Annotated in this window: 53 protein-coding genes and 2 riboswitches (1 of these 55 running past the window's edge); of the genes, 33 read left to right on the forward strand and 20 right to left on the reverse strand. The window is 71.4% G+C overall.

Annotated elements, in window-relative coordinates; genetic code table 11:
* Nucleotides 1-618: outer membrane protein (locus BM228_RS25290; protein ID WP_092044920.1), on the forward strand; the 618-nt coding region annotated here is incomplete at its 5' end.
* Between the two features lie 265 nt (nt 619-883).
* Here BM228_RS25290 and BM228_RS25295 read toward each other — a convergent pair.
* The gene (locus tag BM228_RS25295) at nt 884-1,405 is read right to left on the reverse strand and encodes a hypothetical protein (protein ID WP_092044922.1); all 522 of its coding nucleotides are present in this window, start codon (nt 1,403-1,405) and stop codon (nt 884-886) included.
* 160 nt (nt 1,406-1,565) lie between these two features.
* Between BM228_RS25295 and BM228_RS34835 the strand changes: the two genes are divergently transcribed.
* From BM228_RS34835 to BM228_RS25315, 5 genes are all read left to right on the forward strand, one after another.
* Complete coding sequence (locus tag BM228_RS34835) at nt 1,566-1,742, forward strand: hypothetical protein (protein ID WP_167367821.1); 177 nt, start codon at nt 1,566-1,568, stop codon at nt 1,740-1,742.
* Nucleotides 1,735-1,944 carry a hypothetical protein gene (locus BM228_RS25300; protein WP_092044923.1) on the forward strand — a complete coding sequence of 70 codons (210 nt, stop codon included), beginning with the start codon at nt 1,735-1,737 and terminating at the stop codon, nt 1,942-1,944. Before BM228_RS34835 ends, BM228_RS25300 begins: the two co-directional genes overlap by 8 nt.
* 137 nt (nt 1,945-2,081) lie before the next feature.
* The gene (locus BM228_RS25305) at nt 2,082-2,351 is read left to right on the forward strand and encodes a GCG_CRPN prefix-to-repeats domain-containing protein (RefSeq protein WP_092044924.1); all 270 of its coding nucleotides are present in this window, start codon (nt 2,082-2,084) and stop codon (nt 2,349-2,351) included.
* A gap of 85 nt (nt 2,352-2,436) precedes the next feature.
* A complete protein-coding gene (locus BM228_RS25310) occupies nt 2,437-2,637 on the forward strand; it encodes a hypothetical protein (RefSeq protein WP_092044926.1) in 201 nt (66 codons plus the stop codon).
* 264 nt (nt 2,638-2,901) lie between these two features.
* The gene (locus BM228_RS25315; RefSeq protein ID WP_092044927.1) at nt 2,902-4,293 is read left to right on the forward strand and encodes an L-serine ammonia-lyase; all 1,392 of its coding nucleotides are present in this window, start codon (nt 2,902-2,904) and stop codon (nt 4,291-4,293) included.
* A 29-nt stretch (nt 4,294-4,322) separates the two neighbouring features.
* On the opposite strand, the gene BM228_RS25320 is transcribed toward BM228_RS25315, so the two are convergent.
* Genes BM228_RS25320 through BM228_RS25330 form a run of 3 tightly spaced genes read right to left on the reverse strand, consistent with a single transcriptional unit; the run spans nt 4,323 to nt 5,137 of the window.
* A complete protein-coding gene (locus BM228_RS25320; RefSeq protein ID WP_092044929.1) occupies nt 4,323-4,580 on the reverse strand; it encodes a hypothetical protein in 258 nt (85 codons plus the stop codon).
* Nucleotides 4,577-4,879: a hypothetical protein gene (locus tag BM228_RS25325; RefSeq protein WP_092044930.1), complete on the reverse strand. Its 303-nt coding sequence runs from the start codon at nt 4,877-4,879 to the stop codon at nt 4,577-4,579. Before BM228_RS25325 ends, BM228_RS25320 begins: the two co-directional genes overlap by 4 nt.
* A gap of 54 nt (nt 4,880-4,933) precedes the next feature.
* Nucleotides 4,934-5,137 (reverse strand): hypothetical protein, encoded by a 204-nt coding sequence (locus tag BM228_RS25330; RefSeq protein ID WP_058192874.1) that lies wholly within the window; start codon nt 5,135-5,137, stop codon nt 4,934-4,936.
* A gap of 227 nt (nt 5,138-5,364) precedes the next feature.
* On the opposite strand from BM228_RS25330, the gene BM228_RS25335 reads away from it, so the two are divergent.
* Nucleotides 5,365-5,751, forward strand: a complete 387-nt coding sequence (locus BM228_RS25335; RefSeq protein WP_092044932.1) for a TIGR02300 family protein — start codon at nt 5,365-5,367, stop codon at nt 5,749-5,751.
* A gap of 33 nt (nt 5,752-5,784) precedes the next feature.
* Here the strand turns inward: BM228_RS25335 and BM228_RS25340 are convergent, their stop codons facing one another.
* Entirely contained in the window at nt 5,785-6,048 is a 264-nt protein-coding gene (locus BM228_RS25340) for a hypothetical protein (protein ID WP_092044933.1), read from the reverse strand.
* A 130-nt stretch (nt 6,049-6,178) separates the two neighbouring features.
* Here BM228_RS25340 and BM228_RS25345 point away from each other — a divergent pair, with 130 nt between their 5' ends.
* Nucleotides 6,179-6,619 carry a hypothetical protein gene (locus BM228_RS25345; RefSeq protein ID WP_244537307.1) on the forward strand — a complete coding sequence of 147 codons (441 nt, stop codon included), beginning with the start codon at nt 6,179-6,181 and terminating at the stop codon, nt 6,617-6,619.
* A gap of 186 nt (nt 6,620-6,805) precedes the next feature.
* On the opposite strand, the gene BM228_RS25350 is transcribed toward BM228_RS25345, so the two are convergent.
* Nucleotides 6,806-7,015, reverse strand: coding sequence for a cold-shock protein (locus tag BM228_RS25350; RefSeq protein ID WP_007563113.1), 210 nt, complete (start codon nt 7,013-7,015; stop codon nt 6,806-6,808).
* Between the two features lie 122 nt (nt 7,016-7,137).
* Nucleotides 7,138-8,997, reverse strand: coding sequence for a glycosyltransferase (locus BM228_RS25355; protein WP_092044935.1), 1,860 nt, complete (start codon nt 8,995-8,997; stop codon nt 7,138-7,140).
* A gap of 137 nt (nt 8,998-9,134) precedes the next feature.
* On the opposite strand from BM228_RS25355, the gene BM228_RS25360 reads away from it, so the two are divergent.
* From BM228_RS25360 to BM228_RS25390, 7 genes are all read left to right on the forward strand, one after another.
* Nucleotides 9,135-9,986 carry a transporter substrate-binding domain-containing protein gene (locus BM228_RS25360; RefSeq protein WP_092044936.1) on the forward strand — a complete coding sequence of 284 codons (852 nt, stop codon included), beginning with the start codon at nt 9,135-9,137 and terminating at the stop codon, nt 9,984-9,986.
* A 68-nt stretch (nt 9,987-10,054) separates the two neighbouring features.
* Nucleotides 10,055-10,282 carry a hypothetical protein gene (locus BM228_RS25365; RefSeq protein WP_092044938.1) on the forward strand — a complete coding sequence of 76 codons (228 nt, stop codon included), beginning with the start codon at nt 10,055-10,057 and terminating at the stop codon, nt 10,280-10,282.
* Nucleotides 10,279-10,557 carry a type II toxin-antitoxin system RelE/ParE family toxin gene (locus BM228_RS25370; RefSeq protein ID WP_092044939.1) on the forward strand — a complete coding sequence of 93 codons (279 nt, stop codon included), beginning with the start codon at nt 10,279-10,281 and terminating at the stop codon, nt 10,555-10,557. The genes BM228_RS25365 and BM228_RS25370 overlap by 4 nt, the downstream gene beginning before the upstream one ends.
* Before the next feature lie 158 nt (nt 10,558-10,715).
* A complete protein-coding gene (locus tag BM228_RS25375) occupies nt 10,716-10,943 on the forward strand; it encodes a hypothetical protein (RefSeq protein ID WP_092044940.1) in 228 nt (75 codons plus the stop codon).
* Nucleotides 10,940-11,218, forward strand: coding sequence for a type II toxin-antitoxin system RelE/ParE family toxin (locus BM228_RS25380; RefSeq protein ID WP_092044942.1), 279 nt, complete (start codon nt 10,940-10,942; stop codon nt 11,216-11,218). Before BM228_RS25375 ends, BM228_RS25380 begins: the two co-directional genes overlap by 4 nt.
* 115 nt (nt 11,219-11,333) lie before the next feature.
* A complete protein-coding gene (locus tag BM228_RS25385) occupies nt 11,334-13,037 on the forward strand; it encodes a lysine--tRNA ligase (RefSeq protein ID WP_092044943.1) in 1,704 nt (567 codons plus the stop codon).
* Between the two features lie 7 nt (nt 13,038-13,044).
* Nucleotides 13,045-13,656, forward strand: coding sequence for a pyridoxamine 5'-phosphate oxidase family protein (locus tag BM228_RS25390; RefSeq protein WP_092044945.1), 612 nt, complete (start codon nt 13,045-13,047; stop codon nt 13,654-13,656).
* A gap of 7 nt (nt 13,657-13,663) precedes the next feature.
* On the opposite strand, the gene BM228_RS25395 is transcribed toward BM228_RS25390, so the two are convergent.
* The 3 genes from BM228_RS25395 to BM228_RS25405 all read right to left on the reverse strand — a co-directional run bounded on the left by BM228_RS25395 (nt 13,664) and on the right by BM228_RS25405 (nt 20,526).
* The gene (locus BM228_RS25395; RefSeq protein WP_092044946.1) at nt 13,664-14,578 is read right to left on the reverse strand and encodes a transglutaminase family protein; all 915 of its coding nucleotides are present in this window, start codon (nt 14,576-14,578) and stop codon (nt 13,664-13,666) included.
* 118 nt (nt 14,579-14,696) lie between these two features.
* The gene (locus BM228_RS25400; protein WP_092044948.1) at nt 14,697-17,234 is read right to left on the reverse strand and encodes a circularly permuted type 2 ATP-grasp protein; all 2,538 of its coding nucleotides are present in this window, start codon (nt 17,232-17,234) and stop codon (nt 14,697-14,699) included.
* Nucleotides 17,235-17,247: 13 nt separating this feature from the next.
* Nucleotides 17,248-20,526 (reverse strand): transglutaminase family protein, encoded by a 3,279-nt coding sequence (locus tag BM228_RS25405; protein ID WP_092044949.1) that lies wholly within the window; start codon nt 20,524-20,526, stop codon nt 17,248-17,250.
* A 225-nt stretch (nt 20,527-20,751) separates the two neighbouring features.
* Here BM228_RS25405 and BM228_RS25410 point away from each other — a divergent pair, with 225 nt between their 5' ends.
* Nucleotides 20,752-21,936, forward strand: coding sequence for a zinc-binding metallopeptidase family protein (locus BM228_RS25410; protein WP_092044951.1), 1,185 nt, complete (start codon nt 20,752-20,754; stop codon nt 21,934-21,936).
* Nucleotides 21,937-21,952: 16 nt separating this feature from the next.
* Here the strand turns inward: BM228_RS25410 and BM228_RS25415 are convergent, their stop codons facing one another.
* Genes BM228_RS25415 through mntR form a run of 3 tightly spaced genes read right to left on the reverse strand, consistent with a single transcriptional unit; the run spans nt 21,953 to nt 23,100 of the window.
* Nucleotides 21,953-22,312: a DUF6883 domain-containing protein gene (locus tag BM228_RS25415; protein ID WP_092044953.1), complete on the reverse strand. Its 360-nt coding sequence runs from the start codon at nt 22,310-22,312 to the stop codon at nt 21,953-21,955.
* The gene (locus tag BM228_RS25420) at nt 22,309-22,569 is read right to left on the reverse strand and encodes a DUF4926 domain-containing protein (protein ID WP_092044954.1); all 261 of its coding nucleotides are present in this window, start codon (nt 22,567-22,569) and stop codon (nt 22,309-22,311) included. The genes BM228_RS25415 and BM228_RS25420 overlap by 4 nt, the downstream gene beginning before the upstream one ends.
* Nucleotides 22,570-22,620: 51 nt before the next feature.
* The gene (gene mntR / locus BM228_RS25425) at nt 22,621-23,100 is read right to left on the reverse strand and encodes a manganese-binding transcriptional regulator MntR (RefSeq protein ID WP_092044956.1); all 480 of its coding nucleotides are present in this window, start codon (nt 23,098-23,100) and stop codon (nt 22,621-22,623) included.
* A 169-nt stretch (nt 23,101-23,269) separates the two neighbouring features.
* Between mntR and BM228_RS25430 the strand changes: the two genes are divergently transcribed.
* The gene (locus BM228_RS25430) at nt 23,270-24,628 is read left to right on the forward strand and encodes an Nramp family divalent metal transporter (RefSeq protein WP_092044957.1); all 1,359 of its coding nucleotides are present in this window, start codon (nt 23,270-23,272) and stop codon (nt 24,626-24,628) included.
* A gap of 70 nt (nt 24,629-24,698) precedes the next feature.
* On the opposite strand, the gene BM228_RS25435 is transcribed toward BM228_RS25430, so the two are convergent.
* Nucleotides 24,699-25,034, reverse strand: a complete 336-nt coding sequence (locus BM228_RS25435; protein ID WP_092044959.1) for a hypothetical protein — start codon at nt 25,032-25,034, stop codon at nt 24,699-24,701.
* 146 nt (nt 25,035-25,180) lie between these two features.
* Nucleotides 25,181-25,284: riboswitch (glycine riboswitch) on the forward strand.
* Between the two features lie 3 nt (nt 25,285-25,287).
* Nucleotides 25,288-25,401, forward strand: a riboswitch (glycine riboswitch).
* A gap of 68 nt (nt 25,402-25,469) precedes the next feature.
* Between BM228_RS25435 and BM228_RS25440 the strand changes: the two genes are divergently transcribed.
* The 6 genes from BM228_RS25440 (at nt 25,470) to BM228_RS25465 (ending at nt 32,979) form a co-directional block, all read left to right on the forward strand.
* Complete coding sequence (locus BM228_RS25440; RefSeq protein WP_092044960.1) at nt 25,470-26,732, forward strand: D-amino acid dehydrogenase; 1,263 nt, start codon at nt 25,470-25,472, stop codon at nt 26,730-26,732.
* A gap of 289 nt (nt 26,733-27,021) precedes the next feature.
* Nucleotides 27,022-28,155 carry a threonine synthase gene (locus tag BM228_RS25445; RefSeq protein WP_092045002.1) on the forward strand — a complete coding sequence of 378 codons (1,134 nt, stop codon included), beginning with the start codon at nt 27,022-27,024 and terminating at the stop codon, nt 28,153-28,155.
* A gap of 53 nt (nt 28,156-28,208) precedes the next feature.
* Entirely contained in the window at nt 28,209-29,330 is a 1,122-nt protein-coding gene (locus tag BM228_RS25450) for a DSD1 family PLP-dependent enzyme (protein ID WP_092044962.1), read from the forward strand.
* Between the two features lie 146 nt (nt 29,331-29,476).
* On the forward strand, nt 29,477-30,406 hold the full coding sequence (locus tag BM228_RS25455; protein ID WP_092044963.1) for an ornithine cyclodeaminase family protein: 930 nt from the start codon (nt 29,477-29,479) through the stop codon (nt 30,404-30,406).
* Nucleotides 30,407-30,454: 48 nt separating this feature from the next.
* Nucleotides 30,455-31,216, forward strand: a complete 762-nt coding sequence (gene cobF / locus BM228_RS25460; RefSeq protein ID WP_092044965.1) for a precorrin-6A synthase (deacetylating) — start codon at nt 30,455-30,457, stop codon at nt 31,214-31,216.
* A gap of 71 nt (nt 31,217-31,287) precedes the next feature.
* Nucleotides 31,288-32,979 (forward strand): DEAD/DEAH box helicase, encoded by a 1,692-nt coding sequence (locus BM228_RS25465; RefSeq protein ID WP_092044966.1) that lies wholly within the window; start codon nt 31,288-31,290, stop codon nt 32,977-32,979.
* A 508-nt stretch (nt 32,980-33,487) separates the two neighbouring features.
* On the opposite strand, the gene BM228_RS25470 is transcribed toward BM228_RS25465, so the two are convergent.
* The 5 genes from BM228_RS25470 to BM228_RS25490 form a co-directional block, all read right to left on the reverse strand.
* Nucleotides 33,488-34,615, reverse strand: coding sequence for a hypothetical protein (locus BM228_RS25470; RefSeq protein ID WP_244537308.1), 1,128 nt, complete (start codon nt 34,613-34,615; stop codon nt 33,488-33,490).
* A 161-nt stretch (nt 34,616-34,776) separates the two neighbouring features.
* Nucleotides 34,777-35,805 (reverse strand): patatin-like phospholipase family protein, encoded by a 1,029-nt coding sequence (locus tag BM228_RS25475; protein ID WP_092044969.1) that lies wholly within the window; start codon nt 35,803-35,805, stop codon nt 34,777-34,779.
* Between the two features lie 111 nt (nt 35,806-35,916).
* Entirely contained in the window at nt 35,917-39,123 is a 3,207-nt protein-coding gene (locus tag BM228_RS25480; RefSeq protein ID WP_244537309.1) for an efflux RND transporter permease subunit, read from the reverse strand.
* Entirely contained in the window at nt 39,116-40,213 is a 1,098-nt protein-coding gene (locus BM228_RS25485; protein WP_092044971.1) for an efflux RND transporter periplasmic adaptor subunit, read from the reverse strand. Before BM228_RS25485 ends, BM228_RS25480 begins: the two co-directional genes overlap by 8 nt.
* Nucleotides 40,214-40,326: 113 nt before the next feature.
* Entirely contained in the window at nt 40,327-41,580 is a 1,254-nt protein-coding gene (locus BM228_RS25490) for a sensor histidine kinase (protein WP_208612098.1), read from the reverse strand.
* Nucleotides 41,581-41,742: 162 nt separating this feature from the next.
* Between BM228_RS25490 and BM228_RS25495 the strand changes: the two genes are divergently transcribed.
* From BM228_RS25495 to BM228_RS25540, 10 genes are all read left to right on the forward strand, one after another.
* The gene (locus tag BM228_RS25495; RefSeq protein WP_092045007.1) at nt 41,743-42,006 is read left to right on the forward strand and encodes a hypothetical protein; all 264 of its coding nucleotides are present in this window, start codon (nt 41,743-41,745) and stop codon (nt 42,004-42,006) included.
* Between the two features lie 101 nt (nt 42,007-42,107).
* Nucleotides 42,108-42,329, forward strand: coding sequence for a hypervirulence associated TUDOR domain-containing protein (locus BM228_RS25500; protein WP_092044973.1), 222 nt, complete (start codon nt 42,108-42,110; stop codon nt 42,327-42,329).
* Nucleotides 42,330-42,451: 122 nt separating this feature from the next.
* Nucleotides 42,452-42,955: a (2Fe-2S)-binding protein gene (locus BM228_RS25505; RefSeq protein ID WP_092044974.1), complete on the forward strand. Its 504-nt coding sequence runs from the start codon at nt 42,452-42,454 to the stop codon at nt 42,953-42,955.
* A complete protein-coding gene (locus BM228_RS25510) occupies nt 42,952-43,992 on the forward strand; it encodes an FAD binding domain-containing protein (protein ID WP_092044976.1) in 1,041 nt (346 codons plus the stop codon). Before BM228_RS25505 ends, BM228_RS25510 begins: the two co-directional genes overlap by 4 nt.
* Nucleotides 43,993-44,003: 11 nt before the next feature.
* Nucleotides 44,004-46,262, forward strand: a complete 2,259-nt coding sequence (locus BM228_RS25515) for a xanthine dehydrogenase family protein molybdopterin-binding subunit (RefSeq protein ID WP_092044977.1) — start codon at nt 44,004-44,006, stop codon at nt 46,260-46,262.
* An 810-nt stretch (nt 46,263-47,072) separates the two neighbouring features.
* On the forward strand, nt 47,073-48,038 hold the full coding sequence (gene ytfQ / locus BM228_RS25520) for a galactofuranose ABC transporter, galactofuranose-binding protein YtfQ (RefSeq protein WP_425284994.1): 966 nt from the start codon (nt 47,073-47,075) through the stop codon (nt 48,036-48,038).
* A gap of 28 nt (nt 48,039-48,066) precedes the next feature.
* On the forward strand, nt 48,067-49,605 hold the full coding sequence (locus tag BM228_RS25525; RefSeq protein WP_092044979.1) for a sugar ABC transporter ATP-binding protein: 1,539 nt from the start codon (nt 48,067-48,069) through the stop codon (nt 49,603-49,605).
* Nucleotides 49,605-50,576, forward strand: a complete 972-nt coding sequence (locus tag BM228_RS25530) for an ABC transporter permease (protein WP_092044981.1) — start codon at nt 49,605-49,607, stop codon at nt 50,574-50,576. The genes BM228_RS25525 and BM228_RS25530 overlap by 1 nt, the downstream gene beginning before the upstream one ends.
* Complete coding sequence (yjfF, locus tag BM228_RS25535) at nt 50,576-51,589, forward strand: galactofuranose ABC transporter, permease protein YjfF (RefSeq protein WP_092044983.1); 1,014 nt, start codon at nt 50,576-50,578, stop codon at nt 51,587-51,589. The genes BM228_RS25530 and yjfF overlap by 1 nt, the downstream gene beginning before the upstream one ends.
* A gap of 109 nt (nt 51,590-51,698) precedes the next feature.
* A complete protein-coding gene (locus BM228_RS25540) occupies nt 51,699-52,646 on the forward strand; it encodes a dihydrodipicolinate synthase family protein (protein ID WP_092044985.1) in 948 nt (315 codons plus the stop codon).
* A gap of 87 nt (nt 52,647-52,733) precedes the next feature.
* Here BM228_RS25540 and BM228_RS25545 read toward each other — a convergent pair whose 3' ends face one another.
* Nucleotides 52,734-55,103, reverse strand: the 3' portion of a protein-coding gene (locus tag BM228_RS25545) for a membrane-bound PQQ-dependent dehydrogenase, glucose/quinate/shikimate family (protein WP_092044987.1). 60 nt of this gene lie beyond the right edge of the window; 2,370 of the gene's 2,430 nt are visible here — the last part of the coding sequence; its start codon lies off the right edge, out of view; the stop codon is at nt 52,734-52,736.

The following is a 55,103-nucleotide window of genomic DNA, read 5'->3' on the forward strand; positions in this document are numbered from 1 at the left end:
GCCCCCGGCACCACCGCCACCTTCGGCAACCGCAGCCAGGACGGCTTCTCCGGCGGCGCCCAGGTCGGCTACAACGTCCAGTTCACCCCGGGCTCGGGCGTGGTCGTCGGCATCGAGGCCGACGCCCAGTACCTCGACTTCGGCCGCGGCCGGAACAACGCCTTCGTCAGCGGCGCGCTCGCTCCCGGCTACTACGTCACCGATCCGCGCGGCCTGTCGAGCCTGGACTACTTCGGCACCGTGCGCGGCCGCCTCGGCTACGCCTTCGACCGCACCCTCGTGTACGGCACCGGCGGCTTCGCCTACGGCTCGGGCAGCGCCGACCGCTCGTTCGGCGGCTATGCCGGTAACGACAGCTTCCGCACCGGCTACGCGGTCGGCGGCGGCATCGAGTACGCCCTGCCCACCGACTCGTTCCTGAACTTCTTCCGCTCCTCGGCGGTGACGCTCAAGGTCGAAGGCCTGTACGTCAACCTCGACCGCAACACCCGCAACCAGGGTGCCCTGGTCATCAACGCAGCCAACAACTTCCCCGTCGCCTACAGCAACGTCGGCCGCCGCAGCGACGAGTTCGCCGTGGTCCGCGCCGGCCTGAACTACAAGTTCGGCTCGTACTAAGAGCCTCTCGCACAACGCCCTCTGCGCCGTTGCGTGCAGAGGGCGGCTCTCGGTGACCGGGCGTTTTGCGAGGTGCTCGAAGACCCAGCCGACACCGCTTGACCTAAGCATCCCCAGCCCGATCAGACTGGCCGCTTAGGCGAGGAGCGTCCCGGGATCACATCCCGGGACGTTTTTTCGTCTGGGCCGGCCCAGAGCCGTTGCCGATCGCGTCGCAATCGCGCGCGCTGACGCCGAACCGGTCTCCACGTCGGCGGCGCGCGCTCTAGGCGTGAACCGCGTCCGCCAGCTCGGCCTTCGACATCCGCGAGCGGCCGGACACGTTCTGCGCCTTGGCCTTGCGCATCAGCTCGGCCTTCGTCGGACCGGACTTTGTCGGACCGGACTTGTTGTCCTCGCGCGCCGCCGCGGCCTTCTCGGCGGCGGCCTTGGGCTGCTTCGAGAACTGCTTGCCCTGGCGCGTATCGGCCCGCTTCTTGGCGGTGCTCGCGGCGTATTCCGCGTCGGTCAGGCTCTCGCGGGCCTTCTTGGGCAGGTAGCGCTCGCCGGTCTTGCCGCTCTCCTGGCCCGATTTCGTGCCCCACTCCTCCTCGGTCCATTGCTGGAGGTGGTTGTCGGAGTCCTTCTTGCCGGCGTAGCCGCCGCCGGCCTTCTTGTATTCGGCGGTCGCCATCTGCGCCTTGCGGGCCGACCATTGGCCGGGCTTGCCGCCCTTGTCGGATTCCGTGACCTCCTGCTTGACCGTGTCCCAGAGCTTCGGATCGGTCTTCTTGGCGGTTCCCGACATCGCTGCGCCTCACGCATAGAGATTCGGCGATCAACACCACGCCTGCCGCAGCGTTCCTGTGAGACCCGTTCGTGCGGTGCGACGGAATGTCGGACGCCCCATCGTCCCGGCCGGATACCGCGGGCCTCTCGCGCATTTGTCTCCGAAAGGGAGCCTCCGCATGCCCGACGCGCCGACGTCCAACACGCAAGACCTCGCCAACACCGAATACGACGCCCAGCGCCGGGCCCGCGCGGCGGCCGCGCACCAGCCTGCCCCTCCCGACGCGCCGCCACCATCGGCGGACGCGAGCGCGGAGGCCGACCAGCTTGAGGGGAAGGAAGGACAGAATGGCTGACGTGCCGACCGACACGCAGGCGCAGCGGATGCCCCAGGGCAAGCCGAAGAGCGAGGGGCTGGCCAACGCCCCGCTGGACACCGCCACCGGCACGGTCAAGGCCCAGGACGGCCCGATGGACCGGGCCGGCACCGAGGCGGAGGAGGCGGCCCGGGGCGGCGCGAGCCTCGGAGCGGAGCGCGACAGGCCCGGTAAACCGTGAGCGGGCTCACGGGCGCGACGGCAACTTTGTTTCTCGGCGATTAAAGCCAAGGTCAGGCGCTATTCAGGCCCCAGGACCAATCTCCCCGGACCTTGCGCCGGGCGGATCCGGTGCAAGCCTGCAGAGAGGATCTGACCATGACGTCCATGAAGATGCTCGCGGCGGCCGCAGCCGTCGCCGGGGGTCTCGGCTTGGCCTCGGCCGGCGCCGCGCCCCTGGCTCCGCCGGCCGTCGACACGATCACCGGCGCCGCACCGATCACCGACGTCGCCTTCGGATGCGGCCCCGGCTTCGCACCCGGGCCCTATGGCCGCTGCCGTCCGATCTACCGCCGGCCGCGCTTCTACGGCCCCCGCTGCTTCTTCCGCCCGACGCCCTTCGGTCCGCGGCGGGTCTGTCGCTACTGAGCCATCCGCGCGCCGGGGCTTCCCGCCCCGGCCGCACCGAACCCGGGACCGCCTCACCGGTTGGATGTGAGGTCAGGAGATCGTCATGGCCCGGGATCAGAGCGGCAGCGCGCACCTCTCGCCGGAGGACCGGAAGGCGAGCGCGCGCGCCGGCCGCAAGCGCCTCGGCGCGGACGGTTACCCGCAATCGGCGCACAGCCCGGAGGCGCGGGACACGGCCGAGCACACGACGACCGCGGCGCGCAGACCGGCCGCCGCGGACAAGGGCTCCGCCGATAGGACATAGGACGCCGCCGCGGCCCGCGTTGCCCACCGGCCGAATTCCGCTTCCGATCCCCGACCATCCGCGGCCCGCCCTTGCCCACGCCCGGCCGGCAGCGACGCCAGTCCGGCACAAGGAAGCGCACCGAGCATACGGAGCTGCGGGCGATCTCCGGTCCAGACCGGCCCCTCGTCGAGGCTTGGCGCGTTTCTTCCATTGAGCGCCCGCCGGCCTCGAGACATGGACCGTGGCCCATGACGGGGTCCGACGGCTGGAACAGGCGGACAAATGTTTCTGAGCGTGTTCGACGTGTTCAAGCCGGGGATCGGGCCTTCCTCGTCCCATACGATGGGCCCGATGACGGCGGCTGCCGAGTTCCTGGATCTCCTGCGCCGGCACGAGGCGCGCTCTGCCGCGGCGGCCCTCCGGGTTACGCTGCACGGCTCGCTGGCCTTCACCGGTCGGGGGCACGCCACCGACCGCGCCGTGGCCCTCGGCCTCCTGGGCTTCCGCCCGGCCGACATCGCCATGGACGAGGCCGAGCGGAAGCTCGAAGCCCTGCAGGCCGAGAAGCGGCTCATCCTGGCGGACCTGCCGGTGCTGGCCTTCGACCCCGCCACCGCGATCGTGTTCGATTACGGGCCGCCGCTGCCCGGGCACGCGAACGGCCTGGTGATCACCGCCCTCGATGCGGCGGGCGCGCCGATCCTGTCCGAGACCTACTACTCGATCGGCGGCGGCTTCGTGGTGACGGCGGCCCAGCGGGAGGCCGACGTGCCGCCGCCTAGTGCGGCCGCGGACCTGAGGCTGTGGCCCTATCCGTTCGAGACTTCGGCCGCGATGCTGCGCATGGCGCGCGACAGCGGCCTGTCGGTGGCCGCGATGAAGCGCGCCAACGAGGTCGTCGGCCGGGCCGAGGCGGAAGTCGATGCGGGCCTCGGCCGGATCTGGCAGGCGATGAACGCCTGCGTCGAGCGCGGCCTGTCCCGGGAGGGCGAATTGCCGGGCGGCCTGCGGGTCAAGCGCCGAGCCAAGCGCATTCGCGACCAGCTCGACCGCGAGCAGGGCTCGAACATCGCCCAGCCGCACGTCATGGCCGACTGGCTGAGCGTCTACGCCATGGCGGTCAACGAGGAGAACGCCGCCGGCGGCCAGGTCGTGACCGCCCCGACCAACGGCGCCGCCGGGGTCGTCCCCGCGGTGATCCGCTACTACATCGACCGTTGCATCGGGGCCGATCCGGCGCGGATCCCGGAATTCTTGCTGACGGCCGCGGCGATCGGCGGGCTGATCAAGCACAACGCCTCGATCTCCGGGGCGGAGGCCGGCTGCCAGGGAGAGGTCGGCTCGGCCAGCGCCATGGCGGCGGCCGGCCTCTGCGCCGTGCTCGGCGGGACACCCGCCCAGGTCGAGAACGCCGCCGAGATCGCCCTGGAGCATCACCTCGGCATGACCTGCGATCCGGTGGCCGGCCTGGTGCAGGTGCCCTGCATCGAGCGCAACGGGATCGGTGCCACCAAGGCGGTGGCGGCGGCCTCCCTGGCCCTGCGCGGCGACGGCTCGCATTTCATGCCGCTGGACAATTGCATCGCGGCGATGCGGCAGACCGGCGAGGAGATGAGCGCCAAGTACAAGGAGACGAGCCTGGCCGGGCTCGCGGTCAACCTGCCGGAGTGCTGATTCGGGATCCCGTTAAGCGAAGCCGGTCGTCACCGCCCGCTCAGGATTTCAGATCGGCCGTGATGCGGGGGGGCCGCGCGGCCCGTGCCGTCCGGCCCCTCGACCAGGGCGCGGAGGTCGGCCTCGGTCAGGGGCTGCCCGTCTGGCCCGGTGATGGTGATGTGGTCATGGCCCGCGGCCTGGAAATCGGCGAGCTTCTTGAGCGCCCATTCCGGGGTCGGACAATGATACGTGGCGGTGCCGTGCGGTTTCTGCGCCCGCACGACGAAGAGCGTCGCGGCACTCATTCGAGGTCGATGCCCGCGGCGCCGAGGATCACGCGCTGCTTCAGGATGGCGATGCGGTGGGTGCGGATCGTGTGCTCGATCTGCGTGACGCCCGGATCGCCGGTGGCGTGCAGGATGGCCAGCGCGTCGGACAGGGCCGCGATGGCGAACTCGTCCAACAGGATGTTGAACGCGAGCCGCTCACGCAGGGTCGCGCAGGAGCAGTCAGGCTGGTCTTTCCGCTGCGGCATGTTCGACAACGAGCGGAGCCGCAGTTGGTTCTGGCCGCGGCCACCAATCCGGGTCCGTGTGCCGCGCATGCCAAGCGGCGCGCCTCCCGACACGAGTCGGGAGGCGCGCCGGCTCCGGTCGGTTCAGCGACGGCCGCCGTCGGCGCCCGGCTTCATCGCCCGCTCGATCGCCTCCATGGCGCTCTCGAACGCCTTCGCCTCGCTGCGATGCGGACGATCGGATCGCTCGATCAGCTTGCCGCTCCGGCGGATGGCCCATTGGAAATGGCCCTCCGGCTTGGCGATGGGGGAGACCTCGATGGAGTAGGGGTGTGGTACGTCTGACATAAAAGCCCTATGCCAGCCTTGCCGCGCGGATGCCAGTCACCTGCGGACATTCCGCGGCGCAATCTGTCATGGGCTGGGGGCGAAGGCCCCGATGCCGGGCATCCCGGCGGTTCGTGACGCTCCCCGCGCGCGGCACCGGTCGGAGGGATCGCCGGGCGCCGTCCTGTGCTACACGCGCGAAACCACGCCGGCGAGCCGGCCTCGAACACGTTCTTAGGAGAGTTGCAGTGGCGCGTCCGGATCTCGGTACGAAGCGGATCTGCCCCACGACGGGGAAGAAGTTCTACGACCTCAACAAGGATCCCGTCGTCTCCCCCTACTCGGGCGAAGTCGTCCCCACCGCCGTCGCGACGTCGTTCGGCCGGACGGCCGCGCCCGTCGTCGCCCGCAAGGAGGCGCCGGTCGAAGAGGAGGACGAGGCCGAGGGCCCCGAGCTGGTGTCCCTCGACGAGGTCGAGGCCGAGGAGGCCGACAAGGATACCGATACCGAGGGCGACGACGCCCTCGACATCGAGGATGACGGCGAGACGGTCGAGGACGACACGCTCGTGGTCGACGAGGACGACGAGAACACCGCCGATCTCGTGGAAGTCAACGACGACGACGACGAGTGAGGATGCCGGCCCGCGATGGCGCCGGCAGCGGCGTCATCGCATCGTAGGGCGGGCCATGAGCAGGGCCGATCGCACCGCCATCCGGCGCGACGGCTCGTCGGCCTCGGCATCGACCAGCGTGGCGGGGGCGAAGGCATGCGCCGCCACCGCCGCGGCCAGGTCGAGGATGTGGTCCGGCCCGAGCGCGTGGTTCTGCGTGGTGGGTTCGGCGAGGTAGACGTCGACCGCGCAGCCGACCTCCTCGATCGCGATGCGTTCGTCGGACACGAGGTCCCAGAGCGTGGCGTTCTCGGGCATCGATCAGGTTCTACACCGCGGGCGACGCGCGGCAACACTGTAACATCCTGGGCCGGCATCCCGCCGAGGCCCGTGCCGGTCGGCCCCTCACAGGATCATCGATGACATCCGCGGTTGCGGCTTCCCGCGCGTGACGGCTCCGCACGCCGCAGGCGGTCTCGTGCCCGGCCGATCCTGCGGATCGTGCACGGCCTGTTGCCGGGTCCTGGAGATCAGGGCGCTCGACAAGCCGGCGGGCATCCTGTGCCGGCACAACACCGGCCGGGCCTGCGGGATCTACGCGGAGCGTCCCGAGGCCTGCGTTCAGTGGCATTGCCTATGGCGGAGGATCGCGGCCCTGCCGGACGCGCTGAGGCCCGATCGATCGGGCGTGGTTTTCGGGCTGGAACGTCGCCACCCCGGCGAAGGTGCCCCCGAGGGCGCCTGTATCGTCGGTCGCGCCCCGGACGGCGAGGAGGCTTTTGCGCGCTGGGAGGCGGTCGAGGCTTTCGCCATGTTCGTCCGGGAGGGCTCCCTGCCGGTCTGGAAGGCGTATGCGCGACACGCGATCCTGATGAATCCGAGCCGGTAAGCCCCACTCACCAATTGGGGACGCCACGTGACACGCCCCCCGCCGCCCGATCACGGGTCGGCGGGGAGATCGTCGAGGTCACCGGCGCGAGCCGATACGCAACCTGGCTCGCGGGACCGATGTAGCCGGCTCCGGTTAGCCGAAGCGCAAGCCAGCGCCCACGCCCCGGTCCCGGATCGGGAAAGCTCAGTCGGCCTTCAGATTGGCCGCGCTCTCCTTGCCGCTGCGCCGATCAGCCTCGACGTCGTAGGAGATCTTCTGCCCCTCGATCAGGTTGCGCATCCCTGCGCGCTCGACCGCCGAGATGTGGACGAACACGTCCTTGCCGCCATCATCGGGCTGGATGAAGCCGTAGCCCTTGGTCTCGTTGAACCACTTCACGGTACCGGTAGCCATAGAGTTGTCCTAGTCGTCTTCGGCTCGCCAAAGCGACGTGCCGCATGGGCCGAACGAGCCGCCTTGGCCGACTGTTCCCAAAGTTCCGCACGCACACCGGCCAGGCCTCCAGAATCTGTGTCTTACGACACCACCCGGCGCAGCCGGCCGCTGCGCGAGGTGCGCGACAGGCCGTGCGGGGTCTTGTTCCAGCGCACCGGATCGCGGACCAGCTCGATCAGGGCCATCCAGGCGGCCAAGCTGACGAGCAGGAAGTAGACCGGCATGCAGGGCGCGACCTGGGCGAGGTCGCCCCAGCCGCGCCGGGCGCAGCCGACCAGGGCCGGCAGAGCCATGGCGGCGAGCCCGACGCCGAACAGGGTGATGGCGAGACCGGCGGCGAGATTGTCCAGGAAGGACGGGGCGGCCTGGATCTCCAGGATCAGGAAATTCCAGACGGCGCCAGCCAGGCAGACAGGGTAGGCCAGCGCCGAGGCCACCGTCCCGGGCACCAGCGCCACGGCGCCCAGTGTCTCCAGGCCGCCGAGGCGACAGGCATTGACCAGCGGGTGACGCCCATGGGCGAGGCTGGTCTGCATCAGGCCCTTCAGCCAGCGGGTGCGCTGGGCGAGCCAGGGGCCGAGCCGGGCCGGGGCCTCCTCGATCGTGGCGCTCGGCAGGTCGCCCACCGCGTAGCCCGCGAGCGCCAGCCGGATCCCGAGATCGGCATCCTCGGTGACGTTCCAGGGGTCCCAGCCGCGCAGATCCCGCAGCACCCGGGTGCGCAGATGCATGGAGGTGCCGCCCAGCGGGATCGGCAGCGCGAGGCGCGCGAGCGCCGGGTTCAGCACGTCGAACAGGCCCGCATATTCGAGCGCGAAGGCGCGGGCCAACAGGGAATCGCCGGCATTGTCGATCACGAGGCGCCCTTGCAGGCAGGCGGTGCTCTCCGGCAGGCGCGCGAACAGCGATGCGGAGAGCCGCAATTGCCCGGGATCGGGCCAATCCTCCGCGTCGTAGACCGTCAGCAGGGCGCCGCGGGCCAGCGGCAGGGCGGCGTTGAGCGCACGCGGCTTGGTGCGGGGCATCCCCGGCGGCACCGTGATCACCTCGAACCGGGCGGGCAGGGCGCTCCGCGCCACGGCCGCCGCGGTCTCCGGATCGTCCGCCTCGAGCAGGAGCTTGATGTCGAGCTTGGCCGCCGGATAATCGAGGGCCATGAGCCCCTGGATCAGGCGGGGCACCACCGCCGCCTCGCGGTGCAGCGCGACCAGAACCGTGTAGACCGGCAGCTCGCTATCGCCGAGCAGATCCACCGGGTCGGCCGCCACCGGCGCCGGGATGACCAGGGCAGTCAGCCGGAACGTCGTCATCGCCAGGAACAGGCCCTGACCCGCCAGGGTCACCGCCCGGGCGAGGGCTGGCGGCAGCATCGCGAACAGGCACAGCGCCGCGATCGACGCGAGGACGAGGAGCAGCAGCCACCGGCTCGCGGGCTCGCGCGGCACGGCCCGCTCGGGCGCGTGGCGCCGCAGATCCTGCGCGGCGTGATCCGCCACCGCCCCGGGGATCGCGGCGAACACCGCCTCGCGCAGATGCGTCGGGCTGGTGATCGCCGGCATCGCGGCGCGGTGGGGGGCGTCGAGGAGTTCCGCGATCAGCCGGCCGCGGGGCGCCAGCACGCAGGGGGCGACCGACCCGGGCGCCAGGGGCGCGAGGCCGGCGATCAGGCTGTCGGGGAAGCGCAGGCCGAGGCCGAACGCGATCGGACCGTCGAGATAGGGGGCGCCGAGTTTTCGGGCGAGGGCGCGGTAATACGCCGTCTCGTCCATCAGCCCCGCACTCAGCAGCGCAGTCGCCGCATCGGTCCCGACAGCGGCAGCCTCCCGGGCCGCCCGGATCAGCAGGCGAGCCTCGACTCCCTCGGCGAGCAGGAAGGCGATCTCCGGCGGCAGGGAGATCCTGTGGGCGAATGCGGCCGTGGGCAGGCGCTGGACCGACACGCCGGCGCTCCCCCGGTGGCTCCAGGACGTGCTAGGGGAGGGGCGTGAGCCAGACCCGATTCCCGTCCTCCGAGAGGAGCATCGCCGTCTTCCCGTCGTCAAGATCGGGCGGACGACGCGCGCGATCGTCCCTCGGGATGGTCGTGCTCACGGCGCTCCTATGGGCTGGATCCGGCCCCGCTAGCGCCGCGCCGCCAGCCGCGACACAGGCCCCGACGCCCGCCGTGACGGTCCCGAATTTCTGGAACCCGCGCAGCCGCGGCGAGCGGGTCGAGGCGCCCCAGACCGGCCGGGCGATCCGGTTCCTGACCGACGACGAGTTCCCGCCGCTGCACTTCGCCGGCCCCGACGGCAACCCGACCGGCTTCGCGGTCGAGTTGGCCCGCGCCGTCTGCGAGAAGCTGACGATCACCTGCACGGTGCAGGCGCGCCGGTTCGATACGCTGCTGGACGCCCTGGACGGTCGGCAGGGTGACGTGATCGCGGCCGCGATCCCGCTTACCGCGCATGTGCGCGAGAAGTTCCTGGCGACGCGGCCGTATTTCCGCTGGCCGGCGCGCTTCGCCGCCCGCACCGACAAGGGCCTGCCGGTCCCCTCGGCCGCGACGCTCGCCGGCCGTAGCGTCGGGGTGATGGGCGGCAGCGCGCACGCCGCCTACCTCAAGGTCTTCTTCCCCAAGGCCGTCCCGAAGGAATTCCTCGACCTCGCGGCGGCCGAGGGGGCGCTCAAGCGCGGCGAGGTCGACTACCTCTTTGCCGACGGCCTCAACCTCGCCCTCTATGTCGGCGGACAGGAGGCGGAGACTTGCTGCGCCCTGATCGGCGGCGACTACTTGGAGAACCGCTATTTCGGCGAGGGCATCGGGCTGATCACCCGCCAGGAGGATGCGGCGCTCTCCCGGGCGCTGGACGACGCGCTCCAGCGGGTCTGGGACGACGGGAAATACACCGAGCTGTACCTGCGGTTCTTCCCGGTGAGCCCATTCTGAGGGGCTTTCTTCCCAGCAGGGAATCGGGGATCCTGCGCCGCGCTGGGTCTCCCCGACAGGATCAAGGCATGACGGATCTTCTCGACAAGGCGGTGGCCAAGGCGCGGGACCTCGCCCCGGAGATGCAGGACGAGATCGCCCGTGTGATGCTTGCTATCCTGGGCGAGGAGACGCCTGTCTACCACTTCACCCCAGAGGAGGAGGCGGAGCAGGACGCAGCCGATGCCGAGGAAGCACGCGGCGAATACGCCACGGACGCGGAAGTGCGCGCCATCTGGGCCAAGCATGGCCTGTGAAGCTCCGCCTGACCCGTACCGCCACGCGCCAGCTGGATCAGGTTCTGAGCGACATCGGGCAGCAGCATCCGCAGGGCGCGCAAGCCGTTAAAACGCGCATCCGGGCTGCAATGCATCTGCTCCGGCAATTCCCTTATGCCGGCCAGGCCACGACACGACGCGGCATCCGACGCGTGGTCGTGTCGGGCTATCCCTACATCCTGACCTACCGCATCGGCGACAACGAGATCGTCATCCGCGGCATACGGCATGCAGCACGGCGGCCGGAGATCTGAAAGGGATCCACCGAGTTCGGGCCTTAGGTGCGCGCAGCGCGGTCGACGACCGGCCTGTATCTACGGTTCCTCTCCTTGAGCCCGTTCTGAGGGGCTTTTCTCCCAGCCGGGAATCGGGGATCCTGCGCCACGCAGGGTCTCCCCGACAGGATCGAGACATGACGGATCTTCTCGACAAGGCCGTGGCGAAGGCACGGGGCCTCGCTCCCGACCTTCAGGATGAGATCGCCCGCCTGATGCTGGCCTTCGTCAATGAGGACGCGCCCCTCTACCAGTTCACCCCGGAAGAGGCGGCAGAGCTCGACGAATCCGTGGCCGCGGCCGCGCGGGGTGATTTCGCGACCGATGCCGAGGTGCGCGCCATCTGGGCCAAATATGGCCTGTGAGGCTGCGCCTGACCCGACCCGCGGCATCCCAGCTCGACAAGGTGCTCGCCTATCTTGACCGCCGGAACCCGCAGGGTGCGCGCAAGGTGCAACAGCGCCTCGGGGCGGCCATGGACCTTCTGCTGCACCACCCCTTTGCGGGCTCCAGGACGGCCCGGCCCGGCATCCGGCGCCTCATGGCACGCCCCTACCCCTACGCGATCACGTATCAGGTCGCGGCGAACGAGATCGTCATTCTCGGTATCCGGCACACCGCGCGGCGACCGCAGCCCTGAAAGCTCCGAGCCGCCCCGAACGCCCCCGGGACACCGGATTGCGCCCACGGGCGTTCCGCTGGGGCTCGAACCGCTCTAGGGTGCGCGATCCCAGCATTCCGTCACCCACGAAATCATGCCCACCGCACCTGCCCTGATGCTTGACCCCGACCTGATCGAGGCCGCCGCCACCGCCGCCGCCTGGCCGTTCGAGGAGGCGCGCAAGCTCGTCGCGCGGCTGGAGAAATCCGGCAAGACCGAGGTGCTGTTCGAGACCGGCTACGGGCCGTCGGGGCTGCCGCATATCGGCACCTTCGGGGAGGTCGCCCGCACCTCCATGGTCCGCCACGCCTTCCGGGTGCTGACTAGGGACGCGGTGCCGACCCGGCTGCTCGCCTTCTCGGACGACATGGACGGGCTGCGCAAGGTCCCGGACAACGTGCCGAACCGCGAGATGCTGGCCGCCCATCTCGGCAAGCCGCTCTCGCGCATCCCGGACCCGTTCTCGAACGAATACCCGTCCTTCGGGGCGGCGAACAACGCCCGGCTGCGCGCCTTCCTGGACAGCTTCGGCTTCGACTACGAGTTCGCCTCCGCCACCGACTACTACACGTCGGGCCGGTTCGACGCGGCGCTGCTGCGCGTGCTGGAGCGCTACGACGCCGTGATGGAGATCATGCTGCCGTCGCTGCGCGCCGAGCGCTCGGCCTCCTACTCGCCGTTCCTGCCGCTCCACCCGGTCACCGGCCACGTGATGCAGGTGCCGATCGACGAGGTGCGGGTCGAGACCGGCACGCTGGTCTGGCGCGACCCCGCCACGGGTGAGCGCTACGAGACCCCGGTGACCGGCGGCCACGCCAAGCTGCAATGGAAGCCCGACTGGGCCATGCGCTGGGTGGCGCTGGGCGTCGATTACGAGATGGCCGGCAAGGACCTGATCGATTCGGTCAAGCTATCGGGCAAGATCGCCCGGGCGCTCGGCGGCGAGCCGCCGGAGGGCTTCAATTACGAGCTGTTCCTCGACGAGAAGGGCCAAAAGATCTCGAAGTCGAAGGGCAACGGCCTGACCATCGACGACTGGCTGAAATACGGCACGCCGGAATCGCTCGCCTTGTTCATGTACAACAAGCCGCGGGAGGCCAAGCGTCTGTTCTTCGACGTGATTCCCCGGCACGTGGACGAGTATATCGGCTTCCTTGACCGCTATGCCGGCCAGGACGCGAAGCTGCGGCTGGGCAACCCGGTCTGGCACCTGCATGCCGGCAACCCGCCGGAGCCCGAGCGGGTCGAGGGCGCGAGCCTGACCTTCGCGATGCTGCTCAACCTCGCCGCAGTGGCCAACACCGAGGATCCGGCGGTGCTGTGGGGCTTCATCCGCCGCTACACGCCGCAGACCGGGCCGGAGACCCATCCGGGTCTCGACCGGCTGGTGGTCCACGCCCTGAAATATTTTTCGGATTTCGTGCGCCCAGCCAAGACCTACCGGGAGCCCACCCCAGAGGAGCGAGCGGCTTTGGAGGATCTCTCGGAGACGCTGGCGGCGCATGCCGGCTCCACCGACCCGGAGGCCCTGCAGGCGGCGGTCTACGAGGTCGGGCGGCGGCACTTCCCGGACCTGTCCGGCAAGGCCAAGAGCCCGGACGGGCGCCCCGGTGTGTCGCAGGCCTGGTTCACGAGCCTGTACAACGTGCTGTTCGGCGAGGCGCGGGGCCCGCGCTTCGGCTCCTTCGTGGCCCTGTACGGGGTGGCGGAGACCCGGGCGCTGATCGCGGCGGCCCTGTCGGGCGCCCTGGTGGCCGAGCATGCCGCCTTCACGGCTGGCGCGGCCAAGGTCGCGTGAGGCTGCGATGATCGTCGAGACCGTCGCGCAGCTGGAGGCGATCTACGCCACGTCCCTGGCTCCGGCCTCCGTGGTCAAGGTCACGGCGGCGATCACGCCGGATTACGCGGCGCTGATCGCCGCCTCCCCCTTCGCGGTGCTGGCCACATCCGGCCCCGAGGGGCTCGATTGTAGCCCCCGGGGCGACCGGCCGGGCTTCGTTCGAGTCGCCGATCCGCGCACGCTGATCCTGCCGGATCGGCGCGGCAACAACCGGATCGATTCCTTACGCAACGTCGTGCGCGATCCGCGGGTGGCGCTGCTGTTCCTGATCCCGGGTTCGGGCACGACCTTCCGGGTGAACGGCAAGGCGGTGATCTCGGCCGATCCGGACCTCCTGGACTCGTTCCGGGTAGACGGCCACGCGCCGCGCACGGCCCTCGTGATCACCGTCGAGGCCGCGTATTTCCAATGCGCCCGGGCGATCATCCGGTCTCGGCTGTGGGAGCCCGAGGCCCGGGTCGATCCGGCGGACCTGCCGAGCCCCGGGGCGATCCTCGCTGCGCTCACCGCGGGCGATGTCGGCGGCCAGGCCTACGACGCGGAATGGCCGGCCCGGGCCGCCAAGACGATGTGGTGAGGGAGGGTCAGCTCACCAGGGCGAGGCCGGGTTGGGACACGTCCTGCGTCTCGGTCTCGGGGATCACGTCGACCTCGACCTTGAGGCGCTGCTTGCCCGAGCCGCTGACGATGCCGTCCACCGGCGCCACGTCGCCGTAATCGCGGCCGCGGGCCACCACGATGTGGTCGTCCCGCACCGGCACGCCGTTGGTCGGGTCGAGGCCGAGCCAGCCCTCGCCGCACCAGACCGCCACCCAGGCGTGGCTCGCATCCGCCCCGCGCAGGCGCGGCCGTCCCGGCGGCGGCACGGTGCGCAGGTAGCCGCTGACATAGGCCGCCGGCAGGCCCATGCCGCGCAGGCCCGCGATCATCACGTGGGCGAAGTCCTGGCAGACCCCGGCCCGGAGCGCGAAGGATTCGGCGAGCGGCGTGCGCACGTTCGTGGCCTTGGAATCGAACCGGAAATCAGCGCCGATGCGCAGCATCAGGTCGTGGGCCGCCCCGTAGGCGCTGCGGCCGGGCGAAAAGCTCGCCCGGGCATACTCGGTCACCTCGGGGACGAGGGGCACCCGGCCGCTCGGGAACAGAAAATGGACCGGCGCCCGGCCGCAGAGATCGCGCGAGGCCACCACGGCGTCGCGGACCTGTTCCCAGGGCAGGCCGGCTTCCGGCTCCGGCGGGGTGCGGCGCTCGACCCGCACGGTGGAGAGCGCCTCGACACTGAAGGTGGTGTGGGGTGTATCCAGGGTGATCGCCACCGCCTCGATCCCGAAATAGTCCCGCCGCATCAGCGCCGTGGTCGGGCTCGGGTCGATGGTCACGGCGCTGGCCAGCACGCTCTGGCCCTCGCCGTCCTGGGGTTTCAGCCGCAGGGAGCAGCGGGCGAAGCGCACCGGCTTGCCGTAGCGGTAGGTGGTGCGGTGGCGCAGCGTGTAGATCATCCCGGCGGCCGCGCGATTCGATGTCTGTCGCGCGCATCATAGGCCGAAAGGGTGACCAGTCTTGCGGCGATCCTGACGCAGAGCGCCGAATCCAGGCCGGATTGCGCGGCGCCCCTCATCACGCCAGGCCCGTCAGCTTTTCCGGGCGCAGCGCGTTCGGCCCGGCCGGGAAGTAGCGGACCGCGATGCCGTCGGCGAGGCGTTCGAGGTCGGTCTCCAGGGCGGTGAGGCGCACGGCGTCGAAATCGGCGGCCTCGCCGCTGCGCAGCTCCGCCAGGATCCGGGAGGCGAGGCGGCGATGCGGCTCCGGAATGCCGTCGGCCGACAGCGCCGGCAGGTCGTCGAGATGCCGGGCGATCGCCTCCGCCTGGAAGGCGATCGAGCGCGGGTTGTAGGGGTCGAGCAGCACCATGTCGCGCACGGGGTCGAGGGCCGCGCCCTGCATGTAGCGCCGGCCGTAGCTGATCTGCGAATCGCACAGCGACAGCATCACCCCGAGGCAGCCCGGCGTCGCCTCGTCGTTGGCGAAGGACAGCGCGAAGGTGCAGGTGTTGATCGCCCGCTCGACGCGGCGGCCGAGCTCGACGAAGTGCCAGCCCTCCGCCCGGCTCATGTTCTCGTGGGTCAGGCCGGACAGGGCCGCCAGCTGGCTCAGCGCCCGCTCGGCGCGGCCGGCGAGCTGCGATTCGGTAAAAGTCCGCTCGGTGTCGAGCGACAGGAGCTCGATCAGGTCGGCCAGCACCCGCCAGGCCTCGCCGGAGAGGCGGGCGCGCAGCGCGGCGGCGTTGCGCCGGGCCGAGACGATGTGGGCGCGGGCCGAGCCCGAGCGCTCGCGTCCGGTGAGCGCCTCCTGGGCGAGCCGGGCGGTGGGCAGGTCGATGGCATCGATGGCGCCCCATTCGTGGAGCATCGCCCGCAGGGCGAGGGCCGCCGGGGTGTCGAGGGCGCCGGAGATGTCGGTCCCGACCGCGTCGCCGACGCTGCGCAGATGGGCCAGGACCAGCCGGATCACCGCCTCGGCACGTTCGAGATAGCGGCCGAGCCAGAACAGGCCGTCGGCGGCCCGGGAGGGCAGGTGGCCGCCGACCCGGCGCACTCGCGGGGCCGCGTGGGAGCCGATCAGCGGCGCCTCGACCGGGCTCTCGGACAGCACCCACAGGTCGGCCGAGCGGATGCCGAGCCGCATCTCGATCGGGTCGAGATCGCCGCTCTCCGAGACCCGGCAGAAGCCGCCCGGCATCACCTGCCAGCCGGAGGGGGTCCGGGTGGCGAAGACGCGCACCACGAAGGGGCGGGGCACCAGGGTGAGGCCGCTCTCGCCGCGCTCCCAGCCGGGCATGGTCGAGAGCGGCGCGGCCTCCTGGGCGACATAGTCGAACGGCCGGTCGCGCAGGGCCGCCACCACCCGCGCCCGCTCGGCCGCCAGGGCGTGCGGGGCCAGCATTGCGTCGCGGCCAGCCCCGCGCTGGGGCGTAGCCGCCGGGCGCAGGATCAGGCTGTCGAGATTCGCCTGCGCATGGGCCAGGCCTTCGAGGTCGCCGCACCACCAGGCCCGGGGATGCCCGAGCCGCAGGGGCTCGCCCAGCAGGCGACGGGCGATGCCGTCGAGATAGGGGGCGAGCGCCGCGGACTCGACTAGCCCCGAGCCCGGCATGTTGGCCATCACCAGGGAGCCGTTGCGCAGGGCCTCGATCACGCCGGGCACGCCCAGCCGCGAGGCCGGGTTGAGCTCGAGGGGATCGAGATAGTCGGCGTCGATCCGGCGCCACAGGGCGTCGGCCCGCTTCAGCCCCGAGACGGTGCGCACGTGCAGGGCGCCGTCCCGCATGACGAGGTCGTCGCCCTCGACCAGCATCAGGCCGAGATAGCGGGCGAGCGCCGCCTGCTCGACATAGGTGCTGCTGTAGGGGCCGGAGGTCAGCAGGCAGATGCGCGGGTCGGCGCGCTCGGCCCCCAGCGCCAGCCCCTCGCGGAAGGCCTGGAAGAAGGCCGGCAGCCGCTCGACATGGAGGTCCTGGAAGAAGTCCGGGAAGGTCCGGGCCAGGACCATCCGGTTCTCCAGCGCCCAGCCGAGGCCCGAGGGCGCCTGCGTCCGGTCGGCCAGCACCTGCCAGCGCCCGTCCGGCCCCCGGCCGAGATCGGCGGCGTAGAGCTTCAGGTAATGGCCGCCGGGGGGCGCGACCCCGTGCAGGGGGTGGAGGAATTCTGGCGTGCCGGCCACGATCGCGGCGGGCAGCAGCCCCTCGGCGACCAGCCGGCCCGCGCCGTAGGAATCGGCGAGGATCGCCTCCATCAGCTCGGCGCGCTGGACGATGCCGGCGCTGAGATCGCGCCACTCGGCGCCCTCGATCACCAGGGGCAGGCAGCCCAGCGGCCAGGGATGCTCGCGCTGGTCCCCGGAGATGCGGAAGGAGATGCCGGCATCCCGGATATGCCGCTCCGCCGAGACGAAGCGGGCCAGGATCTCCGGTTCGGTGAGCGCGCCGAGATGGTCGAGCAGGCGCGGCCACGCGCCGCGCGGGGCGCCGTCGTCACCCAGAAACTCGTCCGGCCGGCCGGGGACGGGCCGGTAGCCCGCGGTCCAGCGCGCGATGCGCTCCTCCGGGCTCTCCGCCGCCTCGACCCGGACGGCGCCGGATGCGAGCGCCGCCTCCATCACCAGACCCCAATCATGTCGGGGCCGGCGTGCGCAGGTCGAGGGTCAGCGGGAACTCGGCGCTCGCCTCGGCGCGGGGCATCTCGACCCGGCCCGGCGTGTGGCCGAGGGGTTCGAAGCGGGCGAGGCGGCGCCCCTCCGCCTCGTAGGCGTTGACCGGATGGGTCTCGTAGTTCCGGCCGCCCGGATGGGCGACGTGGTAGCGGCAGCCGCCGAGCGAGCGCCCGCTCCAGGCGTCGAGGATGTCGAAGGTCAGCGGCGAGTGGGCCGGAATCGTCGGGTGCAGCGACGAGGCCGGCTGCCACGCCTTGAAGCGCAGGCCGGCTACGGCCTCGCCGGCCCGGCCGGTGCCGGTCATGGGCAGCCGCCGGCCGTTGCAGGCGATGACGTGCCGCTCGGGCACGAAGCCCTCGACCTTGACCTGAAGCCGCTCGACCGAGCTGTCGACGAAGCGCACGGTGCCCCCGCTCGTCCCTTCCTCGCCCATCACGTGCCAGGGCTCCAGCGCCTGGCGCAGTTCCATCCGGACCCCGCCCTGCTCGACCACGCCGAAGACCGGGAAGCGGAACTGGGCCTGCGCCTCGAAGGCGACCGGGTCGAAAGCGTAGCCTGCCGCCCCGAGATCCTCCAGCACCCCGAGGAAGTCGGCCCAGAGGAAATGCGGCAGCATGAAGCGATCGTGGAGGGTCGTGCCCCAGCGGACACAACCGCCGGTCTGCGGCTCGCGCCACAGCCACGCCACCAGGGCCCGCAGCAGCAATTGCTGCGCGAGGCTCATGCGGGCATCCGGCGGCATCTCGAAGGCCCGGAATTCCAGGAGGCCGAGCCGGCCGGTCGGCCCGTCCGGCGAGTACAGCTTGTCGATGCAGATCTCGGCGCGGTGGGTGTTGCCGGTGACGTCCACCAGGATGTTGCGGAACACCCGGTCGACCAGCCAGCGCGGGATGTTGGGGGCGTCGGGGCTCGGGATCTGGGCGAGCGCGATCTCCAGCTCGTAGAGCCCGTCGTGACGGGCCTCGTCCATGCGCGGGGCCTGGCTGGTCGGGCCGATATAGAGACCGGAGAACAGGTACGAGAGCGCCGGGTGGCGCTGCCAGTAGAGCACCAGGCTCTTGAGCAGGTCGGGCCGGCGCAGGAACGGCGAATCGTCCGGCGTGACGCCGCCCATGACCACGTGGTTGCCGCCGCCGGTGCCGGTATGGCGGCCGTCGACCATGAATTTTTCCGCGCCGAGCCGGGTCTGCCTGGCCTCGGCGTAGAGGTCGGTGGTGATCGCCACAGCCTCGCGCCAGGAGGCGGCCGGGTGGACGTTGACCTCGATCACCCCCGGATCGGGGGTGACCTTGATCAGCCCGATGCGCGCATCGTAGGGCGGCTCGTAGCCCTCGATATGGATCGGCAGCTTCAGCTCGGCGGCGGCGGCCTCGAGATGGGCGGCGAGTTCGAGATACTCGTCGGCGCGCTGGGTCGGGGGCATGAACACCCGCACGATCCCGTCCCGGGGCTCGATCGCCAGCGCGGTGCGCACCGCGACGCCGGTGATGCCGGCCCCGTTGACGACGGTCTTGGCTGTCGGGTCGTCGGGGAGGGGGCCGCGGGCCTCCAGCGGGTCCTGCGGCTGGTAATAGGGATAGTGCTCGGGCGGCACGTAGGGCAGGGACGACAGGGGCAGCCGGAAGCCGAGGGGTGAATCACCCGGCACGAGGAAGGCCTGGCCCCGGCGGAAGTCCCATTTCTCCGAGATCCAGACCCGGTCGGCATCGCCGTCCTTGCCGGTGGGCAGGCTCGCCAGCGGCAGGACATAGCCCGCCGGCTCCCCGAGGCCGCGGGCGTAGACGCGCCGGATCCGGGCGTCGAACTCCACCGAGCCGGACCGAGCGGCGGCCGGCGTGACGTTGACCGGCAGCTCCGCGGCCTTCTTCTCCCAGAGCTCGCCGTCCTCGAAGGCCGGGAAGACGTAGTCGGACAGGCCGAGCCGGCGGGCCAGGGTGTCGGCCAGCGCCTGAGCCTGGGCAATGGTGGCGGTCCCCTCCGAGCCCTCACCCGCCTCGGGGGCGATGAGGCCTGAGTCCTTCCAGATCGGCTTGCCGTCCTTGCGCCAGTACAGGGCGAAGGCCCAGCGCGGCAGGCTCTCACCGGGATACCACTTGCCCTGGCCGTAATGCAGCAGCCCGCCCGGGCCGAACCGGTCGCGCAGGCGCCGGATCAGCGTGTCGGCGAGCCGCCGCTTGGTCGGGCCGACCGCGGCGATGTTCCATTCCGGCGCCTCGAAATCGTCCACCGACACGAAGGTCGGCTCGCCGCCCATGGTCAGCCGGACGTCCTGGGCCACGAGGTCGGCATCGACCCGCTCGCCCAGCGCGTCCATGGCCGACCAGACCGCCTCGGAATAGGGCTTGGTGATCCGCGGCGTCTCGGCGACCCGGGTGATCCGCATCTCGAAGCCGAACTCGGTCTTGGCCGGCTCGGCGGCGCCCGAGATCGGCGCGGCCGAGCGGTAATGCGGGGTCGCGGCCAGCGGAATATGGCCCTCGCCGGTGAGCAGGCCGGAGGTCGCGTCCATGCCGATCCAGCCGGCGCCGGGCAGGTAGACCTCGGCCCAGGCGTGCAGGTCGGTGAAGTCCGCCGACGCGCCGGCCGGACCGTCAACCGCAGTGGTGTCGGGCACGAGCTGGATCAGGTAGCCGGAGACGAAGCGGGCGGCGAGCCCGATCCGGCGCAGCACCTGCACGAGCAGCCAGGCCGAATCCCGGCAGGACCCGCTCTTGAGCCGCAGCGTCTCGGCCGGCGTCTGGACCCCGGGTTCCATACGCACCCCGTAGGCGATCTCGCGGGCGATCATGCCGTTGAGCGCCACCAGGAACAGAACCGTGCTCTGCTCCTCGGGAAGCCGGGCGAGCAGCGCCTCGATCTCCGGCCCGTCCGCGTCCACCGGCACCAGGTAGGGCGCCAGCTCCTCCGACAGGTCGGGTTCGTACGCGAAATTCCGCCCTTGCGCGTAATCCTCCACGAAGAAGTCGAACGGGTTGATCACCGCCATCTCGGCGGTGAGATCGACTTCAATCTTCAACTCGTCGGTCTTCTCCGGGAAGACCAGGCGGGCGAGCCAGTTGCCGCTCGGGTCCTGCTGCCAGTTCAGGAAATGGTTGGCGGGGGTCACCGTCAGCGCATAGGCCGGCACCTTGGTGCGCGCGTGCGGGGCCGGGCGCAGGCGCACCACCTGGGGACCGAGGCTGATCGGCCGGTCGTAGCGGTAATGCGTGACATGGTGCAGGGCGGCTTTGATCGACACGATGGCTCCGTCTGAAGATCGAATGCGGTCTCGTAGCCGGCACCGGGCGTCGCAACGGGTCGATCACCGGGCCCCACCGCGTGGTTATGTGCCAAGGACGGGGTCACAAGCAATTTTCGTGCGGCGGCCACGGGTTCCGGGGTTCGCCGCCGACCTTGGCCGGAACTTTGCCGGTCGCGCCTATTTGATCGACAGGTGGGTCGGTAGCTGGCCCGGGACCGCGCGATGAAGCTCTTCCAGTGCCAGGCCTGCGATCAGCCGGTTACCTTCGAGGCGACCGCCTGCGAGAGCTGCGCGCGCCGGCTGGGCTATGCCTGCGCGGTGCACGAGGTCTCGGCCCTGGAGCCCATGGGGCTCTCGACTCATCCGTCCATGGGCGGGGCCCAGACCTTCCACGCCTACGCCGATTCCGGCCGGCGCTACCGCTATTGCAACAACGCCCTCTCGGGCGCCTGCAACTGGCTGGTGCCGGAGGACAGCCCCGACATCTTCTGTACCGCCTGTCGGCACAACCGGGTGGTGCCGGACCTGTCGCAAGCCTGGAACCTCACGCGCTGGCGCCAGATCGAGGCGGCCAAGCGCCGGCTGTTCTACTCGCTGCTGCGCCTCCAGCTGCCCCTGGCAACCCGGGCGCAGTACACGGACGGCCTGGCCTTCGACTTCCTGGTCGATCCGTCGGAGAGCTTTTCGTACGGGACGCCGGTGCTGACGGGCCATATCAACGGCCTGATCACCATGAACATCGCCGAGGCCGACGACGTCGAGCGCGAGCGGCGCCGGATCCTGTTCGGCGAGCATTACCGCACCCTGCTCGGCCATTTCCGGCACGAGATCGGCCATTATTTTTGGTATTTGCTGGTCATGAACAGCCCATACCTGGACCCATTCCGGGCGCTGTTCGGGGACGAGAGCCGGAATTACGTCCGGGCCCTGCAGGACCACTACGCCCACGGCGCCCCGGCCGACTGGGAGGATTCCTACGTCTCGGCTTACGCCACCGCCCATCCGTGGGAGGATTTCGCCGAGACCTTCGCGCATTACCTGCACATCGTCGACACCGTGGAGACCGCCTCGACCTTCGAGCTGCATGTCCGCCCGCGCCTGCGCAACGCCATGACGGCGCCCACGGTGATCGATTTCGACCCCTACGACACCCAGGACCTCGACCGGCTGATCGAGGCGTGGCTGCCGCTGACCTACGCGATCAACTCCCTGTCCCACAGCATGGGCCAGCCGGCGCTCTACCCGTTCAAGCTGACCCCCACGGTGATCGCCAAGCTCGCCTTCGTCCACGAGCGGATCTACGCCTCCCGCTCCGGCACCCTGCCGGATCCCGGCGAGGCGGGGGCCGAGATGCTGCGCGCGGTGATCTTGGGGCTGCGCCAGAAGGTGGCGGCGCCGACTGTTTGATGCGTTCGACGAACGGTCAGGGTCGCGGCCGCGGAAGTGGCTTCAGGGTTATGAACCGGGCGGTTCGAGAGGGATCGGCATCATCGACCTGCCAAACGGTTCTGACCTGAGGATCCACACCGGCGCGGGCGGCAAAAGGTCCCTCAAAATACAGCTTGATGGCCCGATAGCCGGGCAAGAACCCACGGAAATTCGGCCGCCGCGCATGATCGAGCAACGCTTCCATCAAGGCGTCCGGATCGCCCGGCGTAAATCCGAACGCGGCGAGGAAACGGCACTTCGCAGCCCCGTCCCGGTGGCTCGGATTGAGCAGATAGGCGGTGACCTTGGCCGGCGTGACGTGAAAGCGGGACGGCCAAGCGTCCGGATCGGTCAAACGACCGCTCGCTCGACGAGGCACACGGTGTCGGCCTCGACCGTCGCCAGCGTGTCGACCGGCTCCGTGAACTCGACTTCGAAGGCCTCACCGTCCGCATAGATCGCCACGACAGTGCCGGTGGCGCCCGCCGGAACCGTCACGTCGTCGTCGCCCGAGACCGCCCGCAGAATCCGGACACGGTCGAGTTCGCGGACCGGCTCGGAACCGAGTCCGCCGACCGGCGGCAGGGGCGATTTCGAACGAGGCGCACGCATCACGCGGAGGATACGCCGTCGCGCATCGGACGCAATGCGCCCTGTCGCGGATCACGTCTCCTGTCGCCCCTCCACGAAGGCACGGAATGCGGCCAGGGTCTCGGCGCTGACATGGTGCTCGATCCCCTCGGCATCCCGGCGGGCGGTCTCCGGGCTGACGCCGAGGGTGCACAGGAAGCGCTCGACGATACGGTGGCGCTCGCGCGCCTGGGTGGCGAGCCGGCGGCCGGCCTCGGTCAGGAACACGCCGCGATAGGGCCGCTGCTGGACGAAGCCGTCCTCGCACAGGCGCTTCAGCATCTTGGCGACGGTGGGCTGGGCCACGCCGAGGCGGGCGGCGATGTCGACCTGGCGCGCCTCGCCGCCGTCGCCGATCAGGTCGTCGATCAGCTCGACATAATCCTCGACGAGTTCGGAGCGCCGCGCCTCGCGCGCCTGGCGGAAGCTCTCCACATGCCGCTCGGGATCGACCAGCACGGTCTCCGGCAAGCTTTGGGTCTCGGAGGCACTCGGCTCGGACGGTTCCTGCATCGGCTCTCCCTCTCGCCGCCCCCCGGCGCCGCCCGGCCCCTATCTAGCAAACTCCGACGCGGAGAGGGGAGTCCCGCGATGCGGTAGGCGCCGCCTCCGATTCCCCCTTGAAACCGGGGCCGAAGCCCTGAATATAGCTCAAGCTATATCTTTGAGAAAAGGGTGAGGCATGGCAACGCCGGAGGCGGCGACGGTCCCGGGGGACCAGATGCCGAAAGGAACGGCCTCCGAGGGGCCTGTGCGCGGCCGGATGAGCCGGCGCACGGAGCAGGCGATCCGCGACACCCTCGACGGGCGGCCGGGCGGTCGCGGCCGGTTCCTGCTGTTCGTCGGCCCCGCCGTGACGGCGTCGATCGCCTACATGGACCCCGGCAACTTCGCCACGAACATCCAGGCCGGCGCCCGCTACGGCTACGGCCTGCTCTGGGTGGTGCTGCTCGCCAACCTCACCGCGATGCTGTTCCAGGCGCTCTCGGCCAAGCTCGGCATCGTCACCGGCAAGAACCTCGCGGAGCACTTTCGCGATACCGTTCCCCGGAGCGGACGCTTCGCCGCCTGGGGCATCAGCGAGGTCGCCGCCATGGCCACCGACCTCGCGGAGTTCTTAGGGGGCGCAATCGGGCTGTCGCTGCTCACCGGCATGCCGCTGATGGCCGGCATGGCGATCACCGCGATCGTCACCTACGCGATCCTGCTGCTGGAGCACGAGGGCTTCCGGCCGCTGGAGATCGCGATCGGCGTCATGGTCGGCACGATCGGCCTCTGCTACGCGGTCGAGCTCGCCATCGCCCCGGTGGATTGGGCGGACGCCGCCAAGGGCCTCGTCACCCCAAGAATCCCGGACGCGCAGGCCCTGACCATCGCGGTCGGGATCATCGGCGCCACGGTGATGCCCCACGCACTGTTCCTGCATTCGGGGCTGACCCAGGGGCGCGGCAGCCCCCGGAGCGACGCCGACCGGCGCCTGCTGGTGCGCTACTCGAACCGCGAGGTGGTGGTGGCGCTGCTGCTCGCCGGCCTCGTCAACATGGCGATGGTGATCATGGCGGCGGCAGCCTTCCATGCCGGCCACAGCGAGGTCGCGGAGATCGATCAGGCCTACCGTACCCTGACCCCGCTGCTCGGACCGGCGGCCGGGGGCGCCTTCCTGGTGTCGCTGCTCGCCTCCGGGATCTCCTCCTCGGTGGTGGGGACGCTCGCCGGGCAGATGGTGATGCAGGGCTTCACCGGCTGGCGCATCCCGCTCCTCGTCCGCCGGCTGGTCACCATGCTGCCGGCCTTCGTGGTGGTGGCGATCGGCGTCGACCCGACTCGGGCGCTGGTCCTGTCCCAGGTGGTGCTGTCGCTCGCCCTGCCGGTGCCGATGGTGGGCCTGGTGGTGTTCACCCGCCGCCGCAGCGTGATGGGGGCCTTCGCCAACGGCCCGCTGACCCAGGTGGCGGCCATGGCGGGGGCGGCCGTGGTGCTTGGCCTCAACATGGTGCTGCTGGCTGCCGCCTTCGGGCTACCCGTCCCGGGGCTGGAGTGAACTGTTCCGGTTCACACAGCCTCGGCCGAAAGCAATCCCCAGCACAGCGCCAGGGCGGTCGTGTCGACCCTTAACCCGCCACGTCCAAGCTGTGCGCCGCGCTGACGAGGTGGTAGAACCGGCCGTCGAACATCTGCATCACCGCCTCGGTGGCGGCGTGGGATTCCGGGCGGATCGAGGAGGCCAGGCAGGCGTCGAGGGCCGCCTGATCCGGAAAATCCATCTCCAGGATCATGGCGATCGGCCGGGCGTCGGCATCCTTGGAGACGAGGCGCTGCACCCGCACCGCAGTGACCCCCGGGAAACGCCGCCAGAACGGCTCCAGCTCGTCCCGGACCCGGCGGAAGAATGCTTCCTCCTGGCCGTCGCGCACCGTGCCCTCGTAGATCGCGGTCCTGGTCAGCATCGGGCGTCTCCTGAGCTTCGAGCGGTCAACCGGCCAGCGCCGGGATCGCTCCCGGCGGGGTGACAGGGCGGCCGCGCTGTCCGCTGAGGCGAGGGCTCCGGCCTTCACCGGGGCGTCCGAATCGGGGTATCGATACCCCAGCCCATCGCGACGATGCGGGAGAGACCGGGATCCACCCACCAGAGGGGGACCCGGCGCCGACGGAGCAACCGCCCCGGAAACTCTCAGGCACCGGAACCGTGTCGTCAGGGCGATCTGGAGAGCGGTGCAGCGGATCCTGTTGGGTCCGTGGGCACCCGCCGAAGGGGACGTCCGTGCCAGCCTCGCCAGGGCCGGCCGGATCAAGCTCTCAGGCACCGGGACAGATGGGGCGCGCAACCGGCCAACCCGCAGGGGAGGGCCTCACCGCGTCCGCACGTCTCGGAGTTCCACACCATGACCCACATCGCCGTCATCGGCGCCGGCATCACCGGCGTGACCACCGCCTATGCGCTTGCCCAGCGCGGCTACAGCGTCACCGTCCTCGACCGGCAGCGCTACGCCGCCATGGAGACCTCCTTCGCCAATGGCGGCCAGCTCTCGGCCTGCAACGCCGAGGTCTGGAACAAGCTCTCCACCGTGCTCCACGGCGTCCAGTGGATGATGCGCCGCGACGCGCCGCTGCTGATGAATCCCACCCCCTCCTGGCACAAGCTGTCCTGGATGGCGGAGTTCATGCGCGAGATCGCCCATTACCGGCAGAACACCGTGGAGACCGTGCGGCTGGCGCTCAAGGCGCGCACCGCCCTGTTCGCCATGGCCGAGGCCGAGGGCATCGATTTCGACCTCAAGACCCGCGGCATCCTGCATTTCTACCGGGACCGGGCGAGTTTTGAGAAGGCGCATGCCGTCAATGCGCTGCTGCGGGAGGGCGGGCTCGAGCGCTACGCTGTGACCCCGGAGGAGATCCGGGCGATCGAGCCGACGCTGGCCGGCGCCTATGCGGGCGGCTACTACACCCCGTCGGACGCCACCGGCGACATCCACAAATTCACCCGGGGCCTCGCCGCCGCCTGCGCCCGCAAGGGCGTCCGCTTCGTCCACGACGCCAGCGTCGAGACGATCGCGGCCGGGGAGGGGGGCTACGCCATCGGCTGGCGGCGCGCTGACCGGCCGGCCGCCGACCCGCAGGCGCTGCAGGCCGACGCGGTGGTGATCTGCGCGGGCTGTGCCAGCCGGCGCTTCGCCGCGATGTTGGGCGACCGGGTCAACGTCTACCCGGTGAAGGGCTACTCGATCACCGTGAACCTGCTGACCCCGGAGGCGCAAGCTGCGGCCCCGGAGGTGAGCATCCTCGACGAGGCGGCCAAGATCGTCACCAGCCGGCTCGGCGACGAGCGCCTGCGGGTCGCCGGCACCGCCGAGTTCAACGGCTTCAACCGCGACATCCGCCACGACCGGGTGCAGCCGCTGATCGACTGGACCCGGGAGCAGTTCCCGCTGGTCGACACCGACCGGGTGGTGGCCTGGAGCGGCCTGCGCCCGATGCTGCCGAACATGCTGCCCAAGGTCGGCCGCGGCCGCCGGAAGGGGGTCTTCTACAACACCGGCCACGGCCATCTCGGCTGGACCCTCTCGGGCGCCACCGCCGAGCTCCTGGCCGAGGCGGTGGCCGCGGAGCACGCTCCGGAGGCCGTGAGTTTGAACCTGGCGGCCTGATGCAGCCTGGAAGTCCGGGGCTCCCAAAGGACCAGCCCTTTGGCGGGTGATCAGGGCGGAGCCCTGATGAGGATGGGAGCTTCGCTCCGCACCCGACAGGATCCCGGACGTCCCACGGCCGACGTGCCAGATCGGATTATTATGTATACACTAGAGCATCATCCCGAAAGGTGGTTTCCGAATTTCGGAAAATATGGTGCAAAATCAAAAGCCTAGAGCATCGTCCCGGTTCTGATCTCCGGGACGATGCTCTAGCCGAGCCGCCCCGGATCCCCGAGCCGTGATGCGCATGCCCCCTGCCTATATCGACCCCGCGACCGGAGCCTCCTACCCGATCGAGATCCCGCGCTGGCGGGGCGATTCGGGCGGCCCGCTGATGATCTCGCCGCTGCCCGGGATCGACCGGGGGCAGATCGATACCGGGGCGCGCTCGCTCTGGCGCTACGCCGCGTCGCTGCCGGTGGCGGTCACGGATCCGGTCTCGCTGGGGGAGGGCTGCACGCCGCTGGTGCGCCGGCCCTGGCGGGGGCGCCAGGCGCATTTCAAGCTCGAATGGTTCGCCCCCTCGGGCAGCTTCAAGGATCGCGGCGCCTCCGTGATGCTGTCGATCCTGCGCCAGCAGGGCATCGACGCGGTGCTGGAAGACTCGTCCGGCAACGGCGGCGCGGCTGTGGCGACCTACGCGGCCGCCGCGGGGATGCGGGCCAAGATCCTGGTCCCGGCCTCGACCTCGCCGGCCAAGACCGTGCAGATGCGCGCCGCCGGCGCCGAGGTCGAGCTGATCCCCGGCACCCGCCAGGACACCGCGGACGCGGCCGTGCGGCAGGCCGAGGAGATCTTCTATGCCAGCCACAACTGGCAGGCGCATTTCCTCCAGGGCACCAAGACGCTCGCCTACGAGCTGTGGGAGGATCTGGGCTTCTCCGCCCCCGACGCGGTGATCATCCCGTGCGGGGCAGGCAGCAACATCCTGGGCTGCGACATCGGCTTCTCGGAGCTGCTGCGCCGGGGGGCAATCGCCCGGCTGCCGCGCCTCTACGCGGTGCAGCCGGCCCATTGCGCGCCCCTGCATGCCGGCTTCCAGGCGGGGGCCGAGGATTATGTGCCGGTCACCCCGCGTCCGACGCTCGCCGAGGGCGCCTCCATCGCCCAGCCGGTGCGCGGCCGGGCGGTGCTGGCGGCGCTCCGCCGCTCCGGGGGCGGCACCGTGGCGGTCTCCGAGGCGGCGATCGAGGCGGCGCTGATGGAGCTCGCCCGCTCCGGCCTCTACGTCGAGCCGACCTGCGCGATGGCCGCGGCGGCGCTGACCGACCTGACCGCGAGCGGCGCGATCGGCCCCGACGAGACCGTCGTGGCGGTGCTTACCGGCACCGGCATCAAGGCGACGCCGCGCATCGCCGAGCTTTTGGGTCTCGCCCCGTGAGCCGCCGAGGCGACCGAGAAACGAAAAAACGCCCGATCAGGAGGAGACACCCCATGCGCAACAACATTCCCGCCCGCGTCGGCATGCCGGTCGAGGAGATCGACACCCCCTGCCTGATGGTCGATCTCGACGCCTTCGAGCGCAACGTCGACAAGCTCGGCCGCTTCATGAAGGAGAACGGCCTGCGCCACCGGGCCCATGCCAAGACGCACAAATCCTCCGACATCGCGACCGTGCAGATCGAGCGGGGCGGGGCCTGCGGCGTCTGCTGCCAGAAGGTCAGCGAGGCCGAGGCTTTGGTCAGCGCCGGCATCCGCGACGTGCTCGTGTCGAACCAGGTCGTGGCGCCCCAGAAGATCGAGCGCCTGGCCGCGCTGGCCACCCGGGCGCGGGTGCTGGTCTGTGTCGACGACCTCGGCAATGTCGATGACCTGTCGGCAGCTGCAGTGAAGTACGGAGTCACCCTCGAGGCTCTGGTGGAGATCGATGTCGGCGCCGGCCGCTGCGGCGTCGCCCCCGGCGAGCCCGCGGTGGCGATCGCGAAAAAAATCGCGGCGGCGCCGGGGCTGACATTCGCCGGGCTGCAGGCCTATCAGGGCCGGGCGCAGCACGTGCGCGACTACGCCGAGCGCAAGGCGTTGATCCAGGCGGCGATCGACGACACGAAGCGCACCGTCGACCTGCTGAAGGCCGAAGGGCTCGATTGCGCCATCGTGGCGGGCGCCGGCACCGGCAGCTTCGCCCTGGAGGGCGGCAGCGGCGTCTACAACGAGCTGCAATGCGGCTCCTACGTGTTCATGGACGCCGACTACCAGCGGGTGAAGGACGCGAGCGGCCAGCCGATCGGCGACTTCGAGAACAGCCTGTTCATCGTCACCTCGATCATGAGCAAGGCGAAGGCCGATGTCGCGATCTGCGACGCCGGCCTGAAGGCCCAGAGCATCGACAGCGGCCTGCCCCTGGTGTTCGGCCGGAGCGACGTCGAATACATCAAGTGCTCGGACGAGCACGGGGTGATCAGCGATCCCGGCAACGTGCTCAAGCTCAACGACCGCCTGAAGCTGATTCCGGGCCATTGCGACCCGACCGTCAACGTCTACGACTGGTATGTCGGCGTGCGGAACGGCCGGGTCGAGGCGGTCTGGCCGGTCACCGCCCGCGGGATGACGCTGTGATGGCGTCTGTACCGTCATGGGTTCCCAAAGGGCGAGCCCTTTGGCGGGTGCAGGGCGGAGCCCTGATTCATCACGGCAGGGCGCTGCCCTGCACCCGCAAAAGGTCGCAGACCTTTTGAAACCATGACCTTGGAGATCGTCACGTCATGCGCTTCATCTCGGAAGAGGAATCCGCCGCCCTGGTCGATCACGCCCTGGCGTTCGCGGCGGCCCGGGAGGCGCTGATCGCCGCGGTCGCGCCGGGCACCACCCTGTTCCCGGCGGTGCTGGGCCACGGCTCGGAGCCGACCAACCGGTTCTCGATCAAGTCGGGATCGACGGCCGATTATGCCGGCCTGAAGGTCGGCTCGTTCTGGCCGGGCAATCCCGACCGGGGCCTGCCGCGGCACAATTCGGTGATCCTGCTGTTCGACCAGGCTGTCGGCCGAGTCGACACGGTGATCGAGGCGGGCCGCGTCAACGCCTACCGCACCGCCGCCGCCGACGCGGTGGCGGCGAGCGTCCTGGCCCGGCCGGATTCGGCGGTGCTGGCGGTGTTCGGCGCCGGCAACCAGGCGGAGTTCGAATGCGCGGCGCTCGCCCGGATCCTGCCGATCCGGACCGTGCTGGTGGTGGCGCGCGACGCGGCCAAGGTCGCGGGGTTCGGCGAGCGCCTGCGCGGGCAGGGGATCGCCGTGGAGGTGCGGGCGGCCGATCCGCAGGAGGCCTGCCGGGCCGCCGACGTGATCGTGACGGCGACGCCCGCGCGGGCGCCCTTGTTCGAGGTCGATTGGGTCCGCCCCGGCACCCATGTCGCCGCCATGGGGGCGGACGCGAAGGGCAAGCAGGAGCTGCCCCCGGCCCTGCTGGAGCGGGCGGCCCTCTACTGCGACCTGCCCGAGCAATCGCGCACCATCGGCGAGTTCCAGCACGCCCCCGCGGCGGCGGATCTGCAGGCGATCGGCGCCGTGCTCCGAGCCGGGGAGGGGGGGCGGACCGACCCGAAGGCGATCACGGTGTTCGATTCCTCCGGCATCGCCCTCCAGGACCTGACCATCGCCCGGGCGATCCTCGCCAAAGCGGACGGGCGCGGGTAGGGGACGCCGACGCCGGCCCTCCCCCGGCCCGGCGGAGGACAAAGCGGCATGCAGGACAGGCAGATCCGGGTCATCGGCATCGGCACGGGCGATCCCGAGCACCTGACCCTCCAGGCGGTGCGGGCGCTCTCCGATGTCGACGCGGTGTTCGTGCTCGACAAGCGCGCCGAGACCGCCGACCTCGTCGACATCCGCAAGCGGATCTGCGCCGCCCATATCCGAAACCCCCACCGGGTCGTCACCGTCGAGGACCCGCCCCGGGAGCGCCGCCCGGCCGATTACGGCGCCACCGTCGAGGCCTGGCATGCGGCCCGGGCCGAGCGGCTGGAGGCGGCCTTCGCGGCGGAACTCGATACGGGTCAGGTCGGGGCGATCCTGGTCTGGGGCGACCCGGCCCTCTACGACAGCACCCTGCGGATCCTCGACCGCATTGCGTCGCGCGGGCGTCTCGCCCTGAGCTACGCCGTGATCCCCGGCCTCTCCAGCGTGCAGGTCCTGGCCGCCCGCCACGGCGTGCCGCTCAACGCCATCGGCGGCCCGGTGCTGATTACCACCGGGCGCCGCCTCGCCGCGGGCTGGCCGGAGGATGCCGAGAGCGTCGTGGTGATGCTCGACGGCGATCCGAGCTTCGCCCATCTCGACCCGGATCTGACGATCTACTGGGGCGCCTATCTCGGCAGCCCGGACGAGATTTTGGTCTCCGGCCGCCTCGGCACAGTTGGCGACGAGATCCGGCGGGTCCGGGGCGAGGCCCGGGCGCGGCACGGCTGGATCATGGATATTTATTTGTTACGCCGGCTTGCTGCGTGAGGGGATCCAAGCGCCCCCGCCGTGACCCCGCCGCCACGGACAGGGCGGCCCGACCCGGCTAGACCGCCGCCATGCTGCGCTTGCGGGACTACCAGCGCGCCAGCCTCGACGCGCTCGCGGCCGCCTGGGGGCGGGGAGGGGGCGACGCGGCGGCGCCCGGACATCTGGTCGTGCTGCCCACCGGGGCCGGCAAGGCCCTGGTCATCGCCGCCCTCGCCCGGGAGGCGGTGACAAAAAACCCCCTCGCCCGGGTGGCGATCGTCACCCACAGCCGCGAGCTCGTCGCCCAGAATTTTTCGGAGCTGACCCGCTACTGGCCGGAAGCGCCGGCCGGCATCTTCTCCGCCGGGCTCGGGCGGCGGGAGGCCGGGGCGCAGGTCCTGGTCTGCGGGATCCAGTCCGTGGCCGACCGGCTCGACGCGGTCGGCCCGCGCGACCTCGTGATCGTCGACGAGGCGCACCTGATCCCCCGCGCCGCCCAGACCCGCTACGGCCGGTTCCTGGCGGGCCTGCAGGCGCTGACGCCCGGGATGCGGGTGGCGGGCTTCACCGCGACCCCCTACCGGCTCGATTCCGGCCGGCTCGACGCAGGGGAGGGTCGCCTGTTCGCCGGGATCGCCTACGAGGCCGATACCGGCGACCTGATCCGGCGCGGCTTCCTGGCGCCCCTCGTCTCCAAGGCGACCCTGACCCAGCTCGACGTCTCCGGGGTCGGCCGGCGCGGGGGCGACTACATCCCGGGGGAGCTGGAGGCGGCGGTCAACCGCGACTGGATCACTAAGGCCGCCGTGGCCGAGCTGACGGAATACGGCAGCGGCCGCCGGGCCTGGCTCGCCTTCTGCGCCGGCCTCGCCCATGCCGAGGCCGTGCGCGACGCGGTGCGGGCCGAGGGGTATTCCTGCGAGACGGTCTCGGGGGAGACGCCCCGCCGGGAGCGCGACCGGATCGTGTCGGCGTTTCGGGCGGGAAAGATCCGCTGCCTGACCTCGGTGGGCGTGCTCGGCACCGGCTTCAACGCCCCGGAGGTCGACCTCGTGGCGCTGCTGCGCCCGACCCGCAGCACCGGCCTCTACGTCCAGCAGGTCGGCCGGGCGCTGCGCTGCGCCCCCGGCAAGGAAGACGCGCTGATCCTCGACTATGCCGGCCTGGTGCGGATGCACGGGCCGGTGGACGCCGTGACGGCGCAGAGTGCCGCTCAGGTGCTCGGCGGGGCAGGGGGCCTGCGCGCCAAGCCCTGCCCTGGCTGCGGCGCCCTGATCGCCCTGAACGCCTCCACCTGCGAGGCCTGCTGGACCGAGCCGGAGACGGAGGAGGAGGGCGCCCCCCTGCACGACGCCGCGGCCGAGGACGAACTGCCGATCCTCTCGGCCGACATCGTGCCGGCCTCCGAGCCGGCCGGCCCTGCCCCGGAGGCGGAGGCACCCTGGCATCCGGTGACCGATCTGAGCCTGGAGGCGGCCCCGGACGGGCTCGACCTCGTGCTCGGCTGGCGGGACGGCACCGCCGCGGCCGATTGGCGGGTGCGCCTGCGGCCCGAGCGCAGCGGCTACGAGCGGGAGAAGGCGGTGCTGTGGTGGCGCGGGCTCGGCGGCGGCCGCGACGCGCCGATGGACACTGCCGGCTTCCTGGACCAGGCGGAGGCCCTGGACCGGCCGGCGGCGATCCGGATCCGGCCGGGCCGGCTGTCGGACCAGATCGAGTGCCGCGCCCAGGACGGCCGGATCTTCGTCGACCAGAGCCGGCTCGCCGGACGCGCCGCGTGACGCCGCGGGGAGGGCGCTTTCGGCCCGGGTTCCTCGAACCGCCCTCACCCGGTTCCGCCGCTTCGCCGACGCGGCGCGGCTCGGGCGTGGGGCCGTTTCGCGGCACCGGGGCTCGGGCCGGCTCTCGGAGGCCGGCCAGAGCCAGGCGGGATACGCCGCTCCGATCCGGCGGCGAACCCAGCCATCTGGCATGCCAGACCCCCTCACCCGAGCACCCTGGCGGCCTTAGTTCCATAATATATCTTATGCGAACTCTGGATCTAGGTCGGGAGGGGTGTGGTTGGGGTCCAATGGCTGGGTCCGGGATATCTCCTGACGGCCCTGGCGCAGGATCCGGGTAGCAGCTTCCAGAACCACACCGTCATCCCCGGGCCGCGTAGCGGAGCCCGGGATCCAGATCCGCCGACAGGTCGAGGTCTTGCGGGCCGTCGGCGGTTCGCGATCGGCGCTTCCGACGGCCTCGTCAGGGCCGGGCTCGCTTGCTGAGCTCTGGAATGGCGCACGGGCGTTACGGCAGCTTCGAACGCAGCCAGCCGAACAGGCGGCGCCCCGGGAAGCGGGCAGGCGGCATCCGGATTGTGGGCGCGGCCCCCTCCTCCGGGATCGGGCCCTCGTGGAAGCGCGCGCCGAACGACCAGAACGCGTCCCGCTTGGTTCCGATCATGCCGAGCCCCACGGGCTCGCGGTCGACGTTCGGGCGCATCCGTCCGCCGGCCCAGACGCGCTGCCAGCAGCCGCGCCGGGACAGGTCGGCGTCGCGCCAGCCCAGGCGCCCATGGCCGGCGACGGCAAAGATCCGCTCGCCGCCGAACGTCTCGGGGATCCACACCCAGGTCGAGAACACGTAGGCCTTGTCGGTGCCGAGGCGGGCCGGGTCGACCGCCCGCGTATAGGCGCTGAGCGCCTGGGTCGGGTGCCGCCCGGCATGCCGGCGCAGGCCGCCCGGCAGCGTCAGGGCGTCCGCGAAGGCCCCCGCCCCCAGGTCGGTCGGCGCCTGGCCGTGCGCCAGCGCGTAGGCGCTGTCGATGAGGTGGAGCCAGGGTTCGAGATCGACCTCCCAGGCCTGCTCGGTGGGGGCGAAGCGGCGCACCCGCCCCGCGATCACCCGGTCGGCGGCCCGCCGGGCCGGCTCCGGGCGCCAATCCGGCCCGGCCTCGGTGACGCGCAGCAGCGTCGAGGGGCCGTGCGCCCAGACCGCCTCGGACAGGCGCTCGAACGCGGAATCCGGGACGTCGCGGCCGACCTTGCGGACCAGGATCTTCGATCCGTCGGCGAGGTCGTCCAGCATCTTGCGCTTGAGGTGGGCGAGGCGGCCGTATTCGCGCTCGACCAGCACCTCAGGGTCGATCGAGCCCGCGGGATGGCCGGTGTTCGCCCAGATGTTGTAGGCCACGCTGTGGCAGTAATAGGTGCCGCCGTCGCTCACCGCGATGCGCAGGTCGCCCGGCACGCCGAAATCCGCGAAGCCGCAGCGCAGGCCGCGGATCAGATCCTCCATCGGCGTGTAGGAGAACCGCAGCAGCCCGGACGGCTCGACGCCGCCGTAGCGCTGCACGAAGCCGAACTCGCAATTGTCGCCCAGGCTCCGAAACCCGTGGAGCCGCTCCGAAAGCCTCGCGGCCGCCGCGTTCCTCATCCCGGTCACTGTCGTTCGCTCTGATCCACCGAGCCCTTTCGCGACAGATCGCGGTGTTCGCCCAGGTTTGTCCAGCCCTGTGCACACATGGGCGCCGCCGCGGGGCGGGCCGGGAGGAGGGGGTTTTTCGGGTCCGGTGCCGTGGAGCCCCCTCCCCGGCCTCAGGGTGCGATGGCCGCCTCCAGGGTCTGCAGGCTCGAATCCGCGCCGATCGCGTGGCCGGATTCCGCCAGCCAGCTTTCGGCCGTGGCGCGGCCGAGGTCGCGCAGGGCGCTGATCGTCGACCAGCGGGTGTCGAGCTTGCTGACCGCGCCGCCGGCCAGCTCGCAGGGCGCCTGCAGCAGGTGGATGTTGATGTCGGCGATGGCCCGCATCCGGGCATCCTGTGCCCCAGTCTCCCTTGCGTAACGCTGCACTTCGGTGAGCGCCTTCAGGTCGCGCATTAGGCAGGCGTTGAAGCTGATGTCGCTGACTCGCCCGGCGACCTCGGAGGGCAGCAGGCCGATCGCGTCGGTGACGAACGGGGTCAGCTGCAGGACGATCAGGTCGGTGGCGCCGTGGCCGTTGAACACGAGGGGCTCCAGGGCCGGGTTGGCGGCGTAGCCTCCGTCCCAGTAGCGCCGGCCGTCGATCTCCACGGGGGCGAACAGCTCCGGCAGGCAGGAGGAGGCCATCAGCGCCTTCAGCGTCACCTCGGAGCCGGTGAACAGCCGCGCTGCCCCGGTGAGGATGTCGGTGGCCGAGACGTAGAGCGGCACCCGCTCCTGCCGGGCGACGGTCTCGAGGTCGATGCTGGCGCGCACCACCGCCTGGAACAGGTGCATGTCGCGCAAGGCCGGCAGGAACGGCGAGACATAGGCCGAAGCCTCGCGGAACAGGGCCAGGGACCGGGCGACGAACGGGTCCAGGAAGGGCTCGAAGGAGGCCCCGAACCCCTCGAAGCCGCGCAGGGGCGAGCGCTCGGCGGTGGCCCGCCACAGCCGCTCCAGGGCCTCCCGGCCGCCGTCATCGCCGCCGGTGGCCAGGCCCGCCACCAGGGCGGCGCCGTTCAGGGCGCCCGCGCTGGCGCCGCTGACCGCGACGATCTCGATATGCTCCTCCAGCAGCCGGTCGATCACCCCCCAGCCATAGGCGCCGTAGGAGCCGCCCCCCTGGAGCCCGAGGGCCACGCGCGGTTTCATCTCTGCCATCGTCCCTGTTGATCCTGCGCTCGCGCCTCATCGCAAGCCAGCGGCAACGCGCCCGCGCCCGAATTGCTGCACTGCGTCAGCCGTGCGGCTGCGCAGGCCCGGACCCGGGCCTCAGGCGGCCCGGGCCTGCGCGTCCAGCCCCCTCCCCGGCCCCCGGAACCGGGCGAAGCGCAGGGCGAGCTCGGGCAGGATCGCCAGGGTGAGCAGCGTCGCGGTGACGAGGCCGCCCAGGATCACCAGCGCCATCGGGCCCTCGATCTCCCGTCCGGGCTCCCCCGCTCCCAGCGCCAGGGGCAGCAGGCCGAGGCCGGTGACCAGGGAGGTCATCAGGATCGGCACCATCCGGTCGGCGGCGCCCTCCACGGCGGTGGCCCGGTTCCAGGGGCGGCCCGCGGTGACGAGCTGCTCGTAATGGGCGATCATCATCACGCTGTTGCGCAGGCTGATGCCCGACAGGGTGACGAAGCCGACGATCGACCCGAGGGACAGCACGCCCCCGGTGAGCACGATCGCCGCCACACCGCCGACGAACGCGAAGGGCAGGGTCACCAGGACCAGCAGCAGGTTCGCCCCCGAGCCGGTGACCACGGCGAGCAGCAGCACGATGCCGAACCCGGCGAGCGCGGCATGGGCCAGGAGGTCGGTGCGCGCCTGGGCCTGCGCCTCCGCGGCCCCCGCGAAGGCGACGTAGACGCCCTCCGGCAGGCGCATCGACCGGGCGATCTTGGCGCGCGCCGCCGCCACGAAGCCGGCCACGTCCCGGCCCTCGACCGCCGCGGTCACCGTCTGGACCCGCTGGGCGCCCTGGTGCTGGACCTGGTAGCGGCCGGTGCTCTCGTAGATATCGGCCACCTGCGAGAGCCGGACGTAGCGCCCGCCCGGATTGCGCAGGGGCAGGTCGCCCACCGCGCTGAGCCGGCCGCGGGACCGGGCGTCGAGGATCACCAGCACGTTGAACACCGCGTTGCCGACATAAGTCTGGCCGACCGTGTCGCCCTGATAGGCGGTGCGCACCGATTCCAGCACCTCGATCGCGTCGAGGCCCCAATGGCGCAGATCCGCGGGGCGCAAGGCGGCGGTCACCTGGGGCAGCCCGGCCGGGGCTGCGAGTTGCACGTCGCGGGCGCCCCGCACCTCGGCGAGTTCGCGCGCCACCGCCCGGGCGGCGGCCTCGATCCGGGGCAGGTCGTCGCCCACGAGGTTGACCACCACGGGCGCGGTATGACCCGAGACCGTCTCCTCGATCCGCTCGGTCAAAAAGGTCTTGAGCGAGAAGGCCGCCCCCGGGAAGCCCGCCGTGAGGGCGCGGATCCCGGCCTCCGTGGCCCGCTGGGCCGCGCCGTCGAGGCCGGGTTCGAGGTCGATATGGATCTCGCTGTAATGGGTGCCGGCGGTGTCCTGCCCGGCCTCGGCCCGGCCGATCTGCGCCGCCACGGTCCGGACCCCCGGGATGCCCTTGAGGCCGGCGGTGATCAGGCCGCCCAGGCGCTGCGATTCCTGCAGGGCGGTGCCGGGGGCCGCGGCCATGTGCAGGATCAGGTGGCCCTCCTTCAGGTCGGGCAGGAAGCTGGCGCCGAGCCGGGGCACCAGGGCGGCCCCGGCCAGGACCGCAAGCGCGCTCGCGAGAATGGCGGTGCGCGGCACCCGCCCGATCCCGGCGAGCAGCCCGCGATAGGCCGCCCGGCAGAGGCGCACCACCGGCGGGTCGGCGGCTTCGGCCTTGGCGCGCCCGGTCCCGCCGAGCAGCATCAGGGCGAGGGCGGGCGTGACCGTGAGCGCGACCAGCAGCGAGGCCAGCACGGCGGCGATGTAGGCGAGCGCCAGGGGGCCGAACAGGCGGCCGGCCACCCCGGTGAGCGCCAGCACCGGCAGGAACATCAGCAGCACCGCCAGGGTGGCGTAGGCGACGGCGCCGCGCACCTCCAGGATGGCGTCGAACACGACGCGGGGCCCGCCGCTCCTCCCTTGTGCCCGGGCCTCGCGCAGGCGCCGGGCGACGTTCTCGACGCCGATCACCGCGTCGTCCACCACCTCGCCGATGGCCAGCGCCAGCCCGCCCAGCGTCATGGTGTTGAGGCTCTCGCCCCAGGCCTGGAGGGCGAGCGCTGCAGCGATCAGCGAGAGCGGGATCGCGGCCGCACTGATCAGGGCCGTGCGCCAGTCGGCCAAAAAAACCAGCAGGACGACGACGACCAGGGCGCCGCCCAGCATCAGCGCCTGGAGGACGTTGCCGTTGGCGACGTCGACGAAGTTCGCCGGGCGGAACAGGTCGGCGTGCAGGCTCACCCCCGCCCGCGCCAGGGCCGGCCGCAGCTCCGCCAGGGCCGCCTCCAGGCGCCGGGTGACGGTCCGCGTGTCGACCCCGACCTGGGCGCCGACCATCAGCAGCACGCCGGGCTTGCCGTCCACCAGGGCCGCGCCGATCGCCGGCTCGGGGGCGGCCAGGATCGTGGCGACGTCGGCCAGGACCACGCTCGCCCCGCCCTCGTTGACCAGCACGGTGCGCCCCAGCGCCTCCGGGGTGAGCGACTGCCCCTCGGTGCGCAGGCCGACCCGCTGGTTGGGCGTGTCCACGAAGCCGGCGCCCCGCACCCCCGTGGCCTTGCGGGCGGCCGCCAGCACGTCGTTGAGCCCGACCCGGTAGCGGATCAGGTCGTCGGGACGGACCTGCACCTGGAGGGCGCGCACGTCGCCGCCATAGACCGAGACCTGGGCGATGCCCGGCACCGCTTGGAGGCGCAGCCGGACCGTCCAGTCGGCGAGCGTGCGCAGGTCCATGGCGCTGCGGCTGTCCGAGGTCAGGCCGATCAGCAGCACCGTCGAGGTGGAGGAGGTCAGCGCCGTCATGGCGGGCGCCATGACGCCCTGCGGCAGCCGTCCGGCCAGGGCCGCCAGGCGCTCGTTGACCCGCTGGCGCACCCGGTCGACGTCGCTGCCGGCCCGGAACGCCGCGCTGATCACCGACAGGCCCTGGATCGAGGAGGAGCGCAGGGTCTCCAGCCCGGGCAGGCCGCCCACCGCCCCCTCGATCGCCTGGGTGACCAGGACCTCGACCTGCTCGGGATCGAGGCCCGGCGCCTCGGTCTGGATCGTCACGGTGGGCGGCGCGAATTCCGGAAAGACGTCGTAGCGGGCGCTGCGCAGGGCGTAGAGGCCGAAGACCAGGAGGGCGCAGGCCAGGGCCAGCACCACACGCGGCCGCCGCACCGAGAACCCGACCAGCCCGGCCTGGGGGCCGCGGGGGAGCGGCTCACCTTGATTCAACGCGCTCGCCGGCGCCGAACCGGTATCCACTTCGGCGGCGCGCGCTTTAGTCATCGTCGTCGCCGGAGACCCGGATCTGGCCCTTCATCTCCTCGGAGAGCAGGGCCTGGCCGCCCTTCAGCACGATCTCGGTGCCGTCGGGCAGGTCCTCGACCACGAAGGAATCGGCCGAGAGCGGCGCGTCGGCCCGGACCGGGTGGCGGATATAACCGCCCTGCATCCCCCGGTAGACCCAGGTGCCCCCCTCCCCGTGCACGACGGCGTCTTCCGGGACCAGCACCCCGGTGGCCGAGCGGGCGGCGGGCAGGAACGCCATCGTGCTCATGCCGGGCAGGAGGCCGCCCGCCCCGGAGACGAGATAGAAAAAGCTCTGGCCCTGGATCCGGGGATCGGTGCGGGTCGCCGGGGAGACCAGCCGCAGGGGCACCCGGTCGCTCTGCGGCGGCACCTCCGCGAAGGCGGCTTCCGGCGGCGGGTTCAGGGACTCGCCCGGGGGCAGGGTCACCTGCATCAGGAAGTCGGCGCGCTCGATCAGGCGGGTGACCAGGGGCGCCCGCTCGACGATGCCCCGGCCGAGCACCGGCCCCCATTCCTGCTGGGCGGTGGCCGCCAGGGTGCGCAGCTGCGATTCCGCGGCCGTCACGGCGGCCTGATCGGTCAGGGCTGTGCCCTCGGCGGTCTCGATCTGGGCGGCCGCCATGGTGGCGGTGCCGAGGCTGCGGGCCCGCCGCGCGGCGCTGGTCGAGACCTCGGCCCGGGCTCGGGCGGTCTGGAGCCCGGCCACGGCGCCGGCATAGGCGTTGGTCAGCTCCGTCACCCGGGCGAGGTCGAGGACGCTGCCATAGGCGGTCAGCTCCTGGCGGTGCGCCCGGGCCGGCAGGATGGCAGTCTCGAGGCCGACCCGGGCGCGTTCCTCCGGGGTGAGCCGCACGATGGTGCGCCCGTCCTCCACGGCGACGCGCGCGGTGGCCTTCAGCTCCGGGGCGCCGGCAGCGGGGGCGGCGGGCAGGAATGGGGTAACGAGGCCGTTCAAGGCGGCGAGCAGGGGCGCGCCCCGCTCGCGCAGGTCCGGCTCGGAGAGGGCGGCGAGCCCGAGGAGGCCCGCCAGGGCCAGCCCTGCCAGCAGCACGCGCCGCCGTCGCATCCCGTCCCCTCCGCAAGCGCCGGCATCGGGCGACCCCGGCGGCGATTGCCACTTTTGCCCGGTTTCTTCGTCCGAATCTACCTGAACTTGAGCGCAGGCGCCGGGACGGCAGCTCAGGTCTCCAGGGGCACCTCAAGCCGGAAGCAGGTCCCCTGCCCCGTCCGCGGCAGCGTGAGCTGGCCGCCGAGCTGCCGGGTGAGGCTGCCCACCACCCGCATGCCAAGGCTCTTCGAGGCGCGGCCGATCTCGAAATCCGCCGGCAGCCCGACGCCGTCGTCGGCGACCTCGACCACCAGGGTGTCGAGGGCACGCTCGGCCCGGACCCGGATCGCGCCGCCTTCGGGATGGGTCTCGGGCGGGTAGGCGTATTTCAGCGCATTGGTGACGAGCTCGTTGACCAGGAGTCCGATCGGGATCGCCCGGTCCGCCGAGATCCGCTGCGCCGCCGCCGTGCAGGTGAGGTTCAGGCCCGGCGCGCCGCTGTCGAGATTGGCCACCAGCTTCTCCAGGAACGGCGCGAGGTCGAGCTCGCCGGGCACGCCCTCCCCCTCCCCGTCCCCGGCCTTGTCTCCTTGTCGCCAGAGCTGGTCGTGGACGCCCGCGATGGCCTCGACGCGGCTGCGGGCGTCCGACAGGGCCGCCTGCACGGCGGGCTCGGCCTCGGCGGCCCGGGCCTGGAGGGCGAGCAGGCTCGCCACGATGGCGAGGCTGTTCTTGACCCGGTGGCTCATCTCCCGAGCCAGGAGATCCTGCCGGGCCAGCGCGGCCCGCAGCAGGCTCTCGGTGCGCTGGCGCTCGATGGCGCCGCCGAGCAGGTTGGCGAAGCCCTGCATGAAGGCGATGTCGGCCTCCTCGAACATGCCCTCGCGGGTGTCGTCCACCTCCAGCACCCCGAAGGCGCCGTCCCGGTTCTCGATCAGCACGTTGATCGCCCGGCGGATGCCGTGATCGGCCATGAGCTGGGGCGTGCGGAAGCGGGTCTCCTCGGCGAGGTGGTTCGAGATCACCGGCCGGCCGGTCTTGAGGGCGAAGCCCGCCGGGGAGGCGAGATCGGCCCCGACCCGGGCCTGCCCGATCACGTCCGGCCCCCAGCCGACGCCGGCGCGCACCAGCAGCAGGTCCTCGCCGCGGCGGTATTCCAGCGCCTTGCAGAACTCGGCCCCCATCCCCCGCGCGCACAGCTCCGCGGCCCGCTGCAGCAGGTGGTCGACATCGGTGCCGCGCAGGGCCTCGACCCCGAACTCGGACAGGATCACCTGCTGGCGCAGGCGGTAGCCGAGATCGGGGGGCGCGAGACCCGGTGCGGCGGGGTCCTCGGAGGCGTCCGGGCTGGGTTCCACGGCGGTCTGATCGGTCTTTACGGTCATGGGCGGGGGCAGAGTAGCAGGAAGGCGGTCCCAGGGCGACGCGGACCCGCCGGGCCGGCCGGCCGCCAGCGGCGCACCGGATCGTCGCACCTCTGGCCATCCCCGGACCCCGTGGCGCCGGGCGGCGTTCCGTCAGTCGAACCCGTCTCGATGGAGGGCACCATGGCCGACGATGTGAACGGACTCTCCGACAAGGCGCTCTCGATCTTCGCCTTCGCGGCCTATCACCGCCTCGTCAGCGGCGAGCGCGTCACCTCGGTCATCCGCAAGGACGGGGCCGGGCACGAGGCCGACCCGGCGGGCGTGAAGGAGCTGGAAGAGCGCGGCCTCGTCACCGCCGGCGAGACCGATATCGACCTCGGCGACACCGCCCAGGCGACCGTGGAGGCGATGGTCGTGGCGTTGCGCGGGGAAGTCGGGCGCTGAAGGCCCGCTTAGGTCGCTCGGCTGCGGCATTCCGGCCGGGGATAGCCGGGAACGCCCTCGCCCGCGGCGGCCTTCTCCCGCACCAGACGATGGAGCGTGGAATGAGCAAGGCCAACGTGAAGACCGGGGACGACGTCACCTACAAGTGGGGCAAGGGCACCGTCGAAGGCGAGGTGACAAAGGTCCACACCAAGGATGTCGAGAAGACCATCAAGGGCAACACGGTCAAGCGCGAGGCCTCGAAGGACGAGCCGGCCGTGGAGATCAAGACCGGGAAAGGCAAGACCGTCCTCAAGTCCGTCTCCGAGGTGACGGTCAAGTAAGCCGATCCGCGCAGGCGCGTCGCTCTGTGAGCTTGCGCACATGATCCCCGCCCCGGGGTCTCGCCGGAGGCGGGGTGCCGGCTATCTGTAACGGTTCCAGCCTTTGCCAGCCGGGACCCAGCATGACCATTCCCCTCAGGCTCACCCTGAACGGGCAGGCCCGCGAGATCGCCCTCGACGATCCGCGCGTCACCCTCCTCGATCTCCTGCGCGAACGGCTCGGCCTGACCGGCGCCAAGAAGGGCTGCGACCGCGGCCAGTGCGGCGCCTGCACGGTGCTGGTGGATGGCAGGCGGATCAATGCCTGCCTGACGCTCGCCGTGAGCCTCGACGGCGCCGAGGTCCTGACCATCGAGGGGCTGGCCGAGGGCGACCGGCTGCACCCGGTCCAGGCAGCCTTCATCGCCCATGACGGCTTCCAGTGCGGGTTCTGTACCCCCGGCCAGATCATGAGCGCCGTCGGCCTGATCCGCGAGGGCCATGCCGGCACCGATCCCGAGCGTATCCGCGAGGGCATGAGCGGCAACCTCTGCCGCTGCGGCGCCTATGCCGGCATCCTGGACGCGGTGCAGGACGCTTCGCGCGGCGCCGCCGGCCAGAACGAGCAACGGGAGGACGCGGCGTGAGGAACTTCGACTACATCCGCCCCGCGAGCCTGCCGGAGGCCGTCGCGGCCGGGCAGCAGCCCGACACCGCCTATCTCGCCGCCGGCACCAACCTGGTCGACCTGATGAAGGGCGGCGTCACCGCCCCGGCCCGGATCGTCGACATCACCCGGCTGCCGGGTCTCTCCAGCATCGAGCAACTGCCGGACGGCGGCACCCGGATCGGCGCGCTCGTGCGCAACAGTGACCTCGCCTACGACCCGGCCTTCGAAAAAACTTACCCTATGGTGGCCGAGGCCCTGCTGGCCGGCGCCTCGGCGCAGCTGCGCAACGCCGCGACGGTGGGCGGCAACCTGATGCAACGCACTCGCTGCCCGTTCTTCACCGACGCGGTCTCGCCCTGCAACAAGCGCGCGCCCGGCTCCGGCTGCGCGGCACTCGGGCATGCCACCCGGATCCACGCCGTCCAGGGCTGGAGCGAGCACTGCATCGCCACCAACCCGTCCGATTTCTGCGTGCCGCTCGCCGCCCTCGACGCCGTGGTCGAGATCGCCGGGCCGGACGGCGCCCGGGAGGTGCCGCTCACCGCCTTCCACACCCTGCCCGGCGACCATCCCGAGCACGAGACGGCGCTCCGTCCGGCCGAGCTGATCACCGCCGTTCGGCTGCCCCCCGAGGCGGCCGCGTTCCAGGGCCATGCCCGCTACCTCAAGGTCCGCGACCGCACCTCCTACGCCTTCGCGGTGGTCTCGGCGGCGGCCGCCCTTACGCTGGACGGCCAAAAAATCGGGCGAGCCCGGCTGGCCTTCGGCGGGCTGGCTCTCAAGCCTTGGCGGGTGGAGGCGGCCGAGGCCGCGCTCGCCGGCCAGGCGCCCTCCCCCGAGGCCTACGCCAAGGCCGCCGCCCTGGCGCTCGACGGCGCCAAGCCCACCGGCGAGGCCAACGCCTTCAAGATCGAGCTCGCCCGCCGCGTCGCGATCCGGGCGCTGACGCTGGCTGCCGCCGGGACCCCCGCCCGGATCCCGGCCCTTCCCGCTTCCCCGTTCGGCATCGTCTGAGGACAGACCGCATGACCGCGACCGCCACCCCCCTGAACGCCGCCGCCGGCACCCGCCACGGCTCCAGCATCGGCCAGCCGCTGACCCGTCGGGACGGCCCCCTCAAGGTGACCGGCCAGGCCCGGTTCTCCGCCGACAACCTGCCCCCCGGCACGCTCCACGCGGCGCTTTGCGTCGCCCGGATCGCAAAGGGCCGGGTCACCGGCCTGAACCGGTCCGCCGCCGAGGCCCATCCGGGCGTCGTCGCGGTGATGACCCCGGACAACGCCCCCAAACTCGCCCAGGACCCCGACGCCAAGGCCGGGCCGTTCATCTTCCGCCTGGATCTGCTGCAGAACGACCGGGTCCGCTACGCCAACCAGCCGATCGCCGTGGTGATCGCCGAGACCCTGGAGGCCGCCACCGAGGGCGCGCGGCTGCTGGCGCCGACCTACGAGACCGAGACGCCCCGGATCGGCCTCGACGCGGGTGACGTGTTCACCCCGGATTCCGTCGGCGTCGGCGCGGCCCCGGCCGAGAGCGACGGCGACGTCGAGGCGGGCCTGGCAGCCGCATCGAGCACCATCGCGGCCACCTACGAGACCCCGGCCCAGTATCACAACGCCATGGAGCCGCACGCGGCCCTGGCCCAGTGGGACGGCGATCGGCTGACCCTGCACATGCCGACCCAGGGGCTCGCGATCTCGCAGGGGCGGCTCGCCGGGCTGTTCGGGATCAAGCCCGACGACATCCACATCGAGAGCCCCTATCTCGGCGGCGGCTTCGGCTCCAAGGGCGTGCCCTCGGGGCCGCAGGTGCTGGCCTGCATGGCGGCCCGGATGGTCGGACGCCCGGTCAAGCTGGTGCCGACCCGGTCGCAGATGTACGGCCCGATGGGCCATCGCGGCCCGACCCGGCAGACGCTGCGGCTCGGCACCGACGCGGCCGGCAAGCTCACGGCTTTGGACCACCACATCCTCACCGCCTCCTCGAGCTTCGACGACTTCTTCGAGCCGGCCGGCCGGGCGACCAGCACCCTCTACGCCAGCCCGGCCATCGCCATCCGGCACGAGGCGGTGCGGCTCGATACCGGCACACCCCTGTTCATGCGCGCGCCCGGCGAGGCCACCGGCAGCGTCGCCCTGGAGAGCGCGCTGGACGAGATGGCGCACGAGCTCGGCATGGACCCGCTGGCGTTCCGTCTCGCCAACTACGCCGAGGTCGAGCCGATCACTGGCAAGCCGTTCTCCTCCAAGGCCCTGCGCGAATGCTACCGGCGCGGCGCCGAGGCGTTCGGCTGGACCGGGCGCCCGCTGCAACCCCGCCAGACCCGGGACAAGGACGGGTTCCTGGTCGGCACCGGCATGGGCACTGCCACCTTCCCGGCCCTGATCTTCGAAGGCATGGCCCGGGCCGAGATCCGCGCCGACGGCACCGGCACGGTGGAGCTCGGGGCGATCGACATGGGTCAGGGCGCCTGGACGGCTTTGGCCCAGATCGCCGCCGACGGGCTCGGGATCGGCATGGAGGCCCTCACCTTCCGGATGGGGTCTTCCGATCTGCCGAATGCCGGCATCGCGGGCGGCTCCGGCCACACCGCCACGGCCGGCAACGCGATCCACGCCGCGTCCCAGGACGTGATCGCCCAGCTGGCCAAGCTCGCCACCGACGACCCCGCCTCCCCGCTCTACGGTGCGGGCAATGCCGGCGTGACCGCCGCGGACGGCCGTCTGACCCGGCGCGACGACCCGAGCCGCAGCGAGTCGTTCGCCGACATCCTCAAGCGGGCCGGGCGGGCCAGCATCGAGGGCCAGGGCAAGGCCGGCGCCGACCCGGCGGCCCAGAAATCCTACGCGATGCACGCCCACGGGGCGGTCTTCGCCGAGGTGAAGGTCGATCCCGATCTCGGCCAGATCCGGGTCAGCCGGCTGGTCGGCGCCTTCGCGGCGGGCCGGGTGATCAATCCCCGGCTGGTCCAGAGCCAGTATTACGGCGGCATGATCTGGGGCCTGTCCTTCGCCCTGCACGAGCGCGCCGAGATGGACCCACGCACCGGCCGCTTCCTCAACGACAACCTCGCCGAGTACCATGTGCCCGTGAACGCCGACATTCCGGCGATGGAGGCGATCCTAGTCCACGAGGAGGATTCGATCGTGAACACGCTCGGCGTGAAGGGCGTCGGCGAAATCGGCATCACCGGCACGGTCGGCGCCATCGCCAACGCGGTCTGGCACGCCACCGGCGTGCGGGTGCGCGAGATGCCGATCACCCTGGACAAGCTTTTGGGCTGATCCCGACGGGCTGAACGGCCAGAACCCTGCCCAATCGGGCAGGGTTTTTTGCTGTTTGACGGACCGCTTGCCTCAACCGAGGGACGGCACAGGCTCGCGGCGCGGCCTCTCCTGGACGGTTACAGGATCCTCACGCTTCCGGACATGACGCGGGTCCCCTCTCCCGTGCGGGAGAGGGACAGGGTGAGGGGACAGGGTCTTCCGGAAAGGGCGGGTCCCTCACCCCAACCCTCTCCCGCACGGGAGAGGGGGCGCGTCGCGGCCTTCACGTTCTGATCCGGGAGCTTGAAGCAAACGGACAGGGACCCCGCGTCCTCCACGAGCGATGGTGCAGTGGGCCCCTGTCCAACCCGCGCCAACCGCTTCACGCGCATCACCGGTTGGCGCCGCTCTGACAGCAACCAGTCGGCCCGCCTTAAACTCAGACAATTTTGTCGCTGAAAACCCTCCGGCTCGTCGAATCACCAACCCGCCACCCGTCGGCAAACCGGCGCGTGCGCACCAATCAACCTCCCGAAACGCGCGACGGCGAAGGCGGAAGGCGCTGCTCGGAAGCCCGATGCGGAAGGGCGGCCTTCCCCGTTCCGGAATCACCCAAGAATCACAATGACCTGATAGAGCGCGCTGTTTCTCCGGATATGCGGCCGCTGTGCAGGCCCGCATAGGGCCGGCGGTCTCGCCGCATTGCAGGCTTGGCGCCCTCTGGGGCTGCGTCGCGAGACCGGCTGTTCAACCCGCCGCGCATATGTCATACATATGGTGACCGATCGCTCTGAAGAGGCGGCGGACGCATTCATAGGGGGGACGTCGATGAGAGGGACCATTTCCATCAAGGCCATGCTCGCGGGCGCGCTTCTCGCGTGGGCCGGCGGGGCCGAGGCGGCTTCGCTGACCGTCGGGTTCTCGCAGATCGGTTCCGAATCCGGCTGGCGTGCCGCCGAGACCACCGTGACCAAGAACGAGGCCAAGAAGCGCGGCATCACCGTCAAGATCGCCGACGCGCAGCAGAAGCAGGAAAACCAGATCAAGGCGATCCGGTCCTTCGTGGCCCAGGGGGTCGACGCGATCCTGCTCGCCCCGGTGGTCGCCACCGGCTGGGATGCGGTGCTCAAGGAAGCCCGCGACGCGAAGATCCCGGTGATCCTGCTCGACCGCGACATCGATCCCGCCGGCAAGGAGCTCTACCTGACCGCCGTCACCTCCGACAGCGTCGAGGAGGGCCGGGTCGCCGGCGCCTGGCTGACCAAGACGGTCGGCGAAAAGCCCTGCAACGTGGTCGAGCTCCAGGGCACGGTCGGCGCCAGCGTCGCCACCAACCGCAAGAAGGGCTTTGACGCCGCCATCGCGCCCCACGCCAACATCAAGCTCGTGCGCAGCCAGACCGGCGACTTCACCCGGGCCAAGGGCAAGGAGGTGATGGAGAGCTTCATCAAGGCCGAGGGCGGCCAATCGATCTGCGCGGTCTACGCCCACAACGACGACATGATGGTCGGCGCCATCCAGGCGATGAAGGAAGCCGGCCTGAAGCCCGGCAAGGAGATCCTGACGGTCTCGATCGACGCGGTGCCCGACATCTTCAAGGCGATCGCCGCGGGTGAGGCCAACGCCACCGTCGAGCTCACCCCCGACATGGCCGGCCCCGCCTTCGACGTGCTCAAGGCCTACAAGGAGAAGGGCACCGTCCCGCCCAAGTGGATCCAGACCGAGTCGAAGCTCTACACCGCCGCCGACGACCCGCTGAAGGTCTACAACAGCAAGAAGAACCTCGGCTACTGACGCACTGACCGACCACTGCGATCGCATCGTGTCCGATTCCGTCCTGCTCAGCGTCCGCGGGCTCTCCAAGAGCTTCGCCGGGCACCAGGCCCTCGCAGGGGTCGACTTCACCTTGCGCCGGGGAGAGATCCACGCCCTCCTCGGCGAGAACGGCGCCGGCAAGTCGACCTTCATCAAGACCCTGACCGGTGTCGTCCGGCGCGATGCCGGCGAGGTCTGGCTCGACGGCGCGCCGATCGCCCCGCGCTCGGCGGAAGCCGCGGCGCGGGCCGGCATCGCCACGGTCTACCAGGAGGTCGGCCTGCTGCCGAACCTCACCGTGGCGCAGAACCTGTTCCTCGGCCGCGAGCCGACCCGGTTCGGCCTCGTGCGCACCCGGGAGATGCGCCGGCGCTCGGCCGCGCTGCTCGCGGATTTCGGCCTGTCGATCGATGTCGGGGCGCCGCTCGGCCGCTACCCGGTGGCGGTGCAGCACCTCGTGGCGATCGCCCGGGCGGTGGATCTCTCGGCCCGGGCGCTGATCCTCGACGAGCCGACCGCGAGCCTCGACACCCACGAGGTGACGGTGCTGTTTACCGTGATGCGCCGCCTCGCCGAGCAGGGGATCGGCATCGTCTTCGTCACCCACTTCCTGGAGCAGGTCTACGCGATCACCGACCGGATCACGGTCCTGCGCAACGGCCGGCTGGTGACGGAGCGCGAGACCGCCCGCTTCCCGCGGCTCGAACTCGTACACACGATGCTGGGCCACGACCTCGCCGAGACCGCCGAGCGGGAAGAGCAGGCGGATCGGTCGTCCCAGAAAGAATCCGGGACGCCCGTCCTGCAGGCGGAAGGGCTCGGCAAGGCCGGCTACCTCCAGCCGGTCGATCTCACGGTGGCAAGCGGCGAGGTGGTCGGCCTCGCGGGCCTCCTCGGCTCCGGACGGACGGAGACCGCCCGCCTGCTGTTCGGCGCCGAGCGGGCCGATCGCGGCCGCATCCTGCTCGACGGCAAGCCGATCCGGATCGCCGGCCCCCGGGACGCCCTGCGCCACCGGTTCGGCTACTGCCCGGAGGAGCGCAAGACCGAGGGCATCGTCGCCGACCTGACGGTGCGGGAGAACATCGTGCTGGCCCTGCAGGCCCGGCGCGGCCCGTTCCGGCCGCTGGGCCGGGCGGCCCAGGACAAGATCGCCCGCGACTTCATCACGATGCTCGACATCCGCCCGCCCGATCCGGAGCGGCCGATCGGGCTCCTCTCCGGCGGCAACCAGCAGAAGGCGCTGCTGGCGCGCTGGCTCGCCACCGAGCCGCGCCTGCTGATCCTCGACGAGCCGACCCGCGGCATCGATGTCGGGGCCCATGCCGAGATCATCCGGCTGATCCGCCGGCTCTGCGACGAGGGCCTCGCCCTCCTGGTGATCTCCTCGGAGCTCGAAGAGATCGTGACCTATTCCGACCGGGTGATCGTGATGCGCGACCGCGCCCAGGTGGCCGAGCTCGCCGGCAGCGCGGTCGACCTCACCGCCATCCTCCGGGCGATCGCCGCCGAGGCGGCGTCCACACCGGTCCCGGAACCCGCCTGATGCGCGTCCTTCGCTCTGGAGCGCCCCAGCTCCTCGCCTTCGCGGCCGTGCTCCTGGCCGACCGGCTCGCCTCGCCGCAATTCCTCGCGGTGCATCTCCAGGACGGGCGCCTGTTCGGCAGCCTCGTCGACGTGTTCAACCGCGGCGCGCCTGTGGCGCTCCTGTCGCTCGGCATGGTGCTGGTGGTGGCCACCGGCGGCATCGACCTGTCGGTGGGCGCCGTGATGGCCATCGCCGGCGCGGTCGCGGCGAGCCTAGCGGACAGCTACCCCCTGCCGGTGGTCCTCGCCGCCGCCCTCGGCACCGGGCTCGCCTGCGGGCTGTGGAACGGGTTCCTGGTGGCGAGCCTGCGGATCCAGCCGATCGTCGCCACCCTGATCCTGATGGTCGCCGGCCGGGGCATCGCCCAGTTGATCACCGAGGGGCGCATCGTCACCTTCGCCTCGCCCGATCTCGCCTTCCTGGGCGGCGGCGCGCTGCTCGGCGTGCCGATGCCGGTGGTGCTGGTCCTCGTCATGCTGCTCCTGACGCTCGCCCTGGTGCGCGGCTCGGCGCTCGGCCTGATGATCGAGGCCACCGGCGGCAATGCCCGCGCCAGCGCGCTCGCCGGCATCGACACAAGGTCGGTGACGGTGGCGGTCTATGCCTGGAGCGGCCTCTGCGCGGCGCTCGCCGGCGTGGTCGCGGCGGCCGACATCCTGGGGGCGGACGCCAACAATGCCGGGCTGTGGCTGGAGCTCGACGCGATCCTGGCCGTGGTGGTGGCCGGTTCGTCCCTGCTCGGCGGGCGGTTCAGCCTGTGGCTGGCGGTGCTCGGCGCCTTCATCATCCAGGCGATGAACACCGGCATCCTGCTCTCCGGCCTGCCGCCGGAACTGAACCTCGTGGTCAAGGCCGCGGTGGTGCTGGCGGTGCTCCTCGTCCAGTCGCCCCGCCTGTCGGGCCTCACCCTGCTGCTGCGGAAGCCGTGATGAGCCGCAACCTTCCGGTCCTGGTCGCCGCGCTCCTGTTCGCGGCCGGCTACAGCCTCTGCGCCACGCAGTTCCCCGCCTTCCTGACCACCCGGGTCGTCGGCAACCTGCTCACCGACAACGCCTTCCTGGGCATCGTCGCGGTCGGCACGACCTTCGTGATCATCTCCGGCGGCATCGACCTCTCGGTCGGCTCGGTGGTCGGCTTCACCACGGTGTTCCTGGCGCTCGCCATCGACCGCTGGGGGATCCCGCCGCTGGCCGCCTTCGGGATCGTGCTCGGGGCCGCCGCCCTGTTCGGCGCCGCCATGGGCGCGCTGATCCACGTCTTCGAGATGCCACCCTTCATCGTGACCCTGGCCGGCATGTTCCTGGCCCGGGGCGCCGGCTTCCTGCTCTCCACCGAGTCCGTGCCGATCAACGCGCCGCTCTACAGTGCGGTCGCCGACCTGTCGGTGAGCCTGCCCGGCGGCGGGCGGCTGACCCTGACGGCCTGCGTGATGCTCGCCGTGTTCCTGGTGGGCGGGGTGCTGCTCCACGCCACGCGCTTCGGCGCCACCGTCTACGCGCTGGGCGGCAGCCGCCACACCACCGGGCTGATGGGCGTGCGGGTCGGGCGCAACACCATCGCGATCTACGCCCTGTCGAGCCTGCTCGCGGCGCTCGCCGGCATCGTGTTCTCCCTCGACACCGCCTCGGGCACCCCGCTCTCGGCGGTGGGCGTCGAGCTCGACGCGATCGCCGCCGTGGTGATCGGCGGCACGCTGCTCACCGGCGGCCAGGGCGGCATCCTGGGCACGTTCCTCGGCGTCATGATCGGCGGCCTGATCCAGACGGCCATCACCTTCGACGGGACCCTGTCGAGCTGGTGGACCAAGATCGCCACCGGCCTGCTGCTCTTCGCCTTCATCGCCCTGCAGCAGGGCTCGGTAGCGCTTGCCGGCCGCCCCGGCCGGGCCGCCCGCCTCCGCCCGGAACAGCCGGTCGGCCGGCCGGTCGAAGCCCGCCCCTGACAGGGGCGGATCTTTTTGGCACAGCCGGCGACCACCTTTCGGAGGGATGCCCTATGATCCCCGCCCGCGCGGCCCACCCCCTGGCCGCGCGACGGAGGACAGGACCGGCATGCCCCTCACCAGCGATCTCCGCGGCGTCGTGCCCATCGCCCCGACGCCGTTCCACCCGGACGGCCGGATCGACGCGGTCTCCCTCGACCGGATGACCGATTTCTTCGGGGCCGCGGGCGTCGATGGCCTGACCATCCTCGGCCAGCTCGGCGAGGCCGGCAAGCTCGACCATGACGAAGGGCTCGCCGTCGCGAAGCAGGTCCTCGGGCGCACCCGGCTGCCGGTGATCGTCGGCGTCACGGCGCCGGGTTTCGCGGCCATGCGGGCGCTCGCCCGCGAGGTGATGGCGATGGGCGCGGCCGGCGTGATGATCGCGCCGCCCAACACCCTGCGCACCGACGACCAGGTGGTCGGCTATTACCGCAACGCCGCCGAGGCGATCGGGCCGGACGTGCCCTTCGTCCTCCAGGACTACCCCCTCACCTTCTCGGTCCAGATGACGCCCGGCGTGATCCGCCGGATCGTGTCCGAGAACCCGTCCTGCGTGATGCTCAAGCACGAGGACTGGCCGGGGCTGGAAAAAATCTCGACCCTGCGGGGCTTCGAGGCCGACGGCTCGATGCGCCACATCAGCATCCTGGTCGGCAACGGCGGCCTGTTCCTGGATTTCGAGACCGAGCGCGGCGCCGACGGGGCCAATACCGGCTACGCCTTCCCGGAGATGCTGGTCGACGTGGTCCGCCTCGGCCGGGCGGGGGAGCGCGACGCCGCCCACGACCTGTTCGACGCCCACCTCCCCTATCTGCGCTACGAGCAGCAGCAGGGTCCGCTGGGGCTCGCGGTGCGCAAATACGTGTTCCAGCGCCGGGGGATTTTTTCGTCCGACGCCCAGCGCAAGCCGTCGCAGGCGCTCACCCCGCAGGCCAAGGCCGAAATCGAGTACCTGCTGGCCCGTCTCGCCCGCACGGATGCGCGGGCGAAGCTGTCGGATTCACACGGTCTGTGACCGTGTGCGGGTGCAGGGCAGCGCCCTGCATCATCGGGGCTCCGCCCCGATACCCCGCCAAAGGGCTGAGCCCTTTGGAATCTCCGCTCAGTCGAGCCGGTAGGCGATGACCGAGTCGCCCGGCGTGGTGCCCAGCGAGCCGTGGCCGCCGGCGGCGATGACCACGTATTGCTTGCCGTCCTTGCCCCGGTAGGTCATCGGCGTCGCCTGGCCGCCCGCGGGCAGCTTCATGGACCAGAGGGTCTCGCCGGTCTGCATGTCGTAGCCGCGGATCAGGTCGTCCAGGGTGGCGCCCGCGAAGGCGACCCCGCCGGCCGTGGTCAGGGTGCCGCCATGGGCCAGCATGCCCATCTCGAATGGGATCGGCACGGCGAGGCCGGCGACCTTCTGCCCGGCGACGGTGCCGTTGCGGTGCTTCCACACGGTGGTGCCGTCCGCGAGGTTCACCCCGACCCGCACGCCCCAGGGTGGCGCGTTGCAGGGCACGCCGAGCGCCGAGCGCATATGGGCGATCGACACCGCGTAGGGGCCGCCGAGATTCTCGTTGCCGGGCTTCGAGTCCGGGTCGGTGGAGAACAGGCGCTTGTTCAGCGCGTCCGCCGGGCGCCGGTACAGCTGGTAGATGTAGGGCAGGTATTGCGGCGTCGCGATCATCCAATGGTTGACCGGATCGACGGCCACGGAGCCCCAGTTGAACACCCCGATATTACCCGGCCACACGATCGAGCCCCCCGAGGCCTGCGGCGGCGTGAACGGGTTGCCGTCGTAGCGGTTCGACCGGAACGTGATCCGGCACTGGATCTGGTCGAACGGCGTCGTGCCCCACATGGCGGCCTCGGTGAGCGGCGCCGGGGTGAAGCGGAGCGCCGACATCGGCTGGGTGGGCGAGAGCGCCTCGCCCGGGATGTCGGTCTCGGTGGAGACCTTCACCGGCTCCACCGGCACGATCGGGTCGCCGGTGCGGCGATCCAGGACCCAGACGTTGCCGATCTTGGTCGGGATCAGGATCGCCGGCACGTCGGCGCCCTTGTGCGGCAGGGTCAGCAGCACCGGCTGGGACGGGTTGTCCCGGTCCCAGAGGTCGTGCGCCGCGGTCTGGAACTTCCAGATCAGCCGGCCGGTCTTCAGGTCGAGGGCGGCCAGGGCGTCGATGAAGGCCTCGTCCTCCTTGGAGCGCGACACGCCGACCTGGTCGGGCGACCGGTTGCCGAACGGCACGTAGACCTGGCCCAGCCCCTCGTCGGCCGCGAGCTGGGTCCAGGCCACCGCCGAGTTCGGCTCGTAGAGTTCGCCGGCCTTGAGCGGCGCGGTGTCGTCGGGCTTGCCGGCGTCGAACTTCCACACGATCGCGCCGGTGCGCACGTCGTAGGCGCGGATCGCCCCCGACGGGTTGGTCTCGTAGTAATTGTCGGCGATGGCGCTGCCGAGGATCACGAGGTCCCGGGTCACCAGCGGCGCCGAGGTCTGCTGGTAGGTCGCCCGCTGCAGGCCGGGCATCTGCGCCTTCAGATCGACCACGCCGTCGGTGCCGAAACTCCTGCACGGGGCGCCGGTATCGGCGTTCAGGGCGTAGAGCTTGGCCTCCACGGAGGCCGCGATGATCCGGCGCGGGCATTCGGCCACCGCCGCCGCGACCGCCTGGGCGATGGCCGGATCGGTCTCGGCCGGCGGCACGAAGCCGGTCGAGTCGTTGTAGGACACGCCGCGGCAGGTCTGGTGCTGGTACTGGGCGTCCCGCTTCATCTTGGGGTCGAAGGCCCAGGCCAGCTTGCCGGTCTCGGGCTCCAGCGCCTGGACGATGCTGTGCGGGGTGCAGAGATACAGCAGCCCGTTCACCTTAATGGGCGTCGCCTCGAAGGTGTATTCCTTCGAATCCGTGCTGTCGCCCTCGCGCAGGTCGCCGGTATGGTGCTCCCAGGCCACCTTGAGGCCGCGGACGTTGCCGGTGTCGATGTCCTTCAGCGCCGAGTAGCGCTGGCCGAGATTGGTGCCGCCATACGCGACCCAGTCGTCCGCCGGATAGGCGACGCCGCTCGGATCGACCGCCGCGTTCCCGGCCTGCGCGACCTTCGGCAGGCTGCCCTTCGTCTCCACCGGATCGACGAACCACGCCGCGACGCCCAGGATCGCCAGCAGCGCCACGACGGCGCGGAGCGCCAGCGGCCCGTTCCGCAGGCTCGGCGCCCAGGGGCTTTCCGGCGCGTCCCGCAGACCGGCCGGCACGAAGGGCAGGCCCAGCAGCAGGCCGAGGAACAGGATCAGCGTCCCGCGCGGGATCCATTGCCACTTGTCGGACCCGACCTCCTGGATCGTCCAGCCGAAGGCGGCCACGAGAGTGAGGGCGTAGAGCCAGAACCCGCTCTGGCGGCGCCGGGCGAGCTGGATCCCGGCGGCGAGCAGGCCGAGGCCGATCACCGCGTAGAACGGCGATCCACCGACCGCCGCAAGCTTGTATCC

This window comes from Methylobacterium pseudosasicola (assembly GCF_900114535.1).
In the GTDB taxonomy this organism is placed as follows: domain Bacteria; phylum Pseudomonadota; class Alphaproteobacteria; order Rhizobiales; family Beijerinckiaceae; genus Methylobacterium; species Methylobacterium pseudosasicola.

What these genes read in the sequence shown, in the direction of transcription:
- ytfQ (WP_425284994.1), top strand. Translation starts at nt 47,073, where the DNA reads ATGAGAGGGACCATTTCCATCAAGGCCATGCTCGCGGGCGCGCTTCTC.
- yjfF (WP_092044983.1), top strand. Translation starts at nt 50,576, where the DNA reads ATGAGCCGCAACCTTCCGGTCCTGGTCGCCGCGCTCCTGTTCGCGGCC.
- BM228_RS25400 (WP_092044948.1), bottom strand. Translation starts at nt 17,234, where the DNA reads ATGGAGGCGGCGCTCGCATCCGGCGCCGTCCGGGTCGAGGCGGCGGAG.
- BM228_RS25420 (WP_092044954.1), bottom strand. Translation starts at nt 22,569, where the DNA reads ATGCGTGCGCCTCGTTCGAAATCGCCCCTGCCGCCGGTCGGCGGACTC.
- BM228_RS25435 (WP_092044959.1), bottom strand. Translation starts at nt 25,034, where the DNA reads ATGCTGACCAGGACCGCGATCTACGAGGGCACGGTGCGCGACGGCCAG.
- BM228_RS25455 (WP_092044963.1), top strand. Translation starts at nt 29,477, where the DNA reads ATGCGCTTCATCTCGGAAGAGGAATCCGCCGCCCTGGTCGATCACGCC.
- BM228_RS25315 (WP_092044927.1), top strand. Translation starts at nt 2,902, where the DNA reads ATGTTTCTGAGCGTGTTCGACGTGTTCAAGCCGGGGATCGGGCCTTCC.
- BM228_RS25375 (WP_092044940.1), top strand. Translation starts at nt 10,716, where the DNA reads ATGACGGATCTTCTCGACAAGGCCGTGGCGAAGGCACGGGGCCTCGCT.
- BM228_RS25395 (WP_092044946.1), bottom strand. Translation starts at nt 14,578, where the DNA reads ATGATCTACACGCTGCGCCACCGCACCACCTACCGCTACGGCAAGCCG.
- BM228_RS25305 (WP_092044924.1), top strand. Translation starts at nt 2,082, where the DNA reads ATGACGTCCATGAAGATGCTCGCGGCGGCCGCAGCCGTCGCCGGGGGT.
- cobF (WP_092044965.1), top strand. Translation starts at nt 30,455, where the DNA reads ATGCAGGACAGGCAGATCCGGGTCATCGGCATCGGCACGGGCGATCCC.
- BM228_RS25500 (WP_092044973.1), top strand. Translation starts at nt 42,108, where the DNA reads ATGAGCAAGGCCAACGTGAAGACCGGGGACGACGTCACCTACAAGTGG.
- BM228_RS25540 (WP_092044985.1), top strand. Translation starts at nt 51,699, where the DNA reads ATGCCCCTCACCAGCGATCTCCGCGGCGTCGTGCCCATCGCCCCGACG.
- BM228_RS25445 (WP_092045002.1), top strand. Translation starts at nt 27,022, where the DNA reads ATGCCCCCTGCCTATATCGACCCCGCGACCGGAGCCTCCTACCCGATC.
- BM228_RS25475 (WP_092044969.1), bottom strand. Translation starts at nt 35,805, where the DNA reads ATGGCAGAGATGAAACCGCGCGTGGCCCTCGGGCTCCAGGGGGGCGGC.
- BM228_RS25295 (WP_092044922.1), bottom strand. Translation starts at nt 1,405, where the DNA reads ATGTCGGGAACCGCCAAGAAGACCGATCCGAAGCTCTGGGACACGGTC.
- BM228_RS25530 (WP_092044981.1), top strand. Translation starts at nt 49,605, where the DNA reads ATGCGCGTCCTTCGCTCTGGAGCGCCCCAGCTCCTCGCCTTCGCGGCC.
- BM228_RS25365 (WP_092044938.1), top strand. Translation starts at nt 10,055, where the DNA reads ATGACGGATCTTCTCGACAAGGCGGTGGCCAAGGCGCGGGACCTCGCC.
- BM228_RS25410 (WP_092044951.1), top strand. Translation starts at nt 20,752, where the DNA reads ATGAAGCTCTTCCAGTGCCAGGCCTGCGATCAGCCGGTTACCTTCGAG.
- mntR (WP_092044956.1), bottom strand. Translation starts at nt 23,100, where the DNA reads ATGCAGGAACCGTCCGAGCCGAGTGCCTCCGAGACCCAAAGCTTGCCG.
- BM228_RS25430 (WP_092044957.1), top strand. Translation starts at nt 23,270, where the DNA reads ATGGCAACGCCGGAGGCGGCGACGGTCCCGGGGGACCAGATGCCGAAA.
- BM228_RS25480 (WP_244537309.1), bottom strand. Translation starts at nt 39,123, where the DNA reads ATGACTAAAGCGCGCGCCGCCGAAGTGGATACCGGTTCGGCGCCGGCG.
- BM228_RS25310 (WP_092044926.1), top strand. Translation starts at nt 2,437, where the DNA reads ATGGCCCGGGATCAGAGCGGCAGCGCGCACCTCTCGCCGGAGGACCGG.
- BM228_RS25465 (WP_092044966.1), top strand. Translation starts at nt 31,288, where the DNA reads ATGCTGCGCTTGCGGGACTACCAGCGCGCCAGCCTCGACGCGCTCGCG.
- BM228_RS25450 (WP_092044962.1), top strand. Translation starts at nt 28,209, where the DNA reads ATGCGCAACAACATTCCCGCCCGCGTCGGCATGCCGGTCGAGGAGATC.
- BM228_RS25360 (WP_092044936.1), top strand. Translation starts at nt 9,135, where the DNA reads ATGGTCGTGCTCACGGCGCTCCTATGGGCTGGATCCGGCCCCGCTAGC.
- BM228_RS25505 (WP_092044974.1), top strand. Translation starts at nt 42,452, where the DNA reads ATGACCATTCCCCTCAGGCTCACCCTGAACGGGCAGGCCCGCGAGATC.
- BM228_RS25490 (WP_208612098.1), bottom strand. Translation starts at nt 41,580, where the DNA reads ATGACCGTAAAGACCGATCAGACCGCCGTGGAACCCAGCCCGGACGCC.
- BM228_RS25340 (WP_092044933.1), bottom strand. Translation starts at nt 6,048, where the DNA reads ATGCCCGAGAACGCCACGCTCTGGGACCTCGTGTCCGACGAACGCATC.
- BM228_RS25350 (WP_007563113.1), bottom strand. Translation starts at nt 7,015, where the DNA reads ATGGCTACCGGTACCGTGAAGTGGTTCAACGAGACCAAGGGCTACGGC.
- BM228_RS25390 (WP_092044945.1), top strand. Translation starts at nt 13,045, where the DNA reads ATGATCGTCGAGACCGTCGCGCAGCTGGAGGCGATCTACGCCACGTCC.
- BM228_RS25470 (WP_244537308.1), bottom strand. Translation starts at nt 34,615, where the DNA reads ATGAGGAACGCGGCGGCCGCGAGGCTTTCGGAGCGGCTCCACGGGTTT.
- BM228_RS25330 (WP_058192874.1), bottom strand. Translation starts at nt 5,137, where the DNA reads ATGTCAGACGTACCACACCCCTACTCCATCGAGGTCTCCCCCATCGCC.
- BM228_RS25325 (WP_092044930.1), bottom strand. Translation starts at nt 4,879, where the DNA reads ATGCGCGGCACACGGACCCGGATTGGTGGCCGCGGCCAGAACCAACTG.
- BM228_RS25495 (WP_092045007.1), top strand. Translation starts at nt 41,743, where the DNA reads ATGGCCGACGATGTGAACGGACTCTCCGACAAGGCGCTCTCGATCTTC.
- BM228_RS25385 (WP_092044943.1), top strand. Translation starts at nt 11,334, where the DNA reads ATGCCCACCGCACCTGCCCTGATGCTTGACCCCGACCTGATCGAGGCC.
- BM228_RS25320 (WP_092044929.1), bottom strand. Translation starts at nt 4,580, where the DNA reads ATGAGTGCCGCGACGCTCTTCGTCGTGCGGGCGCAGAAACCGCACGGC.
- BM228_RS25440 (WP_092044960.1), top strand. Translation starts at nt 25,470, where the DNA reads ATGACCCACATCGCCGTCATCGGCGCCGGCATCACCGGCGTGACCACC.
- BM228_RS25515 (WP_092044977.1), top strand. Translation starts at nt 44,004, where the DNA reads ATGACCGCGACCGCCACCCCCCTGAACGCCGCCGCCGGCACCCGCCAC.
- BM228_RS25485 (WP_092044971.1), bottom strand. Translation starts at nt 40,213, where the DNA reads ATGCGACGGCGGCGCGTGCTGCTGGCAGGGCTGGCCCTGGCGGGCCTC.
- BM228_RS25300 (WP_092044923.1), top strand. Translation starts at nt 1,735, where the DNA reads ATGGCTGACGTGCCGACCGACACGCAGGCGCAGCGGATGCCCCAGGGC.
- BM228_RS34835 (WP_167367821.1), top strand. Translation starts at nt 1,566, where the DNA reads ATGCCCGACGCGCCGACGTCCAACACGCAAGACCTCGCCAACACCGAA.